This is a genomic window from Pseudomonas sp. FP198, from assembly GCF_030687895.1.
In the GTDB taxonomy this organism is placed as follows: Bacteria; Pseudomonadota; Gammaproteobacteria; order Pseudomonadales; family Pseudomonadaceae; genus Aquipseudomonas.
This window is the reverse complement of sequence record NZ_CP117452.1, coordinates 1,607,092-1,664,762: the sequence shown is the minus strand read 5'-3', so window position 1 is coordinate 1,664,762 and position 57,671 is coordinate 1,607,092. Positions and strand designations below refer to the sequence as shown.

Sequence of the window (57,671 nt, the reverse complement as noted above, 5' to 3'; positions counted from 1 at the left end):
CAGAATAATCCATGGTGTCGACACCTGCCCCACCATCAAAACCGATGGCCCGGTCATCAGCCACCACGGTATCAGCAGCGCCTGTGCCACGAATGACTTCAATGTCGGTGAAAGTATCGCCTGCTGCGATACCAGAATGGACACCAGTCTTGAGATTGATGTTCACGGCCACTTTACTGTCGATATAACCGACCACATCAAGCCCCGCACCGCCGAAGAACTGATCAGCGCCGTCACCACCAAACAAAACGTCGTTGCCTGCACCGCCAATAATGATGTTGTCACCGGTGTTGCCGTAACCGGTAAAAGAGCCCGTGCCCGTGTACACCATTTTTTCGACGAACACGTCCATGGTGGTCGTTGCGGCGCTGGTGCGCAGTTCGTCGAAACCGCCGTTGTCCTGTTCGATGATCTTCACACCGGTTGTAGCCACGTTGTAGATATCGTTACCGGAGCCGCCTTCAAAGGTCACGTTACCAATCGCGCTGGTGAAAGTGTCATCGAAAGCCGTCCCGATGACCTTTTCCACCGCCGATAACGTGTCGCCTTCTGCGTCGCCACCGATGCCAGCCCTACCCACACCGTTGCGGATGTCTATGTCAATGGCGGCAGAAGAAGCAGAATAATCCATGGTGTCGACACCTGCCCCACCATCAAAACCGATGGCCCGGTCATCAGCCACCACGGTATCAGCAGCGCCTGTGCCACGAATGACTTCAATGTCGGTGAAAGTATCGCCTGCTGCGATACCAGAATGGACACCAGTCTTGAGATTGATGTTCACGGCCACTTTACTGTCGATATAACCGACCACATCAAGCCCCGCACCGCCGAAGAACTGATCAGCGCCGTCACCACCAAACAAAACGTCGTTGCCTGCACCGCCAATAATGATGTTGTCACCGGTGTTGCCGTAACCGGTAAAAGAGCCCGTGCCCGTGTACACCATTTTTTCGACGAACACGTCCATGGTGGTCGTTGCGGCGCTGGTGCGCAGTTCGTCGAAACCGCCGTTGTCCTGTTCGATGATCTTCACACCGGTTGTAGCCACGTTGTAGATATCGTTACCGGAGCCGCCTTCAAAGGTCACGTTACCAATCGCGCTGGTGAAAGTGTCATCGAAAGCCGTCCCGATGACCTTTTCCACCGCCGATAACGTGTCGCCTTCTGCGTCGCCACCGATGCCAGCCCTACCCACACCGTTGCGAATATCGATGTTAATAGCAGCCGTCGACGCTGAATAATCCGCCGTATCGACTCCTGTCCCCCCATCCAGTTTGTCCGCCCCAGCACTGCTCAAGAGAACATCATTCGAACCTAAACCATAAATTTCATCATCGCCGCTGGTTCCGGCCAGCGTATCTACGCTGCTTGTTCCATTAATCACTGTCATTTGCCTCTTCCTTGCTCCGTTTAGAAAGCGGGTGCCGTCCAAGCGACAGTTCAGCGCCACTTGTGATCAAAAAAAGCGTTTACCAGCCTATAAGTTTGGCAATTCAGGTAAGAACACAAAGGCTACTGAAGTCGCCTTTTGCCCGAGTCAATCCGGCAACCACCCCCACAACCAATGCTGCAGGTTTTTGCCGCTGAGCATGTAGTCGCGCAATACCGCTTCGCGCAGTTCGTCACCCATGCGGTAACTGGCTTCCGGGTCGGCCAGATGCATGCGGATTGCCGCGATCCATTCCTCGGTGCTGTTGCTGCGCACTTTGGTGCAAGGCAGAAAACCGTCGTAGGCCTTGGTGTCGGTGCAGATGACCGGATAGCCACACGCTCCGTATTCCAGCAAGCGCAGATTGCTCTTGCAGTCGTTGAAGATATGGAACTCCAGCGGGGCCAGGGCCAGGTCGAGGTTCAAGCTGGCCAGCTTGAATGGATAGGTACTCAGGGCGACCGAGCCGTGGAACTCATGGATGTATGGCCGCAGCACATCCGGGCACATGCCGAAGAATACCCACTCCACTTCATTTGCCAGCTCGCGAACCACGTCTGCAATGATTTCCAGGTCGCCACTATGGCTGGTCCCTCCCCCCCAGCCCACCCGAGGCTTGGAGGAGGCGCCACGCCGGCTGGTCAGCTTCGCCCACGGCTCGGGCGGCAGCATATTGGGTACGATGCGGATTTCATTGTGCATACTGGACAAGGCATCCGCGAGCGAAGGTGTCGTCACCACCACGCGATCACACAATCCTATTCCTTCGCGCAGCATCTGTTCGATATTGGCCGGCTTGTTGCGCGCATGCGTGTTTTTCTTGGGCGCCTGGACGACATAATCGTCGAGTTCGAAAATCCGCAACGCACCGGAATATTTCTTCATTCTGAGAATATCGCCGGCGGCCCCTTCGCTGTAGCGCCCCTGCAATACGATCGTGTCCGGCGACAGACGCTCGATATCAACGGTGGAAGGCGACTCGTAGGCGACCCGGGCGATTACCCGCCCCGCGGCCTCCAATTCGGCCAACGGGGCCGTAACACGATAATGACCGACTGCGGTGGCGTTGACCGGCAAGCCAAGTATCAATGGCAGGGCGCGGGTGCAGAACGGGTTCCAATTGTTGCGCAACGAAGGTTCCAGGCTGAAGCTGGACGCCCCGAGGCTCATCGCAGGGTTGTAGCCCGGATCCCGGGCGATCTGCGGCAGCCATTTGCGAAAGAAGACTTCGCGCTCGCGTTCTACCAACGTGTTTTCTTCTGGCTGGGCTGCGGTCGATTGCGGGTCATTTTTCATGACCGTGGCGTAAGGCGTCCAGACCACCAGATAGCCGTTTTTGCCTGCGCGCAGGCACAGGTCGACATCGCTGAGGCCGAAGGTGAAAGACGCATCGTCCAGGCAGCCAAGTTCATCGAAAACCTGCTTGCGCACCATCAGACAGTCACTGCTGACTGAGCTCCAGTTCTGGGTCGTATGCAAACGTTGCATGTAGCCGCGCGAAGCCGCTGGCTCCCCGTAGAACGGCGTGCCCACAGGCCCAGCCAACCCGAGAATCTGCCCCCCGGCAACAATCGTGCCTTGAGGACTGAGAATCCTCGCACCGACCACCGCCACCTCAGGACGCTGGGCATGATTGACCATCTCGTCCAGCCAGTCATTTTCGTAAACAACCAGGTGCGGACTCAGCAATAGCAGGTACTCGCCCCGGGCCTGAGTAGCGGCGAAATTACGCACCGCTGCATCATTTCCCTCACCGACATGACGCAGCACCCGCAACATGCTTGCGCCCAGCTGCGACATGTTCTCGAGCCAATCAAGCATGGCCGGGTCCCGGACGCCGCTGTCCACGATCAGGATTTCATAATGGGTGTAGGCCGTGCGTTCGATCAGGCTCTCGGCGCAACGCTGCAACGCTGCAAGCGAGTCACCGGTACGCAGGATGATCGAAACCAGTGGCCGTCCACCGTGTCGATAGTTGATGCGATTGAGCAACGGCAACGTATCCGGCGAGATCTCATGATCGATGCCGATACGGTCCAGGTGCGCGCCCACCAATCGGGCATTGCCCTCGATGACCTCGGGCAGCGATAACCATTGGGCGAAGCTCAGGACCGACTCGACCTGGATTTCCGCGATGTGTTCTATGGTCTGAGGGCCAGCCTCTTCCACCAGGCGCCAGAGCAGATCATGGGGCGCCAGTTCACCGTGATCCGGTTCAAAACCACCAAGGGCCATGAATCGTTCACGCTCGAAAGCCAGGGTCCGACCCACATAGGGATAGGCGCGCATCAGGTCCAGGTTGAAATCCGGCTTGAACACCGGTTCGAAGGACTCGCCGTCCACCAACGCGCCTTCATCACTGTAGACGCAAAGGATGCCCTGTTTCCCGGCGACGCGCTCGGCCAGGATCAGCAACGCCGACTCGCGCAGCACGTCGCCCGCTCGCAGCACGTAGAACCAGTGCGCACCTTCCAGCTGTGGAACGATGGCATTGAACTGGCTCGGCCAATCGGCCTGATAAGGCAGTTGCAGCACTCGCCCGTCCACTTCGCAATGGGCATCGGAAAGCACCACCACGGCCTGTGCTGGATATAACTGGTCCTTGATGCTACGTAACGTCGCCGCAAGTGACGGCGCATCGCCGAGAGCGTCGATGATCAAAGGCACGATATTCGGCCGAAACGGCCAACTGTCCACCCGCGCGGGCATGACGCGTCGCTCCACCTCACTGAACCGACGCACGGCCAGCCATTCGCGATAGAAGTCCGCATAACTCTCACTTTGCGCGCCCACTCGACCATTGACGACGGTATTGCGGTTGCCCAATACGCGGGTTACGCAGAGCTCCTGCCACGCATGAGGCTGGTCAGTGATCTTATTCAAATCGATGCAGCGCACCCAACCCGAGGCCGGAGCCGCTTCACCACTGCGCGCAACCAGCATCTGCGCCAGCCATTCCCACTCTGTTTTTGCGGCCTTGAGCATCTCCGGGGTCTTGCTCAAACGCTCCGGGTAGAGGCGTTCGACACTCAACACGGTGTTCAAGGCAATCAGATTGCCGCGACGCATCAGGCAGACAAACAAGGCAAAATCGAGCACCGCGACAAAACCGGCACCGTCCTGGATCAACGCAGGCAACAATTCCAGCACATCGGCGCGACGCATCAGGGCCGAACTGAAATTGCCAATGAAATTGGTTGGCGTGCTCTCGAAAATCGCCAGCATGTCGTCGCCCTTGAGCAAAGCGTCATTTGGCGAGAAACGGCAATTGTCCACGCGGGGTGGCAGGATGAAGTTACCTGCGTCACACAACAATCGAAGCGCGAACACAACGCTCACGTCAGCATGGTCCAACAACGCCTGGGCCTGCATCGCAATGCTCGGCGCGAACAGACGGTCGTCATCGCACAACACCTTGATGAACTCGCCCTGCGCCTCTTCGACACAGCGCAACAGGTTGCCCTGAAGCCCCAGCCGTTGTGGGTTTTTCAGATAACGGATCGGATGGGCCGGTTCTGTGAAGGATGTGACGATATGGCGGATTTCATCGCCAGGCGAATCGTCGCAAACGATGATCTCAATATTTTCGTAAGTCTGCGCCAGGGCGCTGAGCAGTGCCTGGTCGAAGAACCGAGGGTTGTACGCGGGGATGACGATGCTTACGAGTGGGAGTGAATTCACGGTTAAAACTCTCGAGCGGCGGGCCCCGACCTTTTCAGGCCGGAGCCCCGAAACCGCTTAAAAAAAGACGGTTGGCGGCTCGGTCGATCCCGGCTCAGATCTTGTTGAACAGGCCCAGCTGGGCGATTTTGCTGAAGGCCAGTTGCGAGGCTTGCAGCATGGTGCTTTGCATCGTCAGGCGGATCAATACTTCGGCTGAGTCGGAATCACGAATCGACGATTGGGTCTGGCTGGTTGGCCAGGACCAGACTCTGGTTGGTGCCGCTTTGGGTATCCAGCGACTGACCCCGACCGCCGACCGAACTCCGGGCACTGGAGAGTTGATCGGTGCCGCTCGCCAGGTTACCGATACCGGAAGCCAACGAAGCCTGAAGTTTTCTGTACCTTGAGAGGGTCACCATTGGTAGGGGTGTTCAACACCTTCTTCAACTGGCTCACGGTGTCCAGGATATTCTGGGTTTCGTGGGTGTTGATTGCGACGCTGAACTGATCGTCCGCGGCGGGCGCGCCGTTCAGGGTGAAGCTGACGCCCGAAGCTGTTGCCACGTTACCGGCGAGGGTGCCGCTGGAAACCGGCCGGCTGTCAGCGGTCAGCGGCGCGGCATAAAGTTCGAAATCGGTAGCGCTGGTGAACTTCAGCACTGCCGAACCGGTAGGGAAACTGGCGTGGTACGCCACCGGGTCGGTGATCTCACTGCCGGTGATCTGTACCGCTGTCGGGTTGCCGGGGCTGCGTGTCGGAACAAAGGTGTCCGGCTTGGCAGCCAGCGTGAAGGTGCGCCCTGGCAACACCGTGGCGGGGTCGTCACCCGTTTGCAGATTGATGTTCAGGGTCAGCTCCACGCCACGGAACTGGACTGCCTGACCACTCTTGCTGGCAGGGTCGAAACTGCCGCCCTGGCTGGCTTCCGCCGTCACGTCATTACCGAGCGAGTCGGTGATTTTCAGCTGCGTGCCGCTGACGAATTCCACGGTGTACGGCTCGCCGCTGCGAAACTTGCTGTTGTAGCTGACACTGGACGACACCTGGCCGTCGGACAGCACGACACGACCGTCGTTGACTGCCGGCGCGGTCATGGTGACCTGGCTGCGGCTGGTATTGACGGCTTGCTGGAACACTTCCCAGCCGGTGCTGTTGGTGGCCATGGACATGGTATCGCCGATCGGCAGGTCGAGGGTGACCTGATCACCGTTATAGCTGTAGGTGCCATCGTCGTTGCGGGTGAACGGGATGGTGTCGCCCTTGGACCCGGCGAAGATGTACTTGCCGTTTTCGTCCTTGGAGTTCATCAGGCTCAGCAACTGCTCTTCGATCTGTCCCAGCTCCGAGGCAGTGGCTTGACGGTCAGCATCGGTGTAGCCGGCGTTACCGGCACTCACGGATAGTTCCCTGGCGCGCTGCAGCACGTTCTCAATGCTCTCCATGACCGCTTCAGTAGTGCCCAGGGTCGCCCTGATGGTCTTAGTGTTGGTTTCGTACTGGTCGAGCAACGCCGCCTGGGTACCCAACTGCAGCAGACGCGAAGCGCCCACCGGATCATCGGCTGCGGTGTTCACGCGAACCTGGCTTGAGCTCTCTTCCATGGTCTTGAGGACTTTTGCGAAGTTCTTCTGATAGTTCGCAGCCGAGGTGTCATAAAACTGATTGGTGGAAATTCGCATGGGCTACGACTCCTTAAAGACTGTTGATCAAAGTGCTGAATATTTCCTGCGCCGCCTTGATGATCTGCGAGGACGCGGTGTAGTACTGCTGGAACTTCACCAGGTTCCCGGTCTCTTCGTCCAGGTCGACGCCGGACAGCGAGTCGCGGGCGTCCGAGGCATTTTTCAGGATCGCGCCAGTGGCGGCGCTGTCGAGCTTGCCCTGGGCGGCCTTGGCACCGACGCCTTCGACCAATTTGCCGTAGGCATCGCTCAGGGAAATACCTTTGCTGTTGCTGTTGGTGTCGACAGTCTTGCCTGTCTGCAGGTCGGCCAGGGCGGTGCCGTTACGGTTGTCCAGGCTGCCGGGTTGGGTAAGCGTGACGTTGATGGCGGCACCTTTGGTCGGTGCGCCGGCGATGCTCATTTCAAAAGCGACCGTGCGTTGTACCGGCGGGGTCGCGCCATCCGTGATCGGGTTGCCATTGGCATCCTTGAGCGGAATGGTCAGGTTCAGGGTGTTGCTTTCTCCGGGCTTGATCGAACCGGTACTGATCTCGTTGCCCTGGGCATCGAGCAACTGATACGGCTGGCTGGTGCCGTCGGCGGACGGATCACCGAACACCACCTTGACCGGCGTGGACGTCTTGATGCCATTCTGGATGATGGTGGTGGTGGCGGAATCGTAGATGTCCAGCTTGGTCGTCAGGGTCGGCTGGCCGCTGGCCGGAATGCTCAGCGTGCCGCTGCCGCCGGATGCGATGGCGGCGCCCAGCGGCGCGGCGATCGCCAGCCGCTTGGAGTCGGTCATCTCGGTCTTGATGCTGGCCGCCGCGTTGCGGGTCGGGGTCAGCTTGAACGAGTCGCCGGTTGCCGCCGTGCCGTTGACGAATTTCATCGAGAAACCGTCGATTTCCGGCGGTGGATTGGTCGTGGTGCTGAAGCTGCCCATCGACGTGCCGTCGGGCAGGCGCTGCACGGTGTAGTCGGTGCCGCTGGTGAAGGTGACCTTGTAGTCATTGGTGCTCAGCTTGCCGGTGTCCTTGATGGCCACTTCGAAGTTGCCGGACCCGGTGCTGTTGTTCAGCGACGCTACGCTGCGCTGGCTTACCTGCGCGGCGCTGTTGATATTGGAGAACAGGTTGGAGCCAAAATCACCGTTGCGGTCGATGCCCGAGGCCTGGATGGCGTTCATCTGGTCGGCAACGACCAGGGCCACGCGCCCCAGCTCGTTCATGGCCGGGTCGAGCACGGTGCTGCGGTAGCGCATCAGGCCGCCGATTTCGCCGCCGGTGAGCACCGAAGTCAGGTCCATGACGCTGGAACCGCTGTTGAGCTGAATGCCCAGGCGTCCCGGATCGTTCTTGTCCGGCGAGGTTTCCAGTTTGTTGACCGTGGTGCCCAGCACCAGAGGCTGGCCGGAGCCCAGGTAGATGTCCAGGCTGCTGCCGTTTTCCACGACCTGGGTGCCGGTCAGGCTGGACATCTGCCGAATGACTTCGCCGCGAGCATCGAGCAGGTCGTTGGGTGCGCCACCGCTGTTGGAAACCTCGGCGATTTTCTTGTTCAACTGAGCCACGGTGTTAGCCAGGCTGTTGACCTGCTCGACCATGGTCTTGAGGTTGCCGTTGATGGTCTCGCTCTGTTTGTTCAGCTCGCTGGCGACGGAATTGAACCGGGCGCTCATGGCCTGGGCATCGCTGAGCAGCAGCTGGCGGGACGCATCGTCGCCCGGCTTGGCGTTGACGTTCTGCACCGAGGCGAAGAACTTGGTCAGGGCACCATTAAGACCGGTGCCGGTGTCCGACAACAGCGCATCGAGCGGGGAAATCTGCGACTGGTAGGCCGCCGCGTCGCTGTTGAGCGAGGTGGTGGTCTTCAACTGCGCTTCGAGATAGGCGTTGTATACCCGCCGCACGTCGGCCAGGGTGGTGCCGGAACCGATGAACACGTTGCCGTATTGATTGGAAGCCTTGGTGCCCTGCACGGTCTGCTGGCGCGAATACCCATCGGTATCGACGTTGGCAATGTTGTTACCCGTGGTTAACAGGGCGAACTGGCTGGCCGACAGGCCCGACATCCCTATGTTGAGCAGACTCATGGTTCAATCCTTATAAAATCGTGGTAGCGCTTGCCGAAGCGAAGTTTTGTGGACTCGTCATCTGCCGAGCTATCTGCGAAATCTTGCTGGCGTAGTTCGGGTCGGTGGCGTAACCGGCCTTCTGCAACTCGCGTACAAACTGTTCCGGGTTATCGGCCGACTTCAGCACAGCTTGATAGCGACTGTTGCTTTGCAGCAGATTGACCAGGTCATGGAAGCTGTCGCGGTACGACGCGTAGGAACGGAACTCGGCGGTTTCCTTGACCATCTCACCGTTGCGGAATTCGCTGGTGATTGCCCGCGCCGAATCGCCCGTCCAGTTCTTGCTGGCCTTGATGCCGAACAGGTTGTGACTGCTGCTGCCATCAGGCTGACGCATGACCGATTTACCCCAACCGGTTTCCAGGGCGGCCTGGGCCACCAGGTAACGCGGATCGACACCGATGCGCTCGGCGGCCTCCTTGGCCATCGGCAACATCGCATTGACGAATTCATCGGCATCGCGGAACGCTTTGCGGGCCGGCGCCAGTGGCGGTTGTGCCACGGCGCGCCCATAAACCTGTACCTGCCCTTTGGCCTCGGAATCCTTGAGCGCGGCCAGCCAGTCACCATTGGCCAATTCGCCGGTGGCCGGCTTGACGGCGGCAACGGCGCGGTCAGGCAGGATGTTCTGTGCGGGCGCCTCGGTCGAGGCCGCAGCCGCGGGCACCAGCCCGGCGAGCAGGCGGTCGGCCAGTTTCGGCGGCAGCGCCAGGCGACGCTGGTTGAGCAATTCCATATCGTTGCGGTGCACGCCCTCGCCTGCACCTTGCGGCGCGTTCACGGCCCGCGAAGCCCACAGCGGGCGCTGGCCATTGGTGCGCGACAAAGGCCCGTCGGTGGGCAGCGTTCCGGCGGCCACCGGCGTTGCAACCGGCTTGGTCACCTTGTCCAGCGCCTCTTGCTGCTTGGCGGCGGACAACGTAGCCGCCTCACCTGGCGCCGTCGGTTTGTTCTTCGACATCTGGCGCAGCAACACGTCGGCCAGGCCGATACCGCCGCCCTCGCGAGACATCGAAACGGCCAGCTGCTGGTCGTACATTTCCTGATACTGCTTGGCTTCGGCAGTATTCATCGGATTGTCCTTGCCCATCGCTTCGGTGGCCGAACGCATGGACTTGAGCATCTCGCCAAGGAACAGCGACTCGAACTCCTGCGCCACCTTGCGCAGGTTACCGTCGCTGTTCTTGTCGCCGACCTTGAGCTGGTTCAGGCGGTTGAGGTCCGAGTAGGACCCCGAATCGCCGCTGATCAAAGCGCCCTTGCGCATATCCATGGCTCGTTCCTTAAATCACGATCAGGTCGGCTTGCAACGCGCCGGCCTGCTTCAAGGCTTCGAGAATCGCCATCAGGTCGCCCGGTGCCGCGCCGACCTGGTTCACCGCCCGGACGATCTCATCCAGGGTGGTGCCCGGGCCGAACTTGAACATCGGCTTGGCTTCCTGCTCGGCATTGACCCGCGAGCGCGGAACCACGGCGGTCTGGCCGTTGGACAATGGCCCCGGCTGGCTGACGATCGGGTCTTCGGTGATAGTCACGGTCAGGCTGCCGTGGGTCACGGCGGCCGGCGAAACCTTGACGTTCTGACCGATCACGATGGTGCCGGTACGCGAGTTGATGATGACCTTCGCCACCGCCTGGCCCGGATCGACCTCGAGGTTTTCGAGGATCGACAGGTAGTCGACGCGCTGGCTCGGATCCAGTGGCGCGGTGACGCGAATCGAGCCACCGTCGATGGCCTGGGCCACGCCTGGGCCGAGCATGTCGTTGATCTTGTCGACGATGCGCTTGGCCGTGGTGAAGTCGGAACGGTTGAGGTTCAAGGTCAGGCTGTTGCCCTGGTTGAAGCCGCTCGGCACGGCACGTTCAACCGACGCACCACCGGGAATACGGCCGGCCGACGGAACGTTGACGGTGATCTTCGAACCATCACGACCCTCGGCATCGAACCCGCCCACCACCAGGTTGCCCTGGGCGATGGCGTAGACGTTGCCGTCGATACCCTTGAGCGGGGTCAGCAGCAAGGTGCCGCCACGCAGGCTCTTCGAGTTACCGATGGACGAGACAGTGATATCCACTTGCTGGCCGGGCTTGGCGAACGGCGGCAGGTCGGCACTGATCGACACCGCCGCGACGTTCTTCAACTGCACGTTGCCGGAGCCGGCCGGCACCTTGATGCCGAACTGCGACAGCATGTTGTTGAAAGTCTGCAGGGTGAATGGAGTCTGGGTGGTCTGGTCACCGGTACCGTTCAGGCCCACGACCAGGCCGTAACCGATCAACTGGTTGGAACGCACGCCGGAAATGCTGGCGATGTCCTTCAGGCGCTCGGCTTGAGCGCTGAAGGCTGCCGACATCACCAGGGCACCGATCAACAGCTGTTTAAGATTCAACTTGATCACCTAGAAAGGGAACTTCGGGCTGAGGAAGAAACGGTCGAACCAACCTGGCTGGCTCGCATCGGCAAAGGCACCAGTGCCCGAATAGGTGATGCGCGCATCGGCCACGCGGGTCGACGGAACAGTGTTGTCGGTGGAAATGTCATCGGCGCGGACCATGCCAGCGATGCGCACCAGTTCGTCACCGGTATTGAGCGTCAACCACTTCTCGCCGCGTACGGCGATGATGCCGTTGGGCAGTACATCGGCGACGGTCACGGTGATCGAACCGGTCAGGCTGTTGCTCTGGCCGGACTGGCTGTCGCCTTGGGTCGACCGGTCGGAGCCGTAGCCGGCGTTGAGGCTCAGGTCGCCGCCACCGATCGGGTTGTTGGTGGTCAGGCTGGAGCCGAACAGCGACGTCAGGCCGACGCTGGTCTGGCTGGTCTTGTCGATTTGCGAGTTGGCGTTCTTGCTGGCCTGGGTCCGCTCGTTCAAGGTGATGGTGATGATGTCACCGACCCGGAAAGCCTTGCGGTCGCTGTACAGGTTCTGTTCGAAGCCAGCCTGGTAGATCGAGCCGTTATTGGCGGCAGCCGGCAACGGCGTGCGTGGCAACACCGGAGCGTAATACGGGTCATTGGGCTTGGGCGTTGGCGCGACACAGCCCGCCAGCGCGGTAATCCCACTCAATGCCAGAACAGATACAAAGCGATTCATGACCCTACCTCTTGGTGTTGCAGGCGACCCTGGGGCCGCCCTATCTACGTAATGACGGATTTAGCGACGTATTACAGGTTCTGCGTGACGAACGAGAGCATCTGGTCGGCGGTGGAGATCACCTTGGAGTTCATCTCGTAGGCGCGCTGGGTGGTGATCATGTTGACCATCTCCTCGACGGTGCTCACGTTGGAGGTTTCCAGGGTGTTCTGCAGCGTGGTGCCGAAACCGTTCAGGCCCGGGGTGCCGACTTGCGGCGCGCCGCTGGCAGCGGTTTCCAGGAACAGGTTGTTACCCACCGCCTGCAGGCCGGCCGGGTTGATGAAGTCAGCGGTCTGCAGGTTACCGATCACCTGCGCGGCCGGGTTGCCCGCCACGGTGATGGACACGGTGCCGTCACGGCCCACGGTGAATGTCTGCGCATCGTTCGGGATGACGATGGCCGGCTCCAGGGCGAAACCGCTGGCGTTGACGATCTGGCCGTTGGAGTCGAGGTGGAAGGTACCGTCACGGGTGTAGGACGTGGTGCCGTCCGGCTGCAGGATCTGGAAGAAACCGCGACCGTCGATGGCCATGTCCAGCGGCTGCTCGGTGGTTTGCAGGCTACCAGCGTTGAAGTTTTTCTGGGTGCCGACAATACGCACACCGGTACCCACTTGCAGGCCCGACGGCAATTCGCTGTCCTGGGTCGACTGGGCGCCTGGCTGGCGTTTTACCTGGTAGAGCAGGTCCTGGAACTCGGCGCGATCACGTTTGAAACCCGTGGTCGAGACGTTCGCCAGGTTGTTGGAAATAGTGGAAAGGTTGGTGTCCTGGGCGGACAGACCTGTTTTGGCAACCCAAAGAGCCGGAAGCATTCGATTCTCCTCATACGCCTGTTTTTCGGCGCAGCGCTGTAATTAATGATTAGATCTGCAAGACCCGAGCCATGGCCTCATCGCCTTCTTTGGCGGTGGTCATCATCTTGACGTGAAGCTCGAACTGCTTGGCCAGGGCCAGCACCGAAGTCATCTCATCCACGGCATTGACGTTGCTCGCTTCCTGGAACCCCGATACCAACTGCACGTTGCCATCGATGGGCGCCGGCTGGCCGTCCTTGGAACGGATCGAGCCGTCCAGGCCTTTGGTCATGGTCTTGAGGTCCGGGTTGACCAGCTTGATGCGGTCCACTTCAGCCATCACCCGTGGGCCTTCGCCCATGGCGCGGATACTGATGGTGCCGTCCTGGCCGATTTCGATTTTCTGCTCTGGCGGCACGGCGATCGGACCGCCGTTGCCCATCACCGGCATGCCGTTGCCGGCGCGCAGCACGCCAAGGGCGTCGACGTTGAGGCTGCCGGTGCGCACGTAGCTTTCGCCACCGTCGGGGTTCTGCACGGCCATCCAGCCCGGCCCGCTGACCGCCACGTCCAGTTCACGGCCGGTTTCAATCAGCGCACCCGGGGTGAAATCGGTAGCAGGCCGTTCAGACATGGCAAACGCCCGCGCCGGAAAGCTGTCGCCGAACACCGGCATCGAACGTGCCTGCTCCAGGTCTTTCTGAAAACCGTTGGTGGAGATGTTCGCCAGGTTGTTGGCATGGGCCCGCTGCGCCAGTGCGTTCTGGCTGGCGCCGGTCATTGCCACATAAAGGTACTTGTCCACTGTCGTTCCTCTGCATGCCGGACGTTTGCCGCCCACTGCTGTGTTGCAGAGCCTTAAGCAATTAGCAGACCAACTTTTTTCTGGCGCTGATGAGCACGGTAAACAAAGGACTTGGAGGAACAGGAAGGGATTATGGGAGTGTATCGAAGACGAAAAACCGGCGGTGTCATGCCGGTGGGTGGCAATGCTTGTCCCCGGGTGATGGCCACTGCCGCCATCGCGAGCAAGCTCGCTCCCACATTGGATCTTCAGCGCTCTGCGGGTTGGGGTGCATTTGGAAAACCCTGTGGGAGCGAGCTTGCTCGCGATGGCCGGCACAAACACAATAGATAAATAGCTATGACTCGGTTTTACCGACTTCATACTCACGCAACTTGTTGGCAATAGTCGTATGGGAAACCCCTAGCCGCTTGCCCAGTTGCCGGCTGCTGGGATGTTCGGAATACAAGCGCTCCAGCACCGCTTTCTCGAAACGCCCGACGATCTCGTCCAGCCCACCCTCCAGGGAAAAATCGCCAAGGGGTTGGCGCACGCCATAGTCCGGCAGGCGGATGTGCTCGGCCTTGACCTTCCCGCCGTCGCACAGGGAAACGGCCTGGAACAGCACGTTTTCCAACTGCCGGACGTTGCCCGGCCAATGGTAGTGGCTGAGACGTTCCATCGCCGCCGGGGCAAGCCTTGGCAGCGGACAGCCGATCTGGCGGCTGGCCTGGTCGAGAAAATGTTCCACCAATGGCTCCAGCCCATCGAGGCATTCACGCAGCGGGGGGATGTGCAACGAAAGCACGTTCAAGCGGTGGTACAGATCCTGACGGAATTCCCCTCGGGCGCAGAGTTCGGACAAGTCGACCTGGGTCGCGCAGATCACCCTGACATCCAGGTAGACCTCTTCGTCACTGCCGACGCGACGAAAGCATCCGTCCTGCAAAAAGCGCAGCAGCTTCACTTGCAGGCGCGGGCTCATTTCCCCAACGCCGTCGAGGAACAGCGTGCCTCCCGCAGTCAGCTCCAACAGGCCGAGCTTGCCTTCGGCCCGGGCGCCTTCAAAGGCACCGGGGCCGTAGCCGAACAACTCGGTCTCGGCCATGGACTCCGGCAGCCCGGCGCAGTTGAGCGCCATCAGCGGCGACTGCCCGCGCGGACTGGCCAGGTGACAGGCGCGGGCCAGCAGTTCCTTGCCGGTGCCGGTTTCGCCTTCTATCAACAGCGGCGCGTCCAGCGGGGCCATGCGCCGCGCCTCGCGAACCACTGCCGCCATCACTTTCGAACTCTGGAAAATGCTGTCGAAGCCGCGCAGCTCCTGCTTGCGCACATTGTAGATACGCTCGCCGACCCGGTCGGCGCGGTGCAGGGTCAGCACCGCGCCGGCCATGGCTTCGCTGTCGTCGTGTTCCGATTGCAGCGGGGCGATGTCGGCCAGGAACACATCGCCCTTGACCTTGACCCGCAGCCCGTTGATACGCGACTGGTTGGCGCGCACCAGCTCCGGCAAGTCGAAATCCTCGGCGTAGCGGGACAGCGGGATGCCCGGCACTTCGTCGACCCGCACTCCGAGCAACTGCGCCGCCGCCCGGTTGGCCGCGACAATAGAGCCGCCCATGTCGATGGACAGCACCGGAAACTCGAGGGCGCCGAGCAAGGCGTTGAGCTCCATGTGCCGACGTTCGCTGGGCATCAGCCCTACCCGTTTGACGCCGAATACCCCGGCGATCCCTTCGAACTTCGGACGCAACGCCTGGAACTGGATATTGATCAGGTTCGGACAATGCAGGTAGATCGCATTGCCGTGCTCGCCCCCCACTTCGCCACGAGCGACGTTGATGCCGTATTCCACCAGCAGGTTGAGGATGTCCCGCAGGATGCCGATGCGATTCTGGCAATGGACTTTGATGCGCATAAGAGGCCCGATGTGTGTAGGCAAGCGTTTGGGATAGAGGACTGCGGCGCAGCCCGGCGGGAGCAAGCTCCCTCGCCACGAGGTTTTTGCCTGGCAGCGCAAATAGTCGTCAAGATTATGTGACAGTTGTAGGAGGTTTTACAGCCTGACATCCCTTCAAAGCGGCTATACCCGCAAATCCGTAACGAAAAGTTTACGAATCCACCACTGAAAAGCCTTTCAGTCCTGAGTCGGCTTGCTGCACGCGCCCCTGCTTCGAGTTATCTCTAACGCATCGCTGGACATAACAAAAAACAAGTCTTCCCTTGAGGGATATCAGCAGGAGAGCAGCATGAAGCAGACGCAATACGTGGCCCGCGAGCCCGATGCGCAAGGTTTTATCGACTACCCCGCCGAAGAACACGCGGTGTGGAATACGCTGATCACCCGCCAGCTGAAGGTCATTGAAGGCCGTGCGTGCCAGGAATACCTGGACGGCATCGACAAGCTTGGCCTGCCCCACGACCGCATCCCGCAACTGGGGGAAATCAACAAGGTGCTCGGCGCGACCACGGGCTGGCAAGTCGCCCGGGTACCGGCGCTGATTCCGTTCCAGACGTTCTTCGAACTGCTCGCCAGCAAACAGTTTCCGGTCGCGACGTTTATTCGTACCCGTGAAGAACTCGATTACCTGCAAGAGCCGGATATTTTCCACGAGATCTTCGGCCACTGTCCGCTGCTGACCAACCCATGGTTCGCTGAATTTACCCACACCTACGGCAAACTTGGCCTACAGGCTTCCAAGGAAGAACGCGTTTACCTGGCGCGCCTCTACTGGATGACCATCGAGTTCGGCCTGGTGGACACCCCGCACGGTCGGCGCATCTACGGCGGCGGCATCCTGTCTTCCCCCAAGGAAACCGTTTATTGCCTGTCGGACGAGCCGGAGCATCAGGCCTTCGACCCGCTGGAGGCCATGCGCACGCCGTATCGCATCGACATCCTGCAGCCGGTGTATTTCGTCCTGCCCGAGCTCAAGCGCCTGTTCGACCTGGCCCACGAGGACATCATGGGCATGGTCAGGCGCGGCCGGGAACTGGGCCTGCACGCGCCGAAATTTCCACCGAAAGCGGCGTGAACCGCTACTTTTGCTTTTAATTGAGTCTGTTGCGCCATGCGGCTTTGCTTTAGCGTGGACGCATCGACGTTTTTCAAATATTCGATCCGGGAACACACCATGAACACTTTGAACCAAGCCCATTGCGAAGCCTGCCGCGCCGATGCCCCGCAAGTCAGCGACGAAGAACTGCCGATCCTGATCAAGCAGATCCCCGACTGGAACATCGAAGTGCGCGACGGCGTGATGCAGCTGGAAAAGGTTTTCCTGTTCAAGAACTTCAAGCACGCCCTGGCGTTCACCAACGCGGTCGGTGAAATCTCCGAGGCCGAAGGGCATCACCCGGGCCTGCTCACCGAGTGGGGCAAAGTCACCGTGGCCTGGTGGAGCCACTCCATCAAGGGCCTGCACCGCAACGACTTCATCATGGCCGCCCGTACCGACGACGTCGCCAAGACCGCCGAGGGCCGCAAGTAATGCATTTCGATGCCATCGGCCGCGTGCCCGGCGACCCGATCCTCGGCCTGATGGAGGCCTACGGGGCGGACAGCAATCCTGGCAAGTTCGACCTGGGCGTGGGCGTCTACAAGGATGCCCAGGGCCTGACGCCGATTCTCCAGTCAGTGAAACAGGCCGAGCAGCAACTGGTGGACCGCCAGTTCACCAAGACCTACATCGGTGGCCATGGTGACGCCGCGTTCGGCCGGTTGATCAATGAACTGGTGCTCGGCGCCGACTCGCCATTGCTTGCTGCCAAACGCGCCGGCGCCACCCAGACGCCGGGCGGTACCGGCGCCCTGCGCTTGAGCGCCGACTTCATCGCCCAGTGCCTGCCGGGCCGCGGCGTCTGGTTGAGCAACCCGACCTGGCCGATCCACGAAACCATCTTCGCCGCCGCCGGCGTCAAGGCCAGCCACTACCCCTACGTCGGTGCCGACAACCGCCTGGATTTCGAGGCAATGCTGGCAACCCTGAGCCAGGTGCCAAAGGGTGACGTGGTGCTGCTGCACGCCTGCTGCCACAACCCCACCGGTTTCGACCTGACCCATGAGCAATGGCGCCAGGTGCTCGACGTAATGCGCAGCCGCAGCCTGCTGCCGCTGATCGACTTCGCCTACCAGGGCTTTGGCGACGGGCTGGAGCAGGACGCCTGGGCTGTGCGGTTGTTCGCCGAAGCGCTGCCCGAAGTGCTGGTCACCAGTTCATGCTCGAAGAACTTCGGTCTTTATCGCGACCGCACCGGTGCGCTGATCGTATGTGCGCGCGATGGGGAGAAACTGATCGACATCCGCAGCCAACTGGCGAACATCGCGCGCAACCTGTGGTCGACGCCACCGGACCATGGTGCGGCGGTGGTTGCGACGATCCTTGGCGATCCGCAGTTGAAAGGCTTGTGGGCCGACGAAGTGGAAGCCATGCGCCTGCGCATCGCGCAGTTGCGCAGCGGCCTGCTGGAAGCGCTCGAACCCCACGGTCTGCGCGAACGCTTCGCCCATATGGGGGTGCAACGCGGTATGTTTTCCTACACCGGCCTCTTGCCGGAACAGGTCAGGCAACTGCGCGAGCGCCATAGCGTCTACATGGTCGGCACCGGCCGGGCCAACGTCGCCGGCATCGACGCGACGCGCCTGGATGCGCTGGCGCTGGCGATTGCGGATGTTTGCAAGTAAGTAACGTCTGTGGCTAGACATCCGTTGTGGCGAGGGGATTTATCCCCGCTGGGTTGCGTAGCAACCCCAAGATTTTGTATCGAGCCACTTGATATCCCGAGGCGTCAGCTTTAAGGGCTGCTTCGCAGCCCAACGGGGATAAATCCCCTCGCCACAGATAAATTCCCTCCGCCAACGGCCAGGCTGGTTTTCTAGGCGCCGGTCCATTCCTGCACAAACGGCCCGATATCTTCCTGCGGCGCGGCGCGCGCCTCTTTTTGCGGTGTGCCCAGGTAAAGGAAGCCGATCACCTCCTCCCCTTCTTCCAGGCCCAGCCCCCGCGCGACGTGGGGCGAATACGCCAGTTCCCCGGTACGCCACACCCCGCCAACCCCCTGGGCATAAGCGGCCAGCAAGATCCCATGGGCCGCGCAACCGGCTGCCAGCAATTGCTCAGGCTTGGGAATCTTGAAATGGTCCTGCAATCGCGCGATCACCACCACGACCAAGGGCGCGCGCAGCGGGCCGTTGAGGGCCTTTTCCACCACCGCTTCCGGTACCAGCGGATCATTGAAGCGTGCCGCCTCGGCCAACAGCTCACCCATGCGGTGACGTGCTTCGCCTTCGACGGTCAGGAAACGCCACGGGCGCAGTTGGCCATGATCCGGCGCACGCATCGCTGCGGCGAACATGATCTGGCGTTGTTCGGGCGTGGGCGCAGGGTCCACCAGACGCGGAACGGAAACACGGTTGAGCAAAGCGTCGAGAGCCTGCATCGGCGACCTCCTGGAAAAATGTTCGGCTATTCTAGTGGCTTGTGCCGCCAGTTCGTTAGTGCAAATTCAGTTGCAAGCAGCGCCGGGCGCCGGTTTACATGCCGCTTGTCACAGGTAGAATGGCGCCCTTTCCCCTATCAGCCCGAGCGGACTTCATGGCGTTGCCGACCCTGCGGATCATTGGTTTCATCATCGGCATCTTCCTGATCACCCTGGCGATCTTCATGATCGTGCCGATGGCCACGTTGCTGATCTACGAACGCACCAGCGACCTGCCATCGTTCCTCTGGTCGAGCATGATTACCTTTGTCGCCGGCCTCGCGTTGATTCTTCCCGGACGCCCCGAGCACATCCATCTGCGCCCCCGGGACATGTACCTGCTGACGGTCAGCAGTTGGCTGGTGGTGTGTGTCTTTGCCGCGCTGCCGTTCTTGCTGACCCAGCACATCAGCTACACCGATTCTTTTTTCGAAAGCATGTCGGGCATCACCGCCACCGGTGCAACGGTCCTCAGCGGCCTGGACACGATGTCGCCGGGGATCCTGATGTGGCGCTCGCTGCTGCACTGGCTCGGCGGTATCGGCTTCATCGGCATGGCGGTGGCGATTCTGCCGCTGTTGCGCATCGGTGGCATGCGGCTGTTCCAGACCGAATCGTCCGATCGCTCGGAGAAAGTCATGCCGCGCTCGCACATGGTGGCGCGGCTGATCGTGGCCTCCTACGTCGGCATCACCATTCTCGGCACGCTGGCACTGTGGTGGGCCGGGATGAGTCTGTTCGATGCGATCAACCATTCGATGTCAGCCATTTCCACCGGCGGTTTTTCCACCTCCGACCTGTCCCTGGCCAAATGGACGCAACCGGCCGTGCATTGGGTCGCCATTGTCATCATGATCCTCGGCAGCCTGCCGTTCGCCCTCTACGTCTCGACCCTGCGCGGCAACCGCCGTGCACTGATCAGGGACCAGCAAGTCCAGGGGCTGATCGGCGTGCTGCTGGTCACCTGGCTGGTGCTCGGCACCTGGTATTGGGCCACCACCGACCTGCATTGGCTCGACGCCCTGCGGCACGTGGCGCTGAACGTGACGTCCATCGTCACCACCACCGGTTTTGCCCTGGGCGACTACAGCCTGTGGGGCAATTTCTCGCTGATGTTGTTCTTCTACCTGGGTTTCGTTGGCGGCTGCTCGGGCTCGACCGCCGGCGGGATCAAGATTTTCCGCTTCCAGGTCGCCTACATCCTGCTTCGGGCCAACCTCAACCAACTGATCCACCCGCGCGCGGTGATCAAGCAGAAATACAACGGTCACCGCCTCGACGAAGAAATCGTCCGGTCGATCCTGACATTCTCGTTCTTCTTCGCCATCACCATCTGCGTGATCGCGCTGCTGCTGTCGCTGCTGGGCGTCGAATGGATGACGGCACTGACCGGCGCGGCCAGTACCGTGTCCGGTGTCGGCCCGGGGCTTGGCGAGACCATCGGCCCGGCCGGCAACTTCGCCCCGCTGCCGGACGCCGCCAAGTGGATTCTTTCCGGCGGCATGCTGCTCGGCCGGCTGGAAATCATTACGGTGTTCGTGCTGTGTATTCCGGCGTTCTGGCGTCACTGACCGGCGTCGCTACAGCCCGCGCCCGGTATTCGCCGGGCGTGGTGCCGAACCAGCGCCGAAAAGCCCGGAAAAAATTGCTCGGGTCGGCAAACCCCAACAGATAAGCCACTTCCAGCAGCGTCATGGTCGGCTGCGCCAGGTACTGCTCGGCCAGTTCGCGGCGCGTATCGTCCAGCAAGTTCTGGAAACTCGTGCCCTCATCCTGCAAGCGCCGCTGCAAGGTACGTTGCGACAAGTGCAGGGTCTGCGCGACCACGTCCCGCTTGGGCTCGCCCCGGGGCAGCAGTCGGCAGAGCACCTGCCGCGCCTGGTGGGTCACGCGGCTTCCGGAAAAACGCGCGAGGTATTCGCCGGCAAACCGATCGTGGAGCTGCGCCATGGCCTCGTTGGCCGTGGGCAACGGCGCCTCCATGTCCTCCTGCAGGAAAATCAGCGCATCGTAGGGGGCATCGAACACCAGCGGCGCGCCAAAAGCCTGTTGATAAGGTGCCAGGTCAACGGGTTCGGAACCCTGGAACAGTACCTTTACCGGATGCAAGGTGCGTCCGGTCAACCAACTGCACAGGGACAGCGCGCAGGCCAGGGAGGCTTCGGCACTTTGCCGGGTCGGCGGAAGGTGATCGCCATGCACGGTGAGAATCAGCCCGTAGCCCTCCTCCAGATGACGAAAACTCAAGTCGGCGCTTTCGGCAATGATCCGTTGGTAGCGCACCAGCCGCTGGAAGCCTTCGACCAGCGTGCGACTGGACATCAACGCGTAACCGACCACATGGAACGATGCCGGGCGCACCACCTTGCCCATGTTCAGGCCGATGGCGGGGTTGCCGGAGCGCGCCACCGCCAATTGCCAGAGCCGCGTCATCGAGTCCTGGGTAAAGCGCGCGTCGGGATCCTCCAGCGCAGCAAAATCCAGCGCCAGCTGCTTGAACAGCGCCCGACAGTCCAGGCCGTCCATTTCCAACGCCTTGACAATCCCCATCGCCCAGCTTGAAGAAGTCGTTCGTTCGCTCATGACGTTTTGCTTGCATGACGAGCCGCAGGGTACGGCTGGATTTGCGAAGGATACTAAAGTGGCGCTGATTGTCACTGGCTGTGGAAGGTCATCGCTCTAGACTCAAGTGATAGAACATTAACCAAAGAGCCTGCAGTCTTGGAAAACACCAGCCGATTCAATACCTTCGCCGAGTTCTACCCGTATTACCTCAGCGAACACAGCAACAGCACCTGCCGGCGCCTGCACTTCATCGGCACCTCCCTGGTCATCCTGGTTTTCGCCCTGGCCCTCGTCGTCGGCGCCTGGTGGCTGTGGGTCGCGCTGCCGGTGGCCGGCTATGGCTTCGCCTGGGTCGGGCACTTCTTCTTCGAAAAAAACCGCCCGGCAACTTTCCAACACCCTCTCTACAGCCTGCTCGGCGACTTCGTCATGTACCGCGACATGCTGCTGGGCAAGGTGGCGTTCTAAGGAGATCGGCGATGACGTCTCACGCGCGCTTCACCCACATGCAGGACGGCAGCCGGGAAGACTGGGCGATCATCGCCGCCGACTTCAGCGCTTACGCGCGGCAGTTGCCAGGCCGGATTCTGGCCCACCTGAGATTGCTCGATGGCGACTTCGGCGGTTTCCCCGTGGATCGCCTGACCCACTCCCTGCAAACCGCGACCCGTGCCTACCGCGACGGGCGAGACGAGGAGTACGTAGTCTGCGCCCTGCTCCACGACATTGGCGACACACTGGGTTCGTACAACCATCCGGACATCGCGGCGGCGATCCTCAAGCCGTTCGTCAGCGCCGAGAATCTGTGGATGGTGGAAAAACACGGGATCTTCCAGGGCTACTACTTCTTCCATCATCTGGGCATGGACCGGCACCTGCGCGAGCAGTTTCGCGAACACCCGCAGTACCAGGCGACGATCGATTTCTGTGCAGAATACGACGCCGCGGCGTTCGATCCCGAGTACGACACGCTGCCGCTGAGTTTCTTCGAACCCATGCTGGAAAGGCTGTTTGCGGCACCGAAGCAATCGATCTACAAGGCGGCGATGGCCGAGAGATAAGACAAGGAACCCTCTGTGGCGAGGGGATTTATCCCCGCTGGGCTGCGCAGCAGCCCCCTCTCGGTGTGCCTGAATGATCGCGGATCCAGTGACTATCCTTAGGACTGCTGCGCAGCCCAGCGGGAGCAAGCTCCCTCGCCACAAAAGCTCCTCTCCACTAAACGTTTAAAATTCAGGCAGGCTCAGTCACTTTCAACTCAGCCTTGACCAGCGCTTCGCGCGCCTGGGCGTCCGCCAGGCGATAGAGCTCGATCGAGCCGTCCCAATGCTCGATCAGCGCCGTGCACGACTCGACCCAATCGCCGCAGTTGAGGTACTCCACCCCGCCCACCATGCGAATCTCGGCATGGTGGATGTGCCCGCACACCACGCCATGCAGTTCACGCTTCACGCATTCATGGGCGATGGCTTCTTCAAAATCACTGATGAAGCTGACGGCGGTCTTGACCTTGTGCTTGAGGTACGCCGACAGCGACCAGTAACCGTAGCCGTAACGGGCCCGCCAGTGATTGAGCCAGCGATTGAGGGTCAGGGTGAATTCGTAGGCCGAATCCCCAAGAAAGGCCAACCAACGGTGATAACGGGTGATCACATCGAACTGGTCGCCATGGATCACCAGCAGGTGCCGACCATCGGCGGTGACATGCACCGCTTCGTCCACCAGTTGAATGTTGCCCAGGATCAGCTTCGAATAACGGCGCAGGAATTCGTCATGGTTGCCGGTGACATAGATCACCTCGGTGCCGCGCTTGCTCATGGTCAGCAGGCGACGAATGACGTTGGTATGGGCCTGGGGCCAATACATGCCACTGCGCAGTTTCCAGCCGTCGATGATATCGCCCACCAGGTAGACCTTGTCGGCGTGATAGCCCTTGAGAAAGTGCGACAGGTGCTCGGCCTGGCAATCTCGCGTACCCAGGTGAACGTCGGAAATCCACAGGGTGCGGACACGCTGTTTGCGGCTGGGCCTGGCGAGCTCGGCGCTGGTCATTGGGCAACCCTCTGATCGTTTTCACCACAGTGCACCCCAGCGGTTAATGACCCATGACAATAATGCGTCGGTTGCATGACAGCGCGAGGCGCCGCGCCCTCGGTGTAGACTGGCCGCCTGCCACGGGAGACCGCGATGAGACCGATCCTCACGCTACGCCACTACAGCCACGACCTGATTGTCCACAGCCACGACCATGCGCAGCTGGTGTTCGGCTTGTCCGGCGCGCTGGACTTCGAAGTCGAAGGGCGTGGCAGCCAGGTGGTGCAGCAGAGTTTCGTGGTGGTACCCGCCGGCGCCCATCACGCCTGCGGCAGTCCTCGGGGCAGCCGTTGCCTGGTGCTGGATGTGCCTGATGATGACTGGGTCGGACAATGCCTGGGCGATCACGCCGATGCCAGCCGGCGCTTACTCGACCGCAATATCCGCCTGCCCCTGGATACGGGGCAGAGCCAGTTGGTAAGTTGGCTCGCGGGCAGTCCGGTGGACGATCCACTGATCGCCCAGCAAGGCGCGGTACTGCTGTTGGCCAGCCTCAACGGCGCCCGCCAGCAAACGGGCGGCAGCCGGCGCCTGCCCTATGCCGCGCTGGATGTCCATATCGACCAGCACGCGGCCTATCCGCTGCAAGTGGCGGACCTGGCGCGGGTCGCCGGGCTTTCCAGCGCGCGCCTGCATGCGCGCTTCGTCGCCGAACGCGGGCAGACGCCAATGGAATACATCCGCAGCCGCCGCCTGCACAAGGCCGTGGGACTGTTGCGAGACTCAAACCTGCCCATCGGCGAAATCGCCCATCAGGTTGGCTACAGCTCGCAAAGCGCCTTTGCGGCGGCGGTGCTGCGCGAGTTCGGTGTTTCGCCGGGCAAGCTTCGGCGCTAGACCTGCGCTAAAAATCGCTAGGTTCGCGACAGACAGAAACGGCTGGCAACGGGTTCAATAGCCAGACGTTCAACCGCTCAACAAGGATTGCAATGACTCCCCGTACCGCCCTCGGCGCCTTGCACATCGGCGCGCTCATGTTTGGCCTGACCGGCGTGTTCGGCAAACTCGCCGCCGCCTCGCCGGCGGTCATTGTGTTTGGCCGTGCGGTGTTCGCCGTGCTGGCCCTGGCGGTGTTTGCCCGGTTCGCCAGCCGCACCCGCTGGCAAAAACTGCGCGGCCGCGACGCTCGCCGGTTGCTGCTCGGTGGGCTGTTGCTGGCCGGACACTGGGTCAGTTTTTTCATCTCGGTAAAAGTCGCCGGGGTGGCCATCGCCACGCTGGGGTTCGCCAGTTTCCCGGCCTTCACCGTATTGCTCGAAGGGCTGATTTTCCGCGAGCGGATCCGCGCCAACGAGATTCTCCTGGTGGTGCTGGTGAGCGTCGGCCTGGTGCTGGTCACACCGGACTTTGACCTGGCCAGCGGCGCCACCACCGGTTTGCTCTGGGCCGTGGCTTCGGGCCTGTTGTTCTCGCTGTTGTCGCTGACCAATCGCGCCGGCTCCGCGCACGTACCGCCGGTACAGGCCGCGCTGTGCCAGAACGTGGTCGTGGGGTTATGCCTGTTGCCGATGGCCGCGCCGCAACTGAGCGACGTGCGCCCCATCGACTGGTTGTGGATCGGCCTGCTCGGGGTGTTCTGCACCGGCCTGGCCCACAGCCTGTTCGTCGCCAGCCTCGCGGTGATCAAGGCGCGCACCGCGGCGGTGGTGTTCGCCATGGAACCGGTCTACGGCATCACCATTGCCTGGCTGCTGTTCGATGAAAACCCGACGCTGCGCATGCTGCTGGGTGGCGTGCTGATCATCGTTGCGATCGTCGTGTCGAGCCAGCTCGACGGCACGAAAAAATCCAGCGCCGGCGCCCAAGCCTCGTCTCACTGAGCCAGGTTACTGAAACGCGTCACTGAACCCGGTCGTTGTGCCCCAGGTCGCGCTCCGGGTCGATCCGGTCGCGGACCCGCTGCTTGAGGACCTTGGCCTCGGGAAACCCGCCGTCGGCCTTGCGCTCCCAGACCTGCGTACCGTCGCAACTGATATGGAACACCCCGCCGGTGCCCGGCACCAGGGACACCTTGCCCAAATCGTCGCCAAAGGTGCTGAGCAACTCCTGGGCCAGCCAGGCGGCGCGCAGCAACCATTGGCACTGCGTGCAGTAAGTGATGACGACTTCCGGTTTGCGAGCGGTCATTGCGGGTGAGCTCCTGCGGTCAAAGGCGTCGTTATACTACTCGCCTTTGACCGCCTGCCCCGAGATTGACGATGCGCCGCCTGCTGCCATGCCTGCTCCTGTTACTGCTGCCCCTGTTCGCCGACGCGGTCGAAGCGCCGCGACCGAAAATCGGCCTGGTACTTTCCGGCGGCGCGGCCCGTGGGCTGGCGCATATTGGCGTGCTCAAAGCCCTGGAAGAACAAGGCATCAAGATTGACGCGATCGCCGGCACCAGCATGGGCGCGGTGATCGGCGGCCTATACGCCTCCGGGTACAAGATCGACGAGCTGGAGAAACTCGCCCTGGGCATCGACTGGCAGCAGGCGCTGTCCGATGCCCCGCCGCGCAAGGACGTGCCCTTCCGGCGCAAGCAGGATGACCGGGATTTCCTGGTGAAGCAGAAGCTGAGCTTTCGCGACGACGGCAGCCTCGGCCTGCCACTGGGCGTGATCCAGGGACAGAACCTGGCCCTGCTCCTGGAAAGCCTGCTGGCCCACGCCAGCGATACCCGGGATTTCGACAAGCTGCCGATCCCCTTCCGCGCCGTGGCGACCGACATCGCCACTGGCGAAAAAGTCGTGTTCCGCAAGGGCCACCTGCCCAAGGTGATCCGTGCCAGCATGTCGATCCCGGCGGTGTTCGCCCCGGTGGAACTGGACGGGCGGCTGCTGGTGGACGGCGGCATGAGCGACAACATTCCCTTGGACGTGGCCCGGGAAATGGGCGTGGACATGGCCATCGTCGTCGATATCGGCACGCCGCTGCGCAACCGCAAGCAATTGGTCACGGTGGTGGATGTGCTGAATCAGTCGACCACCCTGATGACCCGCCGCAACTCGGAGGAACAACTGGCGAGGCTGAAAAACAACGACGTGCTGATCCAACCCGCCCTGGCAAGCTTTGGCTCCACCGATTTCGGCCGCGCCACGGAAATGATCGACGCCGGCTACCGCGCCACCCGGATACTCGAGGCGCGCCTGGCGCACCTGCGTCGCCCTGAACCGGCCGACGCCGAGCTGATGGCGGCGCGCACCCCCAGCGAACGCACGCCGGTCATCACCGCGATACGGGTGGAAAATGATTCGAAAGTCGGCGACGACGTGATCCGCTATTACGTTCGCCAACAGATCGGCGAGCCGTTGGACCTGGGTCGACTGCAAACCGACATGGGCACCTTGTACGGCCTGGATTATTTCGAGCAGGTGCAATACCGCGTGGTGCACAAGGGCGCGGACAACAGCCTGGTGATCAGCGCCCGGGGCCGACGCACCGGCACGGACTACCTGCGCCTGGGCCTGAGCCTGTCGGACGACATGCGCGGCGACAGCGCTTTCAACCTCGGTGCCAGCTACCGGGTCAACGGTATCAATCGCCTCGGCGCCGAATGGCTGACACGGGCGCAGATCGGCGATAAGCAGGAGCTGTACAGCGAGTTCTACCAGCCGCTGGACGTCGGCTCGCGCTACTTCATCGCGCCCTACGGACAATTCGAATCGCGCAACGTCGAATCGATCCTCGATAACGACCCGGTCGCCCAGTATCGGGTCGAGCGCTACGGCTTTGGCCTGAACCTGGGCCGGCAGATCGGCAACAGCGGGGAAATCCGCTTCGGTGTTGGCCAGGCCTGGGGCAAGGCGGACGTGCGCATCGGCGATCACGACCAGCCCAGCGAAAACTTCAACGAAGGTTTCTACGAGCTCAAGTATTCATTCGACTCGCTGGACAACGTCTACTTCCCCCACGAAGGGGAAGACATCGGCTTGTCCTGGCGCCAGTACGAACCCGGATTAGGTTCCGACCAGCGTTATCGCCAGTGGGAATTCAGGTTGGACAAGGCCCTGAGCAGCGGCCCGGATACTTTCATCCTCGGCGGTCGTTATGGCCGGACCCTGGACACCGCCGAGGTCGTGACGTCGAGTTTCGTCCTCGGCGGCGCCCGACAGCTGTCGGGCTTTCGTGAAGACGGGATATCCGGCCAGAACATGAGCCTGATGCGCGCCGTGTACTACCGCAGGCTCACGCCTCGCGCCTACCTGCCGCTGGATTTCCCGCTGTATGTCGGCGGTTCGCTGGAGCGCGGCCGGGCCTGGAACAACGACAATGAATTCGACAGCGGCTACATCAACGCCGCCAGTGTTTTCCTCGGGTTCGACACGCCGCTGGGACCACTCAACTTCAGTTATGGCTTCAACGACGATGATGAGCAGGCGGTGTATCTGAATCTGGGGCAGACGTTCTAGCGTCATGCAAACTGTGGGAGCGAGCCTGCTCGCGAAGAGATGGTTGAGATCTCCTGTGCCGCCATTTTCGCGAGCAGGCTCGCTCCCACAGGGGTAATCAACGAATCCCGGCCAGCAGCACCCGGGCCGTTTCCTTGAGCGGCTCGTCGCCCTCTTCCACCAGTTCCTCCAGCAGCGTGATAGCGCTCTTGAGGTCACCCTCATCGATACGATTCTGGGCTTCTTCGAGCTTTTCGGAATGCTGCGAGGTCGGCGATTCAAAAGACACCGGTTCGAGCGACAGGGACTCGAACTCCGGTTCGGCGCTCAGCGGCTCCAGCTCCAGCGACTGCTCTTCATCGGCAAACCCGTCGAGGAAATCATCGTCCAGCGACTCGGTTTCCAGGGGCGCTCCCCATTGCAGGTCGGGCTCATCGAACCCCGAGAGCGACAACGTGCCGGTTTCGAAGGATTCCGGGGTTTTCGGTTCAGCGGAGGCCTGCGGGGTGTCGGTCAGGTCCCAGCTGTTCTCCATGGACAAGCTATCGAGCTTCAGCTCGAACTCGTCGCTGGGGAGACGGGGCGGTTCGGGCACTGGAATGGATGCCTGGGGTTCTGTCGGCGCAGTTGCATCAAGCGGCGCATCCAGGGAAGTATCGGGGGGCGCGGCAACCAGGGAGATTCTCGGGTAGCGCCCGCGGATTTCTTGCAGCGCCTGGCGATCGACGCCTTGGGCCAGCAGGTGGTTCTCCTGGGCCTGGAAGCCGATGACATCGCCCTGCTTGCCCAGCACGTCGAGCAACTTGAGGCCCAGGTCGGTACGCTCCGGCTCCGCCAGCAACGCGGCGCGCAACAAGCCGGCAGCTTCGGTGAAGCGGCCATAGGTCAGGTAGATTCCTACCCCTTCGAGTACATCGCCGAGGGGCGCATCGCCGTTGTTGAACGACGCGGCGACTTCAGGGCGTTCGGCGCCCGATTGCCCATAGGTTTCAGGCTCGTCATCGTCCAGGATCAATTCGCGAGGCTCGGACATCGGCTGCGGATCCGCCAGTTCCTGCTGTTGCCGACGGCGAAGAAACAGCAACACGACGAGCAACCCCAGCAGCCCCACCAACCCTGCCACCCACACCCAATCGATGCCCTCTGCCTCGTCGGCCGGCGTCGCCTCGACCACCGGATTGGGCTCGACGTTTTCCGCTGGCGGCGCTGTCGCGGCAACGGCATCCGGCGGCTCCTGGGCCAGTTGCGCCTGCAACTCGCTGATCTGCTGGCGCTGGCTGGCGATTTCCGCGTCCTGGGCCTGGAGCCGGGCTTGAAGTTCGTCGATGGTTTTCTGTTGTTGCTGGTTTAGCAGCACCGAGGCGGCGAGCTGCTCGGCGTTGCTGTCGGGGGCGACAGAGGCCGGCGTTGAAGGGGTTGCGGCGGGAGGCGGCAATATGGCCGAGTCGGGCAGCAACAGGCGCTGACCGATGGAAAGCCGCTCGCTGCCAGGGTTCAGCGCCTGGATGCCCTGCATGAGCTCATTGACAGAGGCATTGCTGCCGGCGTCATGCAGGCGCTTGGCGATGATCCAGGGGTTGTCGCCCTGCACGACGGTGTAGCGCTTGCCTTGTGTGGCCGGTGGCGGCTTGATCGCGGGTGTCGCTTCGGCCGCAGCGGAAGGCTCGTCCACGGCCGGCACAATCCCTGGCGTGCCCGGCGGATCGATCAGCACGGTGTATTCACGCAGCACCCGGCCGTTGGGCTGGTTGAGCTGTACCAGGAAATTGAGGAAAGGCTCTTCCACCGGCTTGCTGGAAGTCACCCGGATGAAGCTGCGCTCGCCGCGCAATACCGGCGTGAAACGCAAGCTGTTGAGAAAAAATACCCGCTCCACCCCGGCGCGACTGAAATCGTCCGGGCTCGCCAGGCTGGCCGACAAATCCCCCTCCCCCAGGCCGGCCGCATCGACCAGGGCGATGTCGGCGCGCAACGGCTGGTTCAGCGCGGAATGAAGCGTGATCTCACCCAGCCCCAGCGCCGACGCCAGGGCCGGAAAGCCCAGGGCACCCACGACTATCAACACGTTGACCCAGTTGCGCAACGTGGACTGCAGACTTTCAAGCATGGGCATCCCTTTCGATTACCAGAACCAACCTCGGCGCAAACGCTTCCATTAGGAACGCTTACTACTGGTTATAGTTCGCTAACCGGCGAATCTCAAAAACCTGATGTCAGGGAAGTGCCTCAGGATTTTTCCAGGTTGGCCAGGATCCTGCCGTGAACCCGCATGCACACCCGCATATCCTCTTCGTCAACGCCTTCAAACAACTCCCGACGCAGCTGCGTGGCAATGGTTTCGATCTGTTCGATCAGCGGCAAGGCCGGCGCGCAAAGCACGATTTTCTTGGCGCGGCGGTCCTCGGCCACGGCCTGGCGCTGCACCAGTCCCTGGGTTTCCAGGCTGTCGAGCAAGCGGGCCAGGGTCGGGCCTTCAACGGCGACGCTCTGGGCCAGTTCACGCTGGGTCGGCGCCTGTTCGAAGCGGGCCAGGTGCAGCAGCACCAGCCAACGCGCCTGGGACAGGCCCAGCCCGGCGAGGCGACGGTCCAGCTCGGCTCGCCAGCCCCGGGACATTTGCGCCAACTGCATGCCAAAGCGGTGTTGATCGGTTAGAGGCATAAAAAACTCATCAGAATCTAAATAGAGAAATACTAATTATTAGTCAGCTAAGCATGAGCTTCGGATTCAAGCAAGGCTGGCACTGTAGTGAATCGTTAAAGGAGCGTAACTGTTTGATCAGACTTCAAATTCCGATTGCAGTGCAGCTCTTACGCAATACAGGACGCCTTCCGGAACGCGGCCTGCAAACAGCGCGGCAACGTCAGATACCGCGGGCAATTCACCCTCTCCGTCGAGAAACGCGTCCTGGATTTCGCCCATCAGTTCTTCGGGCAAATCCAGCGCCTGCTCCAGGGATAGCTGCTGTTGGCCGATCGCCTCGGCCAGCATCGTATAGACGTTCTTTTCCGAACACTGCAATTGCCCGGCGATTTGTAGCGGGGTCATCCCGGCACGAGCCAGCGTGATGAGTTCGTGGCGTACATCGGCCACGGCTTTCGGCGCTTCGGCTTCGCCGCCGAGCACCTGGAGGAAAGCCTCGCCGTAACGCTCCAGCTTGCGCGCGCCAACGCCACTGACCCGGGCCATTTCCGCCAGGGAAGTCGGTTGGCTGCGGAGCATTTCCAGCAATGTCGAGTCGGGGAAAATGACGTAGGGCGGCACGCCATGCTCCTCCGCCAGTTTGCGCCGCAAGGCACGCAGGGCTTCCCACTGATCGCGCTCCTCGCCACGCACCAGTTGGCTGGCCTGGCTCTTGCTGCTCTTGATCGCTGTTGCGGGCTTGAGGTCGCGACGCAGTTCCAGGCTGACCTCGCCTTTGAGCAAGGGCCGGCAGGTCGCGCTCAGGCGCAGGCCGCCATAACCTTCCAGGTCGATGTCGGCCAGGCCGCGCGCCACCAGTTGCCGGAACAGCGAGCGCCATTCGCTCTCGGTGCGGGCCTTGCCCACGCCGAACACTGAAAGGTGCTGATGGCCAAAACTGCGGACCTTTTCGTTGTCCTTGCCCAGCAGCACATCCACCAGATGCCCCACGCCATAACGCTGGCCCGTGCGATAGATGGCCGACAGCGCCTGGCGGGCCGGCTCGGTGGCGTCCCAGGTCTCCACGCCGTCGACGCAGTTGTCGCAGTGCCCGCAAGGCTCGGGCATGTCCTCATCGAAATAGGCCAGCAAGGTCTGGCGGCGGCAACGGGTTTCTTCGCAGAGCGACAGCATCGCGTCGAGCTTGTGCTGCTCCAGGCGCTTGTGGCGCTCATCGCCCTCGGAGTTCTGCAGCATCTGCTTGAGCATCACCACGTCCTGCAGGCCGTAGGCCATCCAGGCATCGGCCGGCAAACCGTCACGACCGGCACGGCCGGTTTCCTGGTAATAGGCCTCCAGGGACTTGGGCAGGTCCAAATGCGCAACGAACCGTACGTTGGGCTTGTCGATACCCATGCCGAACGCCACGGTGGCGACCATGATCAGGCCTTCCTCGTTGAGAAAGCGCTTCTGGTGATAGGCCCGCAAATCGTTGGGCAGGCCGGCATGGTAGGGCAAGGCCGGGAAACCTTGCTCGCTGAGAAACGCCGCCACCTCCTCGACTTTCTTGCGCGACAGGCAATAGACGATACCCGCGTCGCTGCGCCGCTCGGCGAGGAACGCCAGCAATTGCTTGCGCGGCTGCTCCTTGGGCACGATGCGGTAGAAAATGTTCGGGCGGTCGAAGCTGGAGAGGAACCGCTCGGCGTTCTGCAGGTGCAGGCGCTCGACGATTTCTTCGCGGGTACGTTTGTCGGCGGTGGCGGTCAGGGCGATGCGCGGCACGTCGGGAAACAGCTCGGCCAATTGCCCCAGTTGCAGATATTCGCGACGGAAATCATGGCCCCATTGGGATACGCAGTGGGCTTCGTCGATGGCAAACAGGGCGATCTCCAGGCTCTGGAGAAAGGCCAGCATGCGCGGCTGCACGAGACGTTCAGGCGCCAGGTAAAGCATTTTCACTTCACCGCGCTGGATGCGCGCCGCCAGGTCCCGCTGCTGCTCGGCGCTCAGCGTAGAGTTCAACGCGGCAGCGGCAACGCCCAATTCTTCGAGGGTCGCGACCTGGTCGTCCATCAAGGCGATCAGCGGCGATACCACCACCGCGAGGCCGTTGCGCAGCAGCGCGGGCACTTGGAAGCACAAGGACTTGCCGCCGCCGGTAGGCATGAGCACCAGGGCATCGCCACCGCTGGCCACGCGCTCAATGATGGCACCCTGGCGGCCACGAAAACTGTCGTAGCCGAAGATGTCCTTGAGGACGCGTTGAGCCTGTTCGAGCATAAAAACTCCAAAAATCACCGAAACATCCCTGCAAGGCTGGTCCAGAAACACAAACGCTGCACCGGCGAATCGTAAGTGCGCGTTTCGAACCGCCGGGATGCCGCAGGGCATCACAAAACGCGGCAGTATACCCGAGGGCTTCATTGCGAAGGGGGTTGCTGACGGGAGGTTTCAGGGCAAATGCCGGACAAGCCCCACCCCGTGGCGAGGGAGCTTGCTCCCGCTGGGTGGCGAAGCCGCCCCAAAAAAACAGGGCCGCTGCGCGACCCAGCGGGAGCAAGCTCCCTCGCCACAGGGACTCTGTAGGCTAGAGACCAGGTGATGCATGCCCGGCAAGAAGGCAAATCCACCACGCGGCTGGCCTGAGCGCTCAAGAAAGCCTAGAATTCCCGCATTGTTTATTCCCCAAGGTAGCCTGTAATGTCCTTCGCTGAGCAACTGACCCGCCTGCAAGTCTTCCTCGACGCCGATGAGCTGCACGAAGAAGCGCTGGATTACGTGGCCGCTCATGGCTACCTGACCGCCCTGTCGATCTGCTCCGAGCAGGTGCCGGAGCGTGAATGGATCGACGCCCTGTTCGCCGAAGAACCGCACTACAGCGACGAAGCCCAACGCGCCGAAATCGAAGCGACGCTGGTCGGCCTCAAGGCGCACATCGCCCGCCAACTGGCTTCCGATGAAGAATTCGAGCTGCCGTGCGAGCTGGACCTGGGCGATGATCCGGACGATTCGGAACTGCGCGGCTGGTGCATCGGCTTCATGGAGGGCGTGTTCCTGCGCGAAGCGGCCTGGTTCGAAACCGCCGAAGAAGAAGTCAGCGAAATGCTGCTGCCGATCATGGTCGGTTCCGGCCTGTTCGACGAACAACCGGAGTTCTCCGACATTGCCGCCGACCCGAACCTGATGGACGACATGATCGTGCAGATCCCGGAAGCCCTCACCGCCCTGTACCTGCTGTGCAACGCCCCGGACGAGAAACCGGCGATCCTCAAGCCGCGCCATCACTGAGTCAGCGGGTGCCCGCGCCCCTTGGCAATCGCCCGCTGATCCTGCGCTACGCTCTGCTCGCCATCGGCTGGCTGAGCGTGGTGCTGGGGGTCATCGGCATCTTTATTCCCATCCTTCCCACCACCCCCTTCCTGTTATTGGCCGCGGCCTGCTTCGCCCGCAGTTCGCCACGCTTCTACCGCTGGCTGGTGGAGCATCCGCGCCTCGGCCCCTGGATCGGCGATTACCTCAGCGGCAATGGCATCCCGCTCAAGGGCAAGGTCTACGCCATCGGGTTGATGTGGGCGAGCATCCTGCTGTCGTGCTACCTGGTGCCCCTGCCGTGGGCGCGGGTGTTCATGCTGACCAGCGCGGTGCTGGTGACGATTTACATCCTCAGGCAAAAAACCCTGCACAAACCTGACTGAACGCCCTTGTGGCGAGGGAGCTTGCTCCCGCTGGGAGGCGAAGCCGCCCTGAAATCAGCTGATGCGATTCCCCAGGCAGACCGCGCCTGCCGATTTTACGACTGCTGCGCAGCCGAGCGGGAGCAAGCTCCCTCGCCACGAGATCGGCTGTGTCTTCAGTCATGCCTGGGCCTGGTAAAATCTTGTGCTAGCCAAAATGAAAAAACCGCCATCTCCAGAGCGAAGATGGCGGGTTTTGTCGTTTCAGCTCATCTCACACTGTGTCGACCTTCAACGAATGGTCATTCAGCATGCCGTTAATGATGGTCGCGGTGTCCGCGCCGCCGATCATTCCGCCCGCGCCCGGCGTGACGCCGTAGTGACTGGCGAGGTTGACGCCGGCCAGGTCAATGGTCTGGTTCGGCGTGGCGCCGGCGGTGCTGCTGACGTCGATGCTGGTGATCAACGAGGCTCCACTGCCGGTCACGCTGAAGTGCAGGTAGTCATCAAGCGACGCCGCGCTGCCGTTCTCGCCCAGCAGCAGTTGCGACAGGTCGAGCTTGTCGAGGCCCGGGGTGAAATCCGTGATGACGTCGTGACCGCTGTTGCCCGCCTGCCATTGGAACGTGTCGGCGCCGTTGCCACCGGTGAGGGTGTTGTTGCCCAGGCCGCCGATCAGCAGGTCATCACCGTCACCGCCGTTGAGCACGTCATGGCCGAGGCCGCCGTCGATGCGATTGCCCAAGCCGTTGCCTGTCAGGCTGTCGTTGAAGTTCGAGCCGACCAGGTTCTCGATGCCAGCCAGGGTGTCGGTGCCGGCCCCCAGGGTGTTCTGTCCGGCCAGCAGGCCGAGGTTTACCGTGACGCCGCCGGTGGCATGGGCATAACTGGCGGTGTCGTTGCCAGTGCCGCCGTCGAGCAGGTCGTTACCGGTACTGCTGTAGAGCAAGTCATTGCCAGCCCCGCCATGCAAGGTGTTGTTGCCCGCGCCCGTGCTGAGGATGTCGTTGCCGTCGCCGGCGTTGAGCACGTTGTTGCCATTGCCGGCCACCAGTACATCGTTGCCCGTGGTCCCCGTCAGGGTGTGGCCCGCCTGGTAGCTGATGCCCACTCCGGCGGAGTCACTGCCGCCGTGGTTGTCGCTGGCAGTGTAGCTGCCGTGATAATCGGGAGTAGTGTCCTGGGCACCGGCGTAGTTGACGGTCAGGGTCAGTTGGTAATTTTCCGAGGCATTGGCGTTGCCATTGCCGGGGTTGGGAATGTTGGTGACGTGGATCTGATAGTTGCCATCCGCCGCTGCGGTGAACGAGGCGCCGTCGTTGATCGCGATGAAGGGGCCGCCGTTAAGCGAATATTCCATGGCGATGCGACCGGCCGTGAGGTTGTGATCCAGGGTCAGGGTTTCGCCTTGCTTGAGGCTGATGTTGAGCCGGTCTTCATCGTTGGCGTTGTTGTTCGACACCGCTCCCAGCGCCCCGCTGACCACCAGCATCGCGGTCATGCTCGCGGTGTTGGCGACGAAGGCACTGCGGTTGAGGCTGATCGACTGGGCGTTGTTGCCGGTGAAACTGGTGGTACCGGTGCTGCCGGTGAAATCCGCGCCCCTGGCCACCCAGCCGGTATTAAAACTGGTCGGCGATGCGGAGAGCGGGTCGCCGTTGGCGTCGCTGTCATTGCCCAGCAGCAATTCACCCGGAACCACGATGTTGCCCGACAGCACGTTGGTGATGACGTTGTCAGCGACCGCCACGGGCGCACTGTTAGGTTGGACCTTGATCACCAGGTTGGAGCCGGCCAGGTCACCATCGTTATCGCTGAGGGTGTAGCCGATGTTCTCGGTGATCAAGGTGCTGGTGGTGGTTTGGGAGGTGTAGCTGAACGCGCCGGTATCGAGATTGACCACGAGCATACCGTCATGCCCGGTGGCGATGCTGACGGTGTTGGTCGCAGTGTTGAAGGCGCCGTGGTTGGCCCCGCCGCTGACGGTCAGCGCCCCCTGGCCACCGTTGGCATCGGGGTTGTAGCTGTAGGTCGTGCCGTCCACCACCAGGCTTTTGATAAACCCGCCGTCGGCGCCGAACGAGCCGCCTTCGCCAAACAGGCTGCCGGTAACCGGCACGCCTTGCACCGTGCCGGAAAGCACCGAATTGAGCTGGTTCAAGTCAGTCACCACCACCGCGTTGGTGTTGGTGTGGGTGCTGCCGTCGTAGGCCAGCGGATCAAGATTGACGTTTCTGGCGCCGCTGCCCAGGCCGACGGCGTAATTCTTGATGCTGTTGGCGTCGAGGAAGGCCTTCCACGCGGCCTCGTCCGCCGGGCCGATGTCGCCCTTGGTCGGCTTGCCGTCGGAGAAAAAATAACCAACGTTCTGGGCGCCGGTCAGTTGCCCCGGTGTTGCGAACGCCGTCTTGGCCATCTCCACGGCCGCATCGTAATTGGTATCACCGTGCGCTTTCAGCGCGGCGATCAGTGTCTTGGCGGTTGCCACGTCCACCCACACGGCACTCTGGCCGGTGGCGCTGCCGCTGAAGGTCACAAGCTGGACTTTCACGTCGCCCATGTCGTCGTATTTGTCGAGCAAGGCGCTGATCGCCTGTTTGGCCAGGTCCATTCGCGAGAGGCCCGGCACACCGGAATCGTCTTTCATGCTGCCGGACACGTCGAGCACGATCAGCAGGTTCGAATCGATCTCCACCGCCGGGACCGAACGCTCGGACGCGACCGCCTTGGGCACATCGTCGACGATGCTCACCACCAGGTTGCCGGTGGTGCTGTTGCCCAGGGAATCGGTGGCCTGATAGGTGAAGCTTTCGGTCAATACGTTCGGGCCATTGTTGGCATGCGGCGTGGTATTCGCCGGCGAGGTCAGCGTATAGGTGTAGGAGCCGTCGGCGTTGAGCAGCAACTGGCCGTGAGCGCCATTGGCGTCTCCCACCAAGGCAAATGTCACGGCGCCGGTTGCACCGCTGACCGAACCGACCAAGGTGCCGGTGGCGGTTTCGCCGGTGCTGCCCGGCTCGCTGCCGGTGGCGCTGCCGGGGGCCAGGTCCTGGCCGTCCTGTTTCAGGTCCAGGGCTTTTTCGTAAACGGTGACGTCATGATCGGTTTCAGCGACCAGGCAACTGTTGTGCACGTCGATGGTGATGGTCGTGGTGCTTTCATCCCCATCGGCATCGCGCACGGTGTAGGTGAATACATCGGTGGCACCCGGTACGCCAACGGAATCCGGATTGCTGTGGTAGACCGCGTTGCCATTGGCATCCAGGGTCAGGTAGCCGTAGGTGCCGTTGATCTGGCTGTTCAGGCCGCCGTTGGCCGGGCTTGACGTATCGTTGCCGGACCGCACGCCGATCACCACGCCACCGTCGGCGCCGAGCACGTCGTTGTCCAGGACATTGCCGCTGACCGTCCCGCCCTCCACCACCGCCGCGGTATCACAATGCGCCTTGGGCACGTCGTCGACGATGTTGATGACGATGGTGCTGGTGACGCTGTTGCCGAGGGAGTCCGTGGCTTGATACGTGAAGCTTTCGCTCAACACGTTCGGACCATCATTGGCGGCAGGCGTTGTCGTGGCGGGCGACGTCAGGGTGTAGGTGTACGAACCGTCCGGGTTGAGCAACAGTTGCCCATGGGCGCCGGTGGCATTGCCGATCAGGGCGAAGGTGACGGCGCCGACGGCACCGGTCACCGAGCCGACAAGGCTGCCGCTCGCGGTTTCGCTGCTGGCATTCGGCGCACTGCCGGTGACGGTGCCGGGGGCCAGGTCCTGGCCATCCTGGTTGAGATCCAGGGCTTTTTCGTAGACGCGGATTTCCTGGTCAGGGGTTGCGGCCAGGCAGCTGTTATCGATGTCGATGGTGATGGTCGTGGTGCTCTCGTCGCCATCGGCGTCGCGCACGGTGTAGGTGAACACATCGGTGGCGCCCGGTGCGCTGACGGCGTTCGGGTTGCTGTGGTAGACCGCGTTGCCGTTGGCGTCCAGGGTCAGGTAGCCGTAGGTGCCGTTGATCTGGCTGCCGAGGCCGCCCACGGCTGAGGTCGATGTATCGCTGCCGGCGCGGACACCGATCACCGCGCCGCTGGCGGCAGGCCCGTCGGCACCGCCCTCGTCGTTGTTCAGCACGTTGCCGCTGACCGTCGCGCCCTCTTCCACCGAGGCGGAATCGGCGTGGGCCGTGGGCAAGTCATCGACGATATTCACGTCCAGGTTGCCGGTGGCCGTGGTGCCGTTGTCATCGGTGACCACCACGCTGAACTGCTCGCCCACGCTGTTGGCGCCGTTGGCATTTGGATGCGCTTCGTTGTCGAGCAGGGTGTAGCTGTAGCTGACCACGCCCGTGGCGGCGTTGAAGCCGGTGACGGTCAAGGTGTTGCCCAACGCGGTGATGATCGATTGCGGGAAACCGGCGGCGACGCCACCGCTGACCACAGTGATACCGCCGACGCTCAGGGTTTGCACGCCGTCCAGCGCGGTCACGGTGAAAGTGCCGCTCTGGGTCAGCGCCGAGGCGTCCGGGTTGCTGCCATCGCCGAGGTTTTTCTCCTGCACCGTCAACTCGCCGCCCTCGGTGTCGAGGCCGTTGATGATCACCGGGTCGTCGTTGTTGTGCACTTGCAGCACCAGGTTGGCGGTGCTGGTGTCGCCGTCAGCGTCGGTCAGGGTGTAGGTGAAGGTTTCGCTGCCGTTGCCGCCGCCGTGCAACGCAACGAATTGCGGGTCGCTGGTATTCAGGGTGTAGGTGTACGTACCGTTGGGGTTGAGCACCAGCGTGCCGTAGGTACCGGTGAACGTGCCGCCGATGATCGGCCCGCTGTCGGGGCCGGTGGGTATGCGATCAGCGCCCTGGTCATCGTTGGGCAATACGTTGCCAGTGAGGGTGACGAGGGCCTCCGATGCGCTGTTGGCGTGGCCGTCATCGATCGCCTGGGGTACGTCGTCGGTGATGTTGACGTCCAGGGTTCCGTTGGCCGTATCACCGTCGTTATCGACGGCCACGACCGGGAATTGCTCGCTGATGGTGTTGGCACCACCGCCCGCCGGATGGGTTTCGTTGTCGGTCAGGGTATAGGTGTAGCTCACCACGCCAGTGGCGGGGTCATAGCCGGTGATGGTCAGCGTGTTGCCCAGCGCCGAGGTGACGGACTGCGGGAAACCTGAAGCCACGCCGCCAGCGATCACGCTGATACCGCCGATGCTCAGGCTGTTCAAGCCGTCGGGGGCGGAAATGCTGAAGGTCCCGCTTTGCACCAGCGCGCCAGGATTGCTGGCGGTACCGTCGGCGAGGTTGGCCTCGTTGGTGCTCAGCTCGCCGCCGTCCACGGTCACGCCATCAAGGGTGACGGGGTTGTCCGGCGTTTCAGGGATGACCGGCGGCACCGTTCCGTCGCCATCGTTGCCGTCCGGATCAGCCGCCAGCTCCAGTTGTGGAAACTCGGGAATCCCGTTGAACCCGGCGGTTGGGAAGCCAATCCGCGGATCAACCTCTCCTGCCACCTCCTCCAGCAGCACAAAGCTGTGCCCACCGCCCACTCCGCCCGGGTTGCCGCCCTCGGCGCCCGCCGCCGTGGCCTCGCCCGTCTGGGTCGGGTCGGCGCCGGCGGCGATGGCTTGCTGCAATTGCTGCACATCGGTCAGTTGCGCATTACTTGGCACTGGTGCTTCGGGCGTGTCGACAGGCGCTGCCTGGTTGGCGAGCAGCTGCGGGGTCAGGGTCAGGTCACTTTCGCGGCCCAGGGTCAGTTCCCGCCCGTTCTGCAATTGCACCGCTACCGCCCCCTCAGCGCCGGTGATCAGGTGCTCACCGGCGTACAACCGATCACCTTCGATCAACGGGCGCCGCAGCCCACCGGCGGCCTCTGCGAAAACCTGCCCTACGACCTTGCTGACGGTACCGATGAGCGCTGCCATGTGCATTTCCTCCGTTGCCAACCGTAGTCGGCACCTGTGCTGGGTGAAGAAGCGAAACTCAGGCTGGCCGTCAGAATCTGGAAAATCTGCCAGCTTTCGCGAGATCGGACGGTAGCGGATTTTCGCCACAACGACAAAAAACCGTCACACATTGCGCCTCGCTTTTGAACCTTTTTGCCCTTCTTCACATCGTTTCGAAATTTATTTGGAACTTTTTATTGACGTCTGTAATCCGTCAAGAGCCTTAAATACAAAGGCTTTCGCGTTGAACAATGTGCCGGTTTTTTCCAAGCACATAAGTTTTTTTTGGAATAAGCCTTATGAGAAATTCTTCTTAGGCTTTTCCTAGAATGTTCTTAGCTGTGTTGTTACAAGGTTGAAACGGTTTTGATCTTTTACACGTCAATATTCTGGCGACAACGAAGCACAACAGACCTCAGGAGATGCATCCCATGCGCGTTCTTACCCCTCTCTGCAGCGCGGTTTTGCTGGCCATGGCCTGCTCTTCTCAAGCGCAGGCCATGTCCTTGACCGAAGCGATACAGAGCACCATCGCGACCCACCCGGAACTCGCACAGCGGGTGGACAGCCGTCTGTCGGCCAATGAAGACGTCAAGGTCGCCCGGGGCGGTTTTTTCCCGTCGGTGGATTTGAACGCCGGCTACGGTCGGGGCTACAGCGACAACACCAACACCCGGGCACTGGGCAACCATCACACCAATATCCTCACCTACACCCAGTCGGAGCTGCGCCTGCGCCAGATGATCTTTGACGGGTTCAACACCGCCAACGAAGTGGAACGCACCAAGGGTGTGGTCAACTCCCGCGCCTATTACGCCCAGGGCACCGCGCAGGACCTGGCCCTGCGGACCATCGAGGTCTACCTGGAAGTGCTCAAGCGTCGCGAGCTGGTAACCCTGGCCAAGAACAACCTGCAGGCGCACCTGCGCGTCAACGACCAGATCGGCCTGCGCACCGAGCGTGGGGTGGGCAGCACGGCCGACTCCGACCAGTCCAATGCCCGTCGGGCCCTGGCGGAAAACAACTACGACACCGCCCAGGTCGACCTGGCCGATGCCGAGGCGAACTTCTACAGCGTGGTCGGGCGCATGCCCGATGAGCTGGAAGCCCCGCCGTCGACCAAGGGCGAAATCCCGGTCGACCTGCGCGAAGCCCAGCAGAGCATGGTGGATAACAACCCGTACCTGAAATCGGCCCAGGCCGACATCCAATCCGCCGAAAGCCAGTATGAAGTGGCGAAATCACCGTTCTACCCGCGCTTCGATGCGGAAGCGGCGGTGGGCGCCAACAACAACCTCGGCGGCGAAGAGGGCCACGACAACAACTGGCGGCTGGGCGTGGTGATGAACTACAACCTGTTGCGCGGCGGCAGCGACAAGGCCCGACTGGCCTCCAACGCTCACCAGATCAACCAGGCCATGGACATCCGCAACAACGCCCTGCGCCAACTCAACGAAGACACGCGCCTGGCCTGGAACGCGATGCTCAACGCCCGCAAACAGACCCCGACGGCCCGTGAGTACGCCGACACCACCGCCCGCGTGCGTGCCGCTTATCAAGACCAGTTCGGCCTCGGCCAACGGACCCTACTCGACTTGCTCGACAGTGAAAACGAGCTGTACAACGCCAACCGTCGCTACACCGAGGTGCGCTACACCGAGGAATACTCGATGTACCGCGTGCTGGCGAATATGGGCCTGTTGTTGAGCAAACAGCGGATCGTGCTGCCGGCCGACGCCGTCGCCCAGACCGAAGTCAAGAACCAGGCACGGCTGCCGGAACTGAAGTAGTCCATGGGAGCGATCGACATGACCCGCATGGAACCGGTAATCCCCGGCGCCGACCCGCGCCTGAACTTCGATGACCCGTTGCTGGACGGCTTGTTGATCCTCTGCAAACTCCATGGCGCGACTGTCAGCCGCGCCAGCCTGAGCGCCGGGTTGCCAATGGCGCACCAACGCTTGAGCCTGGACCTGCTGCCTCGCGCAGCGGCCCGGGCCAGTCTGCAGGCGCGGCTGCTGCGTCGCGACCTGGCGGACATTTCGGCGCTCAATCTGCCGGTGATGCTGATTCTGGCCGGAGGTCGCTGCGCGATATTGCGCCGCTGGGGTGACGACGGCCAGGCGCTGATCCTGCCCAGCGAAGCCGATGGCGGCGAACAATGGGTCAGCCGCCAGGAGCTGGCCGCCGACTACAGCGGCCAGGCCTTGTTCGCCCGACCGCGCCACGAACTGGAAGATTTGCGCGCGCCGCTGGTGCCGCGAGTCGAGGCCTGGTTTCGTGACACCTTGAAACTGTCGCGCTGGCTGTACAGCGACGCGATCCTGGCGAGCTTCCTGATCAACCTGCTGGGATTGATGGTGCCGCTGTTCGTGATGCAGACCTACGACCGCGTGGTGCCGAACCAGGCCACGTCGACATTGTGGGTGCTGGCCGTCGGGCTGCTGATCGGCACCGGGTTCGAATTGGTGCTGCGGGTCGTGCGGGCTCATCTGCTCGACACTGCCGGCAAAAAGACCGACGTGATCCTCTCCGCCACACTGTTCGAACGCATCACCGGCATGGCGATGAAAGCCAAACCAGTGACCATCGGCGGCTTCGCCCAGAGCATCCATGACTTCCAGGGCCTGCGGGAATTTCTCACCGCGGTGACCCTGACCAGCCTGATCGACCTGCCCTTTGCCGTGCTGATGCTGGTGGTGATCGGCCTGCTTGGCGGCTGGCTGGTGGTGATACCCGTGGTGGCGTTCCCGCTTACCGTGACTTTCGCCATGATCATCCAGGCGCGTCTGCGCGACACCGTGCAGAAAAGCCTGGCCCTCGGTGCCCAGCGCCAGGCCTTGCTGATCGAAACCCTCGGCGGCCTGGAAACCCTCAAGGCCTGCAGCGCCGAAAGCGAACGCCAGCATCAGTGGGAAAGCACCCACGGCGCCCTCACCCGCCTCGACAGTCACGCCCGCAACCTTTCGGCGCTGGCAACCAATGGCACGCTGTTCCTGCAACAACTGGCCGGCATGGCAACCATCGTCGCCGGCGTCTACAGCATCATTGCCGGCAACCTCAGTGTCGGCGCACTGGTGGCGACCTACATGCTCGGCAGCCGGGTCCTCGCGCCGCTGGGCCAGATCGCCGGGCTGATCACTCGCTACCAGCAAGCCCAGCTCACCATGCGCAGCACCGATGCCTTGATGGCCCTGCCCCAGGAGCGCGACGCCAGGCAGCGCCCGCTGGAGCGCACCCAATTGCAGGGCGCCCTGGATGTCAGCGGCGTGACCTTCCACTACGACGGCCAGAGTACCCCGGCGTTGGCAAACGTCAGTTTCAGCCTCAAGCCTGGCGAGCGCGTCGGGATCATCGGCCGCAGCGGCTCGGGCAAAAGCACCCTGGCGCGCCTGGTGATGGGTTTTTATGCCCCGCAGGAAGGTCAGTTGCTGCTCGATGGCCTGGACCTGCGGCAACTGGACGTCGCCGACCTGCGCCAGCAGATCGGCTATGTCGCCCACGACCTGCCGCTGCTGGCCGGCAGCCTGCGCGACAACCTCACCCTCGGCGCCCGCTACATCAGCGACGGCCGCATGCTGGAGGTGGCGGAACTGACCGGCGTGACCGAATTGGCGCGCCAGCATCCGCAAGGCTTCGATCGCCCGGTCGGCGAGCGCGGCCAGCTGTTGTCCGGTGGTCAGCGCCAGGCCGTACTGCTGGCCCGGGCCCTGCTGCTCGACCCGCCGATCCTGTTGCTCGATGAACCCACCAGCGCCATGGACAACAGCAGCGAAGATACCTTGCGGCAAAAGCTTCACACCCATGTGCAGGGCAAGACCGTGCTGCTGGTCACCCACCGTACCTCGATGCTGAGCCTGGTGGATCGCCTGGTGGTGCTGGAAAACGGACGGATCGTGGCGGACGGACCGAAGGACGCGGTGATCGATGCGCTGCGTAAAGGGCGGGTGGGGTCTGCTGCGGTGTAGAAGCCGACACATATCCTGTTTGGTCCGGGGACACATGGTTGACACCTGTGGCGAGGGAGCTTGCTCCCGCTGGGCTGTGAAGCAGCCCAAGACCATTCACCTGATTGTGTCAGGCAGACCGCGTCGGCAGGTTTACGACGGCTTCGCCGCCGAGCGGGAGCAAGCTCCCTCGCCACAAAAAGCAGCACTGAGAATCTATTAATCAACGGGTACCGTCCATGTCTGCTCAAACACCTGATTCAGCCGCCCGAAGCTACTTCGGCAGTTTCAGCAAAAGCGCCGAAAGCGAGTTCATGCCGGAAACCGCCAGCGCGACGTTGCAGGACTCGCCCCGACGCTCGCGCGTGACGGTGTGGCTGGCCGCCGGGCTGATTGTCAGCGGTTTGGTCTGGGCCAAACTGGCCGTGCTGCAGGAAGTCACCACGGGTGAAGGCAAGGCGATTCCATCAAGCAAGATCCAGGTGATCCAGAATCTGGAAGGCGGCATTGTCACCGAGATTTTCGTGCGCGAAGGCCAGATGGTGAACAAGGGCGAGACCCTGCTGCGCCTGGATGACACGCGGTTCCTGTCGAACAAGGGCGAGAGCGAGGCCGATCGTTACGCCCTCACGGCCCAGGTCGAACGCCTGTCGGCCGAGGCTGAAGGGCGACCGTTTGCGCTGTCGGCCGAGGTGACCGCCAAGGCTCCGCAAGTGGCCGAGGACGAACGTTCGTTGTATGAACAACGCCAGCGGCGCCTGGCCAGCGAGCAACGCACCCTCACCGAACAGCTGCGGCAGAAAACCCAGGAACTCGCCGAGTTTCGCTCCAAACAAGGCCAGTTCAGCTCGGCCCTGTCCTTGCTGCAGGAAGAAATGAACATGTCGGCGCCGCTGGTGCGCACCGGGGCGGTTTCACCGGTGGAAATCCTCCGGCTCAAGCGCAGCGCGGTGGAGGTGCGCGGCTCACTCAACGCCACCACCCTGGCGATCCCTCGGGCCGAGTCGGCGATCAACGAGATCAAGAGCAAGATCGACGAATCGGAGCAATCCTTCCGCTCCGACGCGGCCAAGGAGCTCAACGAGAAACGCACCGAGCTGTCGAAAATCACCGCATCGAGCATCGCCATCGATGACCGGGTGACCCGCACCACCGTGGTCTCGCCGGTGCGTGGGGTGATCAAGCAGCTCAAGGTCAACACCATTGGCGGTGTAGTCCAGCCGGGCAGCGACATGGTCGAAATCGTGCCACTGGAGGACAACCTGCTGATCGAAGCCAAGGTCCGCCCGCAAGACGTGGCCTTTCTCCACCCGGGCCAGAAAGCCATGGTCAAGTTCAGCGCCTACGACTACACGATCTATGGCGGCCTTAGCGCCAAGCTCGAACTGATCGGCGCTGACACCATCACCGATGACAAGGGCAACAGCTTCTACCTGATCCAGGTGCGCACCGATAAAAACCATTTGGGCGGTGATGCCAAACCGTTGCTGATCATCCCGGGGATGGTGGCGACGGTGGACATCATTACCGGGGAGAAAAGTGTGCTGGATTACCTGCTCAAGCCGGTGCTGAAGGCGCGGACCGAGGCGATGCGTGAGCGCTAGGCTTTGGCCAGGATCTCCTGTGATTGGTCTATCGCTATCGCGAGCAAGCTCGCTCCCACAGGGGATCTGGATTGATGCTCAATATTGTGAGCACAGGAGATCCATTGTGGGAGCGAGCTTGCTCGCGATGGGGCCAGCAAATATCCCTTATTTCTTTGCATGATTACGCTGAAACGTGTCCTCCCCCATCGCCGCGATCTGCCCCTCGATCAGCGCCTCGAACGGCCTCAGCAACGGCTCGAAACTGGTCGGTGCTTCGAGGGTTTGCAGTGCCTGGACAATCGCCTCCACCGTCGACAACGCGCCCGGCCCGGGCGCCTTGCGCAAGCGATAACGGGACACGCCGCCGTCGGCCAGGGTGACCCTCGGCAGCGCCGCCAGCAAGGGGTTCAGGTGCAGCAACTTGCGCGCCTTGCGCCAGGTGCCGTCGGGGACGACCAATAGCAGCGGGTCGTCGCTGGGACCGTAGGCTTGCATCGGCTGCGCATCGTCGGCTGGAAACAACAACCGCGCCTGATAACCCGGTTGATTGAGCAGCCGGGGCAAATCCTCGAACACCTCGCCGACGATCAATTCGCCGTTGTTCAGGCCCAACGCCGCCAACCGCGCCGTGTTCAAGGCATGGTTCACCTCGCTGGGATGCTGCAAAAGCAGAACGCGGGTGCGGCTGTCGAGACGGGGGATCAACGGGCACAGGCAATGGCTTTGCGGACGGTGGCAACGCGGGCAGTGAATTCTGGACATGGTCAGGCCTGGTTCAGTTGAGCTTTGAGCAGATCACGGAAGGTCTGGATCAGCGGCTCGCGGCTGCGGCCACGGCGCACGATCATCGAAAACGGCGCCTGATAACCAAAGGTCGCCGGCAGCAGCACGCGCAGATCGCCCTTGTCGACCCAGGCCTGGGCGTAGTGCTCGGGCAGGTAACCGACGTAGGCGCCGGACAGCACCAGGATCAATTGCGCTTCCATACTTTCTACCGTCGCCGCGCTGTGCTTGAAGCCGTGGCGCGCTAGTTCGGCCTGGCTCCAGTAACCGCGCCCGACCATACGCTGCTGGGTAATGAGTTGCTCAGGGATGCGCCGTTCGTTGAATAACGGATGCCGGTTGCTGCAATACAACCAGTGCTGCTCGCGGTACAGCGGCATATAGACCAGTCCGCTCATGCGTGTGGAAAACGCGCCGATGGCCAGGTCTAGGCGATTGTCCTGCACGCCGAGTTGCAACTCGTAGGGGCTCATGACCGACAGGTGCAAATGCACCGCCGGGTGCTCCTGGCTGTAGGCGCCGATGGCTTCGGCGAACGGCAATGCCTTGTCGCTGACCGTCGAGTCGATCACGCCCAGGTTCAGCGTGCCGCGCAATTCGCCCTTGAGCGCAGCGGCGTATTGCTCGAAGCCTTCGAGCTCGCCCAACAGGCGCAGGGTTTCCTGATGGAACAGCTCGCCTTTGCTGGTCAGGCTGAACCCGCCCCGCCCGCGATGACAGAGCACCAGGCCCAGGGCCGATTCGAGTTGGCTCATGTAGGTGCTGATCGCCGACGTGGAAAGATTGAGCTCATGCTGGGCATTGGCAAACCCCTGGTGCCGGACCACGCTGACAAAAATGCGCAGCAGTTTCAGGTCGGGTAGAGCGTTGGCCATCGGGGTATCTCCAGATCACACATATACAGAGCCTGCCGTGCTTTTGTGGCGAGGGAGCTTGCTCCCGCTGGGCTGCGAAGCGGCCCCAAGCCCTTTCACCTCGATGTATCAGGCAGACCGCGTTGGCTGGTTTTGCGATGGCTGCGCCATCGAGCGGGAGCAAGCTCCCTCGCCACAGGGCTTAATCGTCTGCCCCAGGATTGCGCTGCTGCGGAGTCTATCGCCCCGTCTCGCATTAGTTTAGAAAAATCTGAACTAAGTATTTGCCGCCAGCGATTCTTCACGGCGAAGGCTTTTCGCAGAATCGGCCCCTGATAAATAAAACAAACGATGAGGCCCTACCCGTGGACAAGATTCTTCACCAACCACTGGGCGGCAACGAAATGCCGCGCTTCGGCGGCATCGCCACCATGATGCGCCTGCCCCATTTGCCCACCGCCGCCGGCCTGGACGCAGCCTTTGTCGGCGTGCCACTGGACATCGGCACCTCGCTGCGCGCCGGTACCCGCTTCGGGCCCCGCGAGATCCGCGCCGAATCCGTGATGATCCGTCCCTACAACATGGCCACCGGTGCCGCGCCGTTCGACTCGCTGTCGGTGGCGGACATTGGCGACGTGGCAATCAATACCTTCAACCTGCTCGACGCGGTGCGGATCATCGAAGAGTCGTACCACAAGATCCTCGAACATAACGTCATCCCCCTGACCCTGGGCGGCGACCACACCATCACCCTGCCGATCCTGCGGGCGATCCACAAGAAACACGGCAAGGTCGGCCTCGTGCACATCGACGCCCACGCTGATGTGAACGATCACATGTTCGGCGAGAAAATCGCCCACGGCACCACCTTCCGCCGCGCCGTGGAAGAAGGCCTGCTCGACTGCGATCGCGTGGTGCAGATCGGCCTGCGCGCCCAGGGTTATACCGCCGAGGATTTCAACTGGAGCCGCAACCAGGGTTTCCGTGTGGTCCAGGCCGAAGAGTGCTGGCATAAATCCCTGGCCCCGCTGATGGCCGAAGTGCGCGAGAAAGTCGGCGGCGGCCCGGTGTACCTGAGCTTCGACATCGACGGCATCGATCCGGCCTGGGCGCCGGGCACCGGTACCCCGGAAATCGGCGGCCTGACCACCATCCAGGCGATCGAGATCGTCCGTGGCTGCCAGGGCCTCGACCTGGTCGGTTGCGATCTGGTAGAAGTTTCGCCGCCGTACGACACCACCGGCAACACCTCGCTGCTGGGCGCCAACCTGCTGTACGAGATGCTCTGCGTACTGCCCGGCGTGGTTCATCGCTGAGGCGCCGCCATGAGCCATCGAGATCAGGTTCTCAAGGCCGCCGCCGAGCTGGTATCGGCCTTTGCCCGTAATGACCGCGAGGCTTACTTCGGCGCATTCAGCGCCGATGCGAGCTTCGTGTTCTACACCCTCGAACAGCCGCTGCTGTCACGCGAGGCCTACCAGGCCTTGTGGGACCGTTGGCGCGCCGAGGATGGCTTCGAGGTGCTGCGTTGCACCTCAAGCAACGCCTTCGTCAGCCTGCAAGGGGACGTGGCGATTTTCATCCATGACGTGGCCACCGAGCTGCGCATGCAAGGGGAGCTGCACTTTAGCCAGGAGCGCGAAACCATCGTGTTTCGCCAAGAACAACAAGGCCTATGGCTGGCCTGTCATGAACATTTGTCCGCAATGCCGGAAGGGCTGCCACCCCCTTAGCCAAACAGGCGACGTTCACATCCGATGAACGCGCCTCGATGATCGGAGCAGATCATGAATAACAATAACGATAAAAGCCTTACGCACATTGAAACCAACGGGGTCGAACAGATCCCCGACCACGAACGAACCGCCGGCCCGGGGGATCTGTTTCGACTGATCTTCGGCGGCGCCAACACCTTTGCCACCGCGGTGCTCGGCAGTTTTCCGGTGCTGTTCGGGCTGTCATTCCAGGCTGGGGTCTGGGCGATAGTGCTGGGGGTACTGGTCGGTTCGATCATCCTCGCGCCGATGGGCCTGTTCGGCCCGCTCAACGGCACCAACAACGCCGTGTCCTCGGGCGCGCATTTTGGCGTCCATGGGCGAATCGTCGGCTCGTTCCTGTCGCTGCTGACCGCTATCGCGTTCTTCTCGCTGTCGGTGTGGAGCTCGGGCGATGCGCTGATCGGCGGCGCCAAGCGACTGGTCGGCGTACCGGAAACCGACCTGAGCCTGGGCCTGGCCTACGGCCTGTTTGCCCTGCTGGTATTGACGGTGTGCATCTACGGCTTTCGTTTCATGCTGTGGGTCAACCGCATCGCCGTGTGGGCCGCCAGCCTGTTGTTCCTGCTGGGCATCTTCGCCTTCGCGCCGAGCTTCGACAGCCAGTTCGCCGGCACGGTCAGCCTCGGCCAGCCGGGCTTTTACGCCGCCTTCATCGGCGCGGCGCTGGTAGCCATGAGCAACCCGATTTCCTTCGGCGCGTTCCTCGGCGACTGGTCGCGCTACATCCCGCGCAACACGCCCAAGCCACGCATCATGCTGGCGGTCATCGCCGCTCAATTGGCCACGCTGATCCCGTTCCTGTTCGGCCTTGCCACGGCCACCATCGTCGCGATCAAGGCGCCGGACTACATCGCCGCGAACAACTACGTGGGCGGCCTGCTGGCGGTATCGCCGGGCTGGTTCTTCCTGCCGGTATGCCTGATCGCGGTGATCGGCGGCATGTCCACCGGCACCACCTCGCTGTATGGCACCGGGCTGGACATGTCCAGTGTGTTCCCACGGCTGCTGTCGCGGGTCAAGGCGACGCTGCTGATCGGCGTGCTGTCGATCGCCTTCATCTTCATCGGTCGCTTCGCCGCGAACCTGGTGCAGAGCGTCTCGACCTTCGCCGTGCTGATCATCACCTGCACCACGCCGTGGATGGTGATCATGATCATCGGCCTGCTGGTGCGCCGCGGCTTCTACTGCCCGGACGACCTGCAAGTGTTCACCCGTGGCGAAACCGGCGGGCGCTACTGGTTCAGCCATGGCTGGAACTGGCGCGGCCTGGGGGCGTGGATTCCCAGCGCACTGGTGGGACTGTGCTTCGTCAACCTGCCGGGGCAATTCGTCGGGCCGTTGGGAGAGCTGGCCGGTGGCATCGACATCAGCCTGCCGGTGACCCTGGGCCTGGCCTCGGTGGTGTACCTGCTGTTGCTCGGGCTGTTTCCGGAACCGGCGGCGGTGTATGGGCCGCAGGAGTGGCGAGGGGATTTATCCCCGCTGGGCTGTGAAGCAGCCCCAAAACAGTCAGCTCAATCTGCCTGATAGACCGGGGCGTCGCGGTTTGGGACCGCTTCGCGCTCCAGCGGGGATAAATCCCCTCGCCACAAACTGCAACCCACCCGACTTCCTATAAAAATAGAACCGGAGACACGCCATCATGGCCTTGGATTTAATCGTCGTTCTCATCTACGCCACCGGCATGATCGCCCTGGGCTGGTACGGCATGCGCCGCGCCAAGACCCGCGACGACTACCTCGTCGCCGGGCGCAACCTCGGTCCGGGCTTTTATCTGGGCACCATGGCCGCCACTGTGCTGGGCGGCGCGTCGACTATCGGCACCGTGCGTCTGGGTTATGTCCACGGCATTTCCGGGTTCTGGTTGTGCGGCGCCATCGGCCTGGGCATCGTCGGGCTGAGCCTGTTCCTTGCCAAGCCGTTGCTCAAGCTGAAGATCTACACCGTGACCCAAGTGCTGGAGCGCCGCTACAACCCGGCCGCGCGCCACGCCAGCGCGGTGATCATGCTGGTCTATGCGCTGATGATCGGCGCCACCTCGACCATCGCCATCGGCACGGTCATGCAGGTGTTGTTCGGCCTGCCCTTCTGGGTGTCGATCCTGGTGGGCGGCGGCGTGGTGGTTCTTTATTCCACAATCGGCGGCATGTGGTCGCTGACCCTGACCGACATCGTCCAGTTCCTGATCATGACCATCGGCCTGGTGTTCTTGCTGATGCCCATGTCGATCGTCGATGCCGGCGGTTGGGATGCAATGGTGGCGGCTTTGCCGGCGCGTTATTTCGATTTCACCGCCATCGGCTGGGACACCATCCTCACCTACTTCCTGATCTACTTCTTCGGCATCTTCATCGGCCAGGACATCTGGCAACGGGTGTTCACTGCCCGCAGCGAAGGCGTGGCGAAAGTCGCCGGTACCGCGGCCGGCCTGTATTGCGTGCTCTACGGCCTGGCCGGTGCGCTGATCGGCATGGCCGCCAAGGTCTTGCTGCCGGACCTGGAAAACGTCAACAACGCCTTCGCCAGCGTGGTGCAGACCAGCCTGCCCAACGGCATTCGTGGCCTGGTGATCGCAGCCGCGTTAGCGGCATTGATGTCCACCGCCGCTGCGGGCCTGCTCGCGGCATCCACCACGGTGGTCCAGGACTTGCTGCCCCGCTTGCGCCAGGGCCGTGAAAGCGGCGACGGCGACGTTCACGAAAACCGTATCGCGACCCTGCTGCTGGGCGCGGTGGTCTTGGCGATCGCCTTGGTCGTCAGCGATGTGATCAGCGCCCTGACACTGGCCTACAACCTGCTGGTCGGCGGCATGCTGATCCCGCTGATCGGGGCGATCTACTGGAAACGCGCGACCACCGCCGGCGCGATCACCAGCATGTCGCTGGGCTTCGTCACCGCGCTGTTCTTCATGTTCAAGGACGGCCTGGATGCGAACACGCCGATCTACTACAGCCTGAGCGTGGCGTTGGTGAGCTTCGTGGTGGTGAGCCTGCTGTCGCCACGGTCGGAGGTGGTGGCCAAGGCGGTTTGATCAAGTAGCTGAGAGTTTTCTTCGAGGGGTATGGCGTCGGCGGCCATGCCCCTTTTTTTGCCAAATCGATCCCCGTGGCGAGGGAGCTTGCTCCCGCTGGGCTGCGCAGCAGCCCCAAAATGCACCTATCACCACAGTGTGTCAGACGTGACGCCGGGGCCCGCTGCGCAGGCCAGCGGGAGCAAGCTCCCTCGCCATAGGAGGGCTCATGACACAAATAAAAAAAGATCGCAGTCTCGGCCCGTTTCAATTGAAACGGGCCGAGACTGCGATCTCTCCAAAAAAGTGGGTTTACCGGCGGCGCGGTTGGCGGCGGCGTTGCTCGTCGTCGGTGCGGATCGGGATCGGCTGCATGGGCGGTTCGATCAGGCCGAGCGCGACACCCAAGTCGTGAAGCCAGTTCTGGATTTTCTCTTTCATCGTGGTGCCCCCTCAGGGTGGTGCGAGCGGCAGATTTCTGTGGCCCCTTCGCACTGATAATAGTCCGAAGTCCTACGCAATGCTCGTTACAGATTGCAATGATCTGTTACTGAATTGATCCAAATCCCACGCAGGGAGTTCAAGCCGATTGCGCCGTGATCATTGGCGCCCGCGGCCACGCTTGTTGCTGCAACTCGATCCAGGCGTTCAGGTTGGCGCCGACCATGCCTTTGCGCCACATCAACCACGTCGTCGCGCTGGCAAACGGCTCGGCCAACGCATGCACACTTACCCGTTCCCGCCCCGGCAGGCTGGCGAGCATCGACTCGGACATCAGCGCCACTCCGGAGCCGGCAATCACACAGGCCAGCATCCCCTGGTACGACTCGATCTCCATCGCCCGCCCCATGGTCGCATGATCGTGGGCGAACCAGGCTTCCAAGCGCATCCGGTAGGAACAGCCACGCCGGAAGGTAAATACCGCGCGACCTTGCACGTCCAGCGCGCTGCCCACCGGCGGGTGGTCGGCCTCGGTGATCAACACCAGCCGCTCGTCGCACAACGGCACGCCATCCAGCCCGGCCAGCTCCAGCGGACCGTCCACCAGCGCCGCATCGAGGCGATTGGTGAGCAGGCCTTCGAGCAATTCTCCACTCGGCCCCGATTGCACTTGCAGGTTCACCGCCGGGTAGGCCCGGTGGTAAGCCGCCAACAAGTCCGGCAAGTGGGTCGCCGCCGTGCTGTACATCGTGCCCAACACAAAATCCCCGGCCGGCTGGCCGCCCTGCACCGCCGCGTGGGCTTCGTCATGCAGGGCGAACAGCTTGGTCGCGTAGTCCAACAGGACTTTACCCGCAGGCGACAACTGCAACCGCTGACGCTCGCGCAGGAAAAGATCCACGCCCAGCTGCTCCTCGAGCTGCTTGAGCCGGGTCGAGAGGTTCGATGGCACCCGGTGCAAGCGCTCGGCCGCGCGGGTGATGGAACCTTCCTCGGCCACGGCCTGGAAAATCCGTAACTGGCTGAACTCCACGACCTTCTCCAAAAAAGAACAAGTTGCTCACTATTATTCATTTTTAATGAAAGTCAATCGGTTCTAGCCTGACGGTCAATCACCTCGACGCCGGAGATCGACCATGTCGCCCTTGATTCGCCTGCTCGCCAGCTTCATTGCCTTGATGATGGCCATGGGCATCGGCCGCTTCGCCCTTACACCGCAGTTACCTCATTTGATCGGCGAAGGTCAGATGGACTTGACCGCCGCCGGTCTGATTGCCGCCGCCAACTACCTGGGTTACTTCCTTGGCGCGCTGGACGCCATGTTCGCCCGTCGCGCCGAACAGGTGCAGCGACGGCTGTTGGGCGGCCTGTGGTTATGCGTGCTGCTGACGCTGGCGTCGTTCTGGGCCTGGGGCTTCTGGCCGCACCTGGCGCTGCGCTTCGGCACCGGCGTGGCGAGCGCCTGGGTGATGGTGATGATCACCGCGTTGAGCCAACCCCTGGCGGCGGCAGCGGGACGACCTCGGCTGGGCGCGTTGGTATTTGCCGGGCCGGGCATGGGGATTTTTCTCACAGGCTTGCTGGCGCTTGGCTCGAACCTGTTGGGCCAGACATCCGCCACCTTGTGGCTGGTGTATGCCGGCGCGGCGCTGCTGATGCTGTTGGTCATCCTGCCGGCCCTGCCAAAACCCGCGCCGGCGGCCACCCTCGCAGCGCCAGTCGTCACTTCCGGCAACAGCGGCATCGCCCGTCTCTGCGTGGTCTACGCCTTGTATGGCGTGGGCTACATCATTCCAGCCACGTTTCTGTCGCAGATGGCTTCGGCGCAATTTCACGGGCAATGGCAGGCAGACCTGTTCTGGCCCTGCTTCGGCCTCGCCGCCGCCACCGGTGTGCTGCTGGTGAGCCTGCGCCGGCCGAACCCGAACACCACCAGTCGCTGGCTGATGGCGACGTTGTGGCTGCAAGCCGCTGGCGTGTTTGCCTGCCTGCTGGGCAGCGGCACGGGCCTGGCCTTGGGCGTGTTTCTCTGTGGCGCGCCGTTCCTCGCCTGCATGCAACTGATGGTGATGCGTGCCCGGGAACTGGCACCTCACGCGACCCAGCGCAACATCGGCCTGCTGACCGCGTGTTTTGCCATCGGCCAGCTCAGCGGTCCCCTGCTGGCGGCACTGAGCAGCCATTTCAGTGGCGGTCTGCAACCGGCACTGATCGTCGCCGGCAGCGGCCTGCTGTTGGCCGGCGGGCTGTTGCTGCGGCCCGCCAGACGTGGCGCGACGAGCCCCTGCGCGCAGACCGCCCTGCGCTGATCAGGCCTGGCCGGCGGGGTTGGGTGAAGTGTTGAGTGAAGTGTTGAATTGCGGCGCTGGCTCGCGTCGCGCCAGGGCGAAATACAGCACCCCGCCGAGGAAACAACCGGTGAACCAGGCAAAGTTGGCCATCGGTTGCAGCAGCGGTGTGAACGTGATCGCCACGCCCATCAGCGTCGCCGGAATCAACGCCTTGACCGCCGTCCAGTTGATGCCGCCGCTGTAGTAATACCGCCCGCTCGGCCCATCATTGAACAGCGCATCGACGTCGATCTGCTGCTTTTTGATCAGGTAGTAATCCACCAGCAGGATGCCGAACAACGGGCCGATAAACGCCGCCAAAACGTCCAGGGTGTAGTGGATCACTTCAGGATTGTTGAACAGGTTCCACGGCGTGATGAAAATCGAGGCCACCGCCGCGATCATGCCACCGGCGCGCCAGCTGATCTTGCTCGGTGCGACGTTGGCGAAGTCGAAGGCCGGGGATACGAAGTTGGCGACAATATTGATGCCGATAGTCGCGGTCACAAAGGCAAAAGCCCCCAGCAACACCGCTACGTCGTTGTCGATGCGCGCCACGGTGGCGATCGGGTCATGGAGCATTTCGCCGAACACCGGCAACGTCCCGGACACAATCACCACGGTTACCAGCGAGAAGGCCAGGAAATTCACCGGCAGCCCCCAGAAATTGCCCCGTCGCACGTCAGACATGCTCCGGCAGTACCGGCTGAAATCACCGAAATTGAGGGTCGGGCCGGAAAAATACGAGACCACCAGGGCTGTTGCCACGATCACTTGGCCGAACGCCTGCCAGCCAGACAGGGATTTCTCGGCCAGGGTAAAGCTGATGTTGCTCCAACCGGCCTTCCAGACGATCCAGCCGGCCAACAGGAACATCACCGCATACACCACCGGCCCGGCCCAGTCGATAAACCGACGAATCGACTCCATGCCCGTCCAGAACACCAACGCCTGGACAAACCACAACCCGAGGAAACCGAACCAGCCCAGGTAGGACAAACCGGCAAAATGCGGCGTTGCGTAGGCTTCCATCGAAGGAAAAAACCGTAGCACCACGATGATCAGCGCGCTGGACGCCAGATAGGTCTGGATGCCATACCAGGCCACGGCGATCAGGCCCCGAATCACCGCCGGAATATTCGCCCCGAACACGCCGAACGCCAGCCGGCATATGACCGGATAAGGCACCGCCGCCTGTTGGCTCGGCTTGGCGACCAGGTTGGCGATCAACTGCACAATGCAAATCCCGCCGAGCAGCGCAATGAGTACCTGCCAACTCGCCAGGCCCAGAGCGAACAGGCTGGCGGCAAACACATAGCCGCCGACGCTGTGCACGTCGCTCATCCAGAACGCAAAGATGTTGTACCAATTCCATTTCTGCGGCAGCGGTCCCAGGTCTTCGTTATAGAGGCGGGGGCTGTAGCCATTGGGCAATTGCTCGGACATTGCGGGGCTCCTTTTGGGTACCGCCGTGCCCCCGAGTTGATTGTCCACCACACTGCGCACGGGAGCCGGCATGGTTTGTATACGGGTTGCTACGCAGAATGCGTGCCACAGGCGCTAGATCCGAGACAAACCGTGGTTTACAGGACAGCGGAAGGCCGAGCGAGCACAGGCATGCGCCCACGAACGGGGCGCGGGTGCATGCTTAGGGTGCAGATTTTTTTGTATACAGATAGCAGGTAAGCACTGCTTTTGTGGTGAGGGGATTTATCCCCGCTGGGTTGCGGAGCAACCCCAAGACAGCCGTCTCAATTTTTCTGGCAGATCACGGTGAGATGAGTTAGGGGCACTTCGTGCCCCAGCGGGGATAAATCCCCTCGCCACAGGAAACCCTGCCAAGGTTCCATCGCTTTAAGTGCGATCAGCTCAACTCAATACGATCCGCATGAATGACAATCTGCCCATTCTTGTACAGCGCGCCAATGGCCTTCTTGAAGTTGCCCTTGCTCACGCCAAACAGGCTGCTGATCAGCGCCGGGTCGCTCTTGTCGCTGACCGGCAGCGTGCCGTTGTTGTCGCGCAACTTGGCGAGGATCTTCGCGTTGAGGCTGGTCGCCGCTTCCTGGCCCACTGGCTGCAAGCTCAGGCTGATCTTGCCGTCCGGGCGTATCTCCTTGATGAACCCCTTCTCCTGCATGCCGGCGCGCATGAACTTGAAGATTTCGTTCTTGTGGATCAAGCCCCAATGCTTGTTGTTGATAATTGCCTTGAAGCCCATGTCAGTGGCTTCGGCAACCAGCAGATCGACTTCCTGCCCAGGCGTGTAGTTGGCTGGGGTCTTGTCCAGATAACGGTCCAGGCGCGCCGTGGCGGTGATGCGGCGGGTGTGTTTGTCGAGGTAGACGTGCACCACGCAGTATTCGCCGGCGGTCATCTGGCGTTTTTCTTCGGAGTACGGCAGCAGCAGATCCTTGGGCAGCCCCCAGTCCAGGAACACGCCGATGCTGTTGACCTCAACCACTTTCAGACTGGCGAACTCGCCCACCTGGACTTTCGGTTTTTCCGTGGTAGCGATCAGTTTGTCGTCGCTGTCCAGATAAATGAAAACATTGAGCCAGTCTTCATCTTCACTCGGAATATCCTTGGGGA

42 protein-coding genes and 1 pseudogene (2 of these 43 only partly in view) are annotated in these 57,671 nt (G+C 62.1%); 19 read left to right on the top strand and 24 right to left on the bottom strand.

Going from position 1 to position 57,671, the window contains the following annotated elements:
• From PSH78_RS07795 to PSH78_RS07750, 10 genes and pseudogenes are all read right to left on the bottom strand, one after another.
• On the bottom strand, positions 1–1,393 hold the 5' end (the start) of the coding sequence (locus tag PSH78_RS07795; RefSeq protein WP_305499567.1) for a calcium-binding protein. Its footprint begins 1,610 nt before the window's first position; the window shows 1,393 of its 3,003 coding nt (coding positions 1–1,393); it begins with the start codon at positions 1,391–1,393; its stop codon lies off the left edge, out of view.
• Between the two features lie 147 nt (positions 1,394–1,540).
• Entirely contained in the window at positions 1,541–5,113 is a 3,573-nt protein-coding gene (locus PSH78_RS07790) for a glycosyltransferase (protein WP_305499565.1), read from the bottom strand.
• A 94-nt stretch (positions 5,114–5,207) separates the two neighbouring features.
• Positions 5,208–6,775: pseudogene (locus PSH78_RS07785) on the bottom strand (flagellar hook-associated protein 3).
• 13 nt (positions 6,776–6,788) lie between these two features.
• Positions 6,789–8,855, bottom strand: coding sequence for a flagellar hook-associated protein FlgK (gene flgK, locus PSH78_RS07780; RefSeq protein ID WP_305499564.1), 2,067 nt, complete (start codon positions 8,853–8,855; stop codon positions 6,789–6,791).
• Positions 8,856–8,865: 10 nt separating this feature from the next.
• Positions 8,866–10,170, bottom strand: a complete 1,305-nt coding sequence (flgJ, locus tag PSH78_RS07775; protein ID WP_305499562.1) for a flagellar assembly peptidoglycan hydrolase FlgJ — start codon at positions 10,168–10,170, stop codon at positions 8,866–8,868.
• A 10-nt stretch (positions 10,171–10,180) separates the two neighbouring features.
• Entirely contained in the window at positions 10,181–11,251 is a 1,071-nt protein-coding gene (locus PSH78_RS07770) for a flagellar basal body P-ring protein FlgI (RefSeq protein WP_305501205.1), read from the bottom strand.
• Between the two features lie 45 nt (positions 11,252–11,296).
• Complete coding sequence (flgH, locus tag PSH78_RS07765) at positions 11,297–11,992, bottom strand: flagellar basal body L-ring protein FlgH (RefSeq protein ID WP_305499561.1); 696 nt, start codon at positions 11,990–11,992, stop codon at positions 11,297–11,299.
• Between the two features lie 71 nt (positions 11,993–12,063).
• A complete protein-coding gene (gene flgG / locus PSH78_RS07760) occupies positions 12,064–12,849 on the bottom strand; it encodes a flagellar basal-body rod protein FlgG (RefSeq protein ID WP_053120245.1) in 786 nt (261 codons plus the stop codon).
• A gap of 49 nt (positions 12,850–12,898) precedes the next feature.
• The gene (locus tag PSH78_RS07755; protein WP_305499560.1) at positions 12,899–13,636 is read right to left on the bottom strand and encodes a flagellar basal body rod protein FlgF; all 738 of its coding nucleotides are present in this window, start codon (positions 13,634–13,636) and stop codon (positions 12,899–12,901) included.
• Between the two features lie 337 nt (positions 13,637–13,973).
• Positions 13,974–15,533, bottom strand: coding sequence for a sigma-54-dependent transcriptional regulator (locus tag PSH78_RS07750; RefSeq protein ID WP_305499559.1), 1,560 nt, complete (start codon positions 15,531–15,533; stop codon positions 13,974–13,976).
• 331 nt (positions 15,534–15,864) lie between these two features.
• On the opposite strand from PSH78_RS07750, the gene phhA reads away from it, so the two are divergent.
• The 3 genes from phhA (at position 15,865) to PSH78_RS07735 (ending at position 18,299) form a co-directional block, all read left to right on the top strand.
• Positions 15,865–16,650 carry a phenylalanine 4-monooxygenase gene (gene phhA, locus PSH78_RS07745; RefSeq protein WP_305499558.1) on the top strand — a complete coding sequence of 262 codons (786 nt, stop codon included), beginning with the start codon at positions 15,865–15,867 and terminating at the stop codon, positions 16,648–16,650.
• A gap of 99 nt (positions 16,651–16,749) precedes the next feature.
• The gene (locus PSH78_RS07740) at positions 16,750–17,106 is read left to right on the top strand and encodes a 4a-hydroxytetrahydrobiopterin dehydratase (RefSeq protein ID WP_305499557.1); all 357 of its coding nucleotides are present in this window, start codon (positions 16,750–16,752) and stop codon (positions 17,104–17,106) included.
• Positions 17,106–18,299, top strand: coding sequence for an amino acid aminotransferase (locus PSH78_RS07735; protein ID WP_305499555.1), 1,194 nt, complete (start codon positions 17,106–17,108; stop codon positions 18,297–18,299). The genes PSH78_RS07740 and PSH78_RS07735 overlap by 1 nt, the downstream gene beginning before the upstream one ends.
• 191 nt (positions 18,300–18,490) lie before the next feature.
• On the opposite strand, the gene PSH78_RS07730 is transcribed toward PSH78_RS07735, so the two are convergent.
• A complete protein-coding gene (locus tag PSH78_RS07730; RefSeq protein WP_305499554.1) occupies positions 18,491–19,054 on the bottom strand; it encodes an NAD(P)H nitroreductase in 564 nt (187 codons plus the stop codon).
• Positions 19,055–19,209: 155 nt separating this feature from the next.
• Between PSH78_RS07730 and PSH78_RS07725 the strand changes: the two genes are divergently transcribed.
• A complete protein-coding gene (locus PSH78_RS07725) occupies positions 19,210–20,664 on the top strand; it encodes a TrkH family potassium uptake protein (protein WP_305499552.1) in 1,455 nt (484 codons plus the stop codon).
• Here PSH78_RS07725 and PSH78_RS07720 read toward each other — a convergent pair.
• A complete protein-coding gene (locus tag PSH78_RS07720; RefSeq protein ID WP_305499550.1) occupies positions 20,621–21,676 on the bottom strand; it encodes an AraC family transcriptional regulator in 1,056 nt (351 codons plus the stop codon). The two genes, PSH78_RS07725 and PSH78_RS07720, sit on opposite strands and share 44 nt — an antisense overlap.
• Positions 21,677–21,814: 138 nt before the next feature.
• On the opposite strand from PSH78_RS07720, the gene PSH78_RS07715 reads away from it, so the two are divergent.
• Both PSH78_RS07715 and PSH78_RS07710 read left to right on the top strand, forming a co-directional pair.
• Entirely contained in the window at positions 21,815–22,126 is a 312-nt protein-coding gene (locus PSH78_RS07715) for a DUF962 domain-containing protein (RefSeq protein WP_305499548.1), read from the top strand.
• 11 nt (positions 22,127–22,137) lie between these two features.
• Positions 22,138–22,719, top strand: coding sequence for an HD domain-containing protein (locus PSH78_RS07710; protein WP_305499546.1), 582 nt, complete (start codon positions 22,138–22,140; stop codon positions 22,717–22,719).
• A gap of 172 nt (positions 22,720–22,891) precedes the next feature.
• Here PSH78_RS07710 and PSH78_RS07705 read toward each other — a convergent pair whose 3' ends face one another.
• The gene (locus PSH78_RS07705) at positions 22,892–23,710 is read right to left on the bottom strand and encodes a UDP-2,3-diacylglucosamine diphosphatase (RefSeq protein ID WP_305499544.1); all 819 of its coding nucleotides are present in this window, start codon (positions 23,708–23,710) and stop codon (positions 22,892–22,894) included.
• Between the two features lie 135 nt (positions 23,711–23,845).
• Here PSH78_RS07705 and PSH78_RS07700 point away from each other — a divergent pair, with 135 nt between their 5' ends.
• Positions 23,846–24,589, top strand: a complete 744-nt coding sequence (locus PSH78_RS07700) for an AraC family transcriptional regulator (RefSeq protein WP_305499542.1) — start codon at positions 23,846–23,848, stop codon at positions 24,587–24,589.
• 92 nt (positions 24,590–24,681) lie between these two features.
• A complete protein-coding gene (locus PSH78_RS07695) occupies positions 24,682–25,572 on the top strand; it encodes a DMT family transporter (RefSeq protein WP_305499541.1) in 891 nt (296 codons plus the stop codon).
• A gap of 19 nt (positions 25,573–25,591) precedes the next feature.
• On the opposite strand, the gene PSH78_RS07690 is transcribed toward PSH78_RS07695, so the two are convergent.
• A complete protein-coding gene (locus PSH78_RS07690) occupies positions 25,592–25,879 on the bottom strand; it encodes a SelT/SelW/SelH family protein (protein WP_305499539.1) in 288 nt (95 codons plus the stop codon).
• A 71-nt stretch (positions 25,880–25,950) separates the two neighbouring features.
• On the opposite strand from PSH78_RS07690, the gene PSH78_RS07685 reads away from it, so the two are divergent.
• Positions 25,951–28,140, top strand: coding sequence for a patatin-like phospholipase family protein (locus tag PSH78_RS07685; RefSeq protein ID WP_305499537.1), 2,190 nt, complete (start codon positions 25,951–25,953; stop codon positions 28,138–28,140).
• 97 nt (positions 28,141–28,237) lie between these two features.
• Here PSH78_RS07685 and PSH78_RS07680 read toward each other — a convergent pair whose 3' ends face one another.
• From PSH78_RS07680 to recQ, 3 genes are all read right to left on the bottom strand, one after another.
• Complete coding sequence (locus PSH78_RS07680) at positions 28,238–30,226, bottom strand: FimV/HubP family polar landmark protein (protein ID WP_305499535.1); 1,989 nt, start codon at positions 30,224–30,226, stop codon at positions 28,238–28,240.
• Positions 30,227–30,345: 119 nt separating this feature from the next.
• Positions 30,346–30,780 carry a MarR family transcriptional regulator gene (locus PSH78_RS07675; RefSeq protein WP_305499533.1) on the bottom strand — a complete coding sequence of 145 codons (435 nt, stop codon included), beginning with the start codon at positions 30,778–30,780 and terminating at the stop codon, positions 30,346–30,348.
• A 117-nt stretch (positions 30,781–30,897) separates the two neighbouring features.
• Complete coding sequence (gene recQ, locus PSH78_RS07670) at positions 30,898–33,024, bottom strand: DNA helicase RecQ (protein ID WP_305499531.1); 2,127 nt, start codon at positions 33,022–33,024, stop codon at positions 30,898–30,900.
• Positions 33,025–33,444: 420 nt separating this feature from the next.
• On the opposite strand from recQ, the gene PSH78_RS07665 reads away from it, so the two are divergent.
• Together PSH78_RS07665 and PSH78_RS07660 are read left to right on the top strand one after the other, a co-directional pair.
• Complete coding sequence (locus PSH78_RS07665; protein WP_305499530.1) at positions 33,445–34,032, top strand: YecA family protein; 588 nt, start codon at positions 33,445–33,447, stop codon at positions 34,030–34,032.
• Positions 34,033–34,040: 8 nt separating this feature from the next.
• The gene (locus PSH78_RS07660) at positions 34,041–34,439 is read left to right on the top strand and encodes a YbaN family protein (protein ID WP_305499528.1); all 399 of its coding nucleotides are present in this window, start codon (positions 34,041–34,043) and stop codon (positions 34,437–34,439) included.
• Between the two features lie 253 nt (positions 34,440–34,692).
• On the opposite strand, the gene PSH78_RS07655 is transcribed toward PSH78_RS07660, so the two are convergent.
• On the bottom strand, positions 34,693–40,329 hold the full coding sequence (locus PSH78_RS07655) for a retention module-containing protein (RefSeq protein WP_305499526.1): 5,637 nt from the start codon (positions 40,327–40,329) through the stop codon (positions 34,693–34,695).
• 452 nt (positions 40,330–40,781) lie between these two features.
• On the opposite strand from PSH78_RS07655, the gene PSH78_RS07650 reads away from it, so the two are divergent.
• The 3 genes from PSH78_RS07650 to PSH78_RS07640 all read left to right on the top strand — a co-directional run bounded on the left by PSH78_RS07650 (position 40,782) and on the right by PSH78_RS07640 (position 45,901).
• Positions 40,782–42,140 (top strand): TolC family outer membrane protein, encoded by a 1,359-nt coding sequence (locus PSH78_RS07650; protein WP_305499524.1) that lies wholly within the window; start codon positions 40,782–40,784, stop codon positions 42,138–42,140.
• 18 nt (positions 42,141–42,158) lie between these two features.
• Positions 42,159–44,318: a type I secretion system permease/ATPase gene (locus PSH78_RS07645; RefSeq protein WP_305499522.1), complete on the top strand. Its 2,160-nt coding sequence runs from the start codon at positions 42,159–42,161 to the stop codon at positions 44,316–44,318.
• 218 nt (positions 44,319–44,536) lie between these two features.
• Positions 44,537–45,901, top strand: a complete 1,365-nt coding sequence (locus PSH78_RS07640; RefSeq protein ID WP_305499521.1) for an HlyD family type I secretion periplasmic adaptor subunit — start codon at positions 44,537–44,539, stop codon at positions 45,899–45,901.
• Between the two features lie 147 nt (positions 45,902–46,048).
• Here the strand turns inward: PSH78_RS07640 and PSH78_RS07635 are convergent, their stop codons facing one another.
• Together PSH78_RS07635 and PSH78_RS07630 are read right to left on the bottom strand one after the other, a co-directional pair.
• Positions 46,049–46,645 carry a tRNA-uridine aminocarboxypropyltransferase gene (locus tag PSH78_RS07635; RefSeq protein ID WP_305499520.1) on the bottom strand — a complete coding sequence of 199 codons (597 nt, stop codon included), beginning with the start codon at positions 46,643–46,645 and terminating at the stop codon, positions 46,049–46,051.
• Positions 46,646–46,647: 2 nt separating this feature from the next.
• Positions 46,648–47,541, bottom strand: a complete 894-nt coding sequence (locus tag PSH78_RS07630; RefSeq protein WP_047227898.1) for a LysR family transcriptional regulator — start codon at positions 47,539–47,541, stop codon at positions 46,648–46,650.
• A 344-nt stretch (positions 47,542–47,885) separates the two neighbouring features.
• On the opposite strand from PSH78_RS07630, the gene speB reads away from it, so the two are divergent.
• From speB to PSH78_RS07610, 4 genes are all read left to right on the top strand, one after another.
• Entirely contained in the window at positions 47,886–48,836 is a 951-nt protein-coding gene (gene speB / locus PSH78_RS07625; protein WP_045155351.1) for an agmatinase, read from the top strand.
• Positions 48,837–48,845: 9 nt separating this feature from the next.
• A complete protein-coding gene (locus tag PSH78_RS07620; RefSeq protein WP_305499519.1) occupies positions 48,846–49,253 on the top strand; it encodes a nuclear transport factor 2 family protein in 408 nt (135 codons plus the stop codon).
• A 51-nt stretch (positions 49,254–49,304) separates the two neighbouring features.
• Entirely contained in the window at positions 49,305–50,825 is a 1,521-nt protein-coding gene (locus PSH78_RS07615; RefSeq protein ID WP_305501203.1) for a cytosine permease, read from the top strand.
• 115 nt (positions 50,826–50,940) lie between these two features.
• A complete protein-coding gene (locus PSH78_RS07610; protein ID WP_305499518.1) occupies positions 50,941–52,329 on the top strand; it encodes a sodium:solute symporter in 1,389 nt (462 codons plus the stop codon).
• Between the two features lie 291 nt (positions 52,330–52,620).
• On the opposite strand, the gene PSH78_RS07605 is transcribed toward PSH78_RS07610, so the two are convergent.
• Together PSH78_RS07605 and PSH78_RS07600 are read right to left on the bottom strand one after the other, a co-directional pair.
• Positions 52,621–52,749: a PA1414 family protein gene (locus PSH78_RS07605; RefSeq protein ID WP_256222727.1), complete on the bottom strand. Its 129-nt coding sequence runs from the start codon at positions 52,747–52,749 to the stop codon at positions 52,621–52,623.
• 139 nt (positions 52,750–52,888) lie between these two features.
• Positions 52,889–53,782 carry a LysR family transcriptional regulator gene (locus tag PSH78_RS07600; protein WP_305499517.1) on the bottom strand — a complete coding sequence of 298 codons (894 nt, stop codon included), beginning with the start codon at positions 53,780–53,782 and terminating at the stop codon, positions 52,889–52,891.
• Positions 53,783–53,885: 103 nt separating this feature from the next.
• Here PSH78_RS07600 and PSH78_RS07595 point away from each other — a divergent pair, with 103 nt between their 5' ends.
• Positions 53,886–55,058, top strand: a complete 1,173-nt coding sequence (locus PSH78_RS07595; protein WP_305499515.1) for a YbfB/YjiJ family MFS transporter — start codon at positions 53,886–53,888, stop codon at positions 55,056–55,058.
• Here PSH78_RS07595 and PSH78_RS07590 read toward each other — a convergent pair whose 3' ends face one another.
• Positions 55,059–56,525 (bottom strand): NCS1 family nucleobase:cation symporter-1, encoded by a 1,467-nt coding sequence (locus PSH78_RS07590; RefSeq protein WP_305499514.1) that lies wholly within the window; start codon positions 56,523–56,525, stop codon positions 55,059–55,061.
• 418 nt (positions 56,526–56,943) lie between these two features.
• Positions 56,944–57,671, bottom strand: the 3' portion of a protein-coding gene (locus PSH78_RS07585) for a S1 RNA-binding domain-containing protein (RefSeq protein ID WP_305499513.1). Its footprint extends 109 nt past the window's final position; the window shows 728 of its 837 coding nt (coding positions 110–837); the start codon falls outside the window, past its right edge — the gene reads right to left on this strand; its stop codon occupies positions 56,944–56,946.

What these genes read in the sequence shown, in the direction of transcription:
- PSH78_RS07605 (WP_256222727.1), bottom strand. Translation starts at nt 52,749, where the DNA reads ATGAAAGAGAAAATCCAGAACTGGCTTCACGACTTGGGTGTCGCGCTC.
- PSH78_RS07705 (WP_305499544.1), bottom strand. Translation starts at nt 23,710, where the DNA reads ATGACCAGCGCCGAGCTCGCCAGGCCCAGCCGCAAACAGCGTGTCCGC.
- flgK (WP_305499564.1), bottom strand. Translation starts at nt 8,855, where the DNA reads ATGAGTCTGCTCAACATAGGGATGTCGGGCCTGTCGGCCAGCCAGTTC.
- PSH78_RS07640 (WP_305499521.1), top strand. Translation starts at nt 44,537, where the DNA reads ATGTCTGCTCAAACACCTGATTCAGCCGCCCGAAGCTACTTCGGCAGT.
- PSH78_RS07770 (WP_305501205.1), bottom strand. Translation starts at nt 11,251, where the DNA reads ATGTCGGCAGCCTTCAGCGCTCAAGCCGAGCGCCTGAAGGACATCGCC.
- recQ (WP_305499531.1), bottom strand. Translation starts at nt 33,024, where the DNA reads ATGCTCGAACAGGCTCAACGCGTCCTCAAGGACATCTTCGGCTACGAC.
- flgG (WP_053120245.1), bottom strand. Translation starts at nt 12,849, where the DNA reads ATGCTTCCGGCTCTTTGGGTTGCCAAAACAGGTCTGTCCGCCCAGGAC.
- PSH78_RS07740 (WP_305499557.1), top strand. Translation starts at nt 16,750, where the DNA reads ATGAACACTTTGAACCAAGCCCATTGCGAAGCCTGCCGCGCCGATGCC.
- PSH78_RS07675 (WP_305499533.1), bottom strand. Translation starts at nt 30,780, where the DNA reads ATGCCTCTAACCGATCAACACCGCTTTGGCATGCAGTTGGCGCAAATG.
- PSH78_RS07710 (WP_305499546.1), top strand. Translation starts at nt 22,138, where the DNA reads ATGACGTCTCACGCGCGCTTCACCCACATGCAGGACGGCAGCCGGGAA.
- PSH78_RS07725 (WP_305499552.1), top strand. Translation starts at nt 19,210, where the DNA reads ATGGCGTTGCCGACCCTGCGGATCATTGGTTTCATCATCGGCATCTTC.
- PSH78_RS07645 (WP_305499522.1), top strand. Translation starts at nt 42,159, where the DNA reads ATGACCCGCATGGAACCGGTAATCCCCGGCGCCGACCCGCGCCTGAAC.
- PSH78_RS07680 (WP_305499535.1), bottom strand. Translation starts at nt 30,226, where the DNA reads ATGCTTGAAAGTCTGCAGTCCACGTTGCGCAACTGGGTCAACGTGTTG.
- flgJ (WP_305499562.1), bottom strand. Translation starts at nt 10,170, where the DNA reads ATGGATATGCGCAAGGGCGCTTTGATCAGCGGCGATTCGGGGTCCTAC.
- PSH78_RS07590 (WP_305499514.1), bottom strand. Translation starts at nt 56,525, where the DNA reads ATGTCCGAGCAATTGCCCAATGGCTACAGCCCCCGCCTCTATAACGAA.
- PSH78_RS07610 (WP_305499518.1), top strand. Translation starts at nt 50,941, where the DNA reads ATGGCCTTGGATTTAATCGTCGTTCTCATCTACGCCACCGGCATGATC.
- PSH78_RS07620 (WP_305499519.1), top strand. Translation starts at nt 48,846, where the DNA reads ATGAGCCATCGAGATCAGGTTCTCAAGGCCGCCGCCGAGCTGGTATCG.
- flgH (WP_305499561.1), bottom strand. Translation starts at nt 11,992, where the DNA reads ATGAATCGCTTTGTATCTGTTCTGGCATTGAGTGGGATTACCGCGCTG.
- PSH78_RS07630 (WP_047227898.1), bottom strand. Translation starts at nt 47,541, where the DNA reads ATGGCCAACGCTCTACCCGACCTGAAACTGCTGCGCATTTTTGTCAGC.
- PSH78_RS07720 (WP_305499550.1), bottom strand. Translation starts at nt 21,676, where the DNA reads ATGAGCGAACGAACGACTTCTTCAAGCTGGGCGATGGGGATTGTCAAG.
- PSH78_RS07655 (WP_305499526.1), bottom strand. Translation starts at nt 40,329, where the DNA reads ATGGCAGCGCTCATCGGTACCGTCAGCAAGGTCGTAGGGCAGGTTTTC.
- PSH78_RS07695 (WP_305499541.1), top strand. Translation starts at nt 24,682, where the DNA reads ATGACTCCCCGTACCGCCCTCGGCGCCTTGCACATCGGCGCGCTCATG.
- phhA (WP_305499558.1), top strand. Translation starts at nt 15,865, where the DNA reads ATGAAGCAGACGCAATACGTGGCCCGCGAGCCCGATGCGCAAGGTTTT.
- PSH78_RS07635 (WP_305499520.1), bottom strand. Translation starts at nt 46,645, where the DNA reads ATGTCCAGAATTCACTGCCCGCGTTGCCACCGTCCGCAAAGCCATTGC.
- PSH78_RS07730 (WP_305499554.1), bottom strand. Translation starts at nt 19,054, where the DNA reads ATGCAGGCTCTCGACGCTTTGCTCAACCGTGTTTCCGTTCCGCGTCTG.
- PSH78_RS07665 (WP_305499530.1), top strand. Translation starts at nt 33,445, where the DNA reads ATGTCCTTCGCTGAGCAACTGACCCGCCTGCAAGTCTTCCTCGACGCC.
- PSH78_RS07650 (WP_305499524.1), top strand. Translation starts at nt 40,782, where the DNA reads ATGCGCGTTCTTACCCCTCTCTGCAGCGCGGTTTTGCTGGCCATGGCC.
- PSH78_RS07690 (WP_305499539.1), bottom strand. Translation starts at nt 25,879, where the DNA reads ATGACCGCTCGCAAACCGGAAGTCGTCATCACTTACTGCACGCAGTGC.
- PSH78_RS07595 (WP_305499515.1), top strand. Translation starts at nt 53,886, where the DNA reads ATGTCGCCCTTGATTCGCCTGCTCGCCAGCTTCATTGCCTTGATGATG.
- PSH78_RS07735 (WP_305499555.1), top strand. Translation starts at nt 17,106, where the DNA reads ATGCATTTCGATGCCATCGGCCGCGTGCCCGGCGACCCGATCCTCGGC.
- PSH78_RS07685 (WP_305499537.1), top strand. Translation starts at nt 25,951, where the DNA reads ATGCGCCGCCTGCTGCCATGCCTGCTCCTGTTACTGCTGCCCCTGTTC.
- PSH78_RS07700 (WP_305499542.1), top strand. Translation starts at nt 23,846, where the DNA reads ATGAGACCGATCCTCACGCTACGCCACTACAGCCACGACCTGATTGTC.
- PSH78_RS07750 (WP_305499559.1), bottom strand. Translation starts at nt 15,533, where the DNA reads ATGCGCATCAAAGTCCATTGCCAGAATCGCATCGGCATCCTGCGGGAC.